Here is a 57109-nt window from a genome sequence, read left to right as displayed (position 1 = left end):
GGGCTACTTTCCTCACCATCTGTTATTAAACGATTTGAGGAAGTGTTAGGGAAGAGGGCTACACAGTTTACTGCTTCTATCTTAAGCCTTTATAACAGCGAGCAGATGCTACAGAAAACAGATTCTATGAGCGTTATTTCATCTGCAATGGTGGCAGCTACACTCGATTTACCTATAGATAAAAACTTAGGGTATGCCTGGATTGTTCCTTATGGAGGAAAGGCACAATTCCAGCTTGGATACAAAGGATATATACAGCTTGCCTTGCGAACAGGCCAATATAAGTCCATCAATTGCATACCGATTCATGAAGGCGAATTGCAGAAGTGGAATCCGCTGACTGAGGAGATCGAGATTGATTTTGAAAAACGAGAATCAGACGCGGTAATTGGTTATGCAGCTTATTTTGAGTTGATAAATGGCTTCCGAAAAACAGTGTACTGGACAAAGGCACAAGTGGAGAAACACAAAACGAAATTCAGTAAATCTGATTTTGGATGGAAAAATGACTGGGATGCGATGGCTCTTAAGACTGTATTAAAAGCAGTTTTGAGCAGGTGGGGGATTCTCTCTGTTGAAATGCAAAAAGCAGTTATTGAGGAAGATGAAACAAGGGAACGGATTGACATTACCAATGAAGCAGGCAGTTCAGAAATTATTGATTCCGAGCCTTCAAACAAAGACGAACCGGAAAAAACAAGCGAACAAGAAGCTGATCCTTTTGACGGTACGCCTGTAGATATAAAAGACGATGAACTTCCGTTTGATTGAGGTCGGCATCTGTGACATACCTGCACTCTGTGAAAGGAAGTAGGTGGTTGACTTGGACATAAAAGCAATGGGGTATGTGGTCATACCCCGACTACCATTCAAAGAGTTTAGGGATGAAAAAATCTATGATCACTTGTTCAAAAGAGCTGAATACAGGCCAAATCAAGAGCTAGAACTTGGGCAGACCATTATCACAGTTGTAGAACTTGCAAAAGATTTTAACTGGTCAGCTTCACAGATCAAATACTCACTAGATCGAATGGAGAAACAGGGATATATCAAATTGGACCGTCTTCCACAGAAAAGAGGGTTCATCGTCACTATACTTCATTATGCAGACTATATACAGTTAGGAAATTACATGAAGAAAAAAGTTCTGGAACCAACTGAGATAGCACATCAGGAGGTCGATGACAAAATGAAAAATGCCTTTGAGCTATATGAAAACAAAGTTGCTCGGTCAGTCGGCCCGATGGAGGCACAGCGGATCGGCTACATGGTTGACGATTATGGTGAAGAAAAAGTGATGGAGGCTATCAAGACAGCGTTTCAATTAAAGGGGAAAGCAGCTAGTTTGTCATACGTTCAAGCCATTTTATCAAATCCATTCACTCAAAAGAGAAAGGAGAAACAATATGGCTATAAACAAAGCAGTCAGTATAGACACCGCATTTCAAACGATCATGCAGGAACTTCGGGAAAAGTCAGCCCGCTTTTTGGGAACAAAACAGGCCGCATCCGAAGAAAAGGCTGAATTTAATTGTCCTTATTGTAAGGATCGTGGAATTGTCGTTTATCGGGTACATAAGGACACTCCTTGGCATTTGGATGATCAGTTAGACCTTATGGTTCCAGACGATATGGTAACGGAAGATGATTTTCTGTTAGGTAAGATTTGCACGCCGGACAAAGCTAGTGAATGGAAAGATACTTATTCAAAACAGTGTGAATGTGTGAGACGAAAGAAAATTGCCAGACTCATGGCAGCTAGTGGCATTACAGAAGAATTTGAAAAGCTTCTCTTTGGTAACTTCATTACAGACGGTAAGCCAGACATGATCAAAGATGCTTATGAATGTGCAGTGGAATACTATAAAGATTTTCAAAAAATCAAAGGAGAACGGCAAAACAGTATCGCATTACTTGGACAGCCAGGTAGCGGTAAAACTCATTTGCTCACGGCGATAATGAATAATCTGATCAAGAAAAAATCAGTACACTGCATGTATTTCCCTTATGTAGAGGGCATGGGTGATTTGAAAGCTAACTTTGATAACTTAGAAGCGAAACTCGATGCCATGAGAAAGATCGAAGTTCTATTCATTGATGACTTATTTAAACCAATAAACGGTCATCCAAGGGCAACCGATTGGCAGGTTGAACAAATACAGTCAGTTTTAAATTATCGATATTTGAATCACAAGCCTTTGCTGATTTCTTCGGAGTTAACAATCGATGAGATTTTGGATATAGACGAGGCTCTTGGTTCACGAATTCACCAGATGTGCCGTGATTACATAGTGATTATTAAAGGCGATCGAATGCAATTAAATCATAGGTTAGGTGATTGGGAATGAAAAAGAAAACGAATATAAAAGCAGCTGATGGACTTTATATATTCGGACCTCTAAGTCCTACAGAAGGTAAAGATCTTACGCCAACTATCCGTTTACTTGAGGAAAAAATAAAGCAAATGGAGCGGATGCTGAGTGCTTAAAGCAGTCGTGTCTCTGCTGGCAGTTTTACTCTCCGCACCGAGAATAGAAAAAGAAATTCAGCTATGGGAACAGCTTGACGGGAGGTAAAGAACAGTTGGATTGCATTAAGTTCACTGTTTATGGTGAGCCAGTCGCACAAGGACGGCCGCGTGGATCAATACGAAATGGGAAGGTGCATATGCGAGATCCAGCAAAATCAAAGTATTTCAAACAGTATGTGGCATTGGTTGCGTCTCAGCATCGCCCAGAAACAATTATTACTGGTCCTGTCTCAATGGATGTCAAAGTGTACAGACCAATGCCAAAATCAGTTTCAAACTCATCAAAGAAGAAAGAAAAAGCTGAAAAGGGTCTTCTACGGCCGACTACAAAGCCCGACGTTGATAATTATGTAAAGGGTGTAAAAGACGCTCTGAACCATCTTATTTATAAAGATGATAGTCAGGTGGTTGACCTGAAAGTCAGCAAGTTTTATAGCGAAGAGCCGAGGGTGGAAGTCATGATAAAAGAGGTTTCTGCCTAAAAATAAAAAACACCGAAGCGCTTAGCCTCAGTGTTCTTGATATGAACTGGTACTTCTATCATAACATAGGGGGCGCTTTGAGTGTACAATCCTAGAGAAATAAACATCAAAAAAGACTTCACTATTCAGCAGAAAATTGACCCAGGAAAAGTTCAGATCATTGTTTTAGATGGGAATCAAGGTACAGCACATGTCTTAGATGCTCCTGAGCACGGTAAAACGGTGATTCAAACTGTAAAGGGCAGCTTTGCACGGGTTGACCATGAGATAGGGTTTAAAGTGAAATGATAGTTGAAATTTTTCATAAAGATGTTGTTTCAAGAGTGCGAGTGTCGAATTTTGTCGTTCGAAAAAAATGGAAAAATATTCAGAGATGTAATATAAATATATAGGTTGAATTACATAGAGGAGGAATTTTAGTGAGTAAAAAGACTCATTTCGCTTCAAAGTTAACACTCGTTGCTCTATCAACATCTATGTTTGTTACAGGAGTTGGAACATCTTATGCCAATGCAGAAGAATTAAACAAAAAGTTAGTAGAGACATATGACGATTCTGGAGCAAAGTTATATTATACCTATGATGATAAAGGAAATATTATTAAAGAAACAACAAAAGACAAAAATAATAAAGTTATTAATGAACTTACTTATGAGTATAATGATCAAAATCAAGTAGTTAAAATAATTGATTTTGATAAAAATGTTACGGAATATGCATATAACGAAGCCGGACAAGTTGTAAAAATTAAAAATCCAGAAAAGGATGAAATAAAATTTAACCTTGATGATGATGGAGAGGTCAGTTCCCTAAGTCTAAATAAAACTGATAAGTACACTGTGGAAAAATCTAATTACGTAGATAAGGAAGCCGGGGAAAAAGAAGATGATGGAACAGTAGTTGGTAGTGAATTAACTGATTATGCTGTCCAAAATAAGGAGCAGGGGCTAAATAAAGTCACTACTTTAGATGATTTATCAAGATTAAGAGAATTACATACTGATGATGGAGACATCTCCTGGGAGTATAATCAATTAGCTCTGAGTTCAATTAAAGTAAAGAATAAGTCTAATGATATTAATGAAAATCATAAATATGACGAGGAAAACAACTTAATTAGCATAGCATCAGAAGACAGTAAAACTGATATTGAATATAATGATCAAGGTCAGCCAATAAGTTATTCTTATAAGAATGGTCTAAGAGAGTCGCTTACTTATAACGAACAGGGAGTTATGACGGAGAAAACTGTTTTTGATAAAGCAGGAAATGTTTTAAGCAGCGATAAATATGAATATGATGAAAAAGGTAATATAGTTTCTGATACAACAAAAGATGATCAAATAGAATATAAGTATGATGATAATAATCAACTTTTACAAGAAACCTCTAAGGACCAAATCATTAAATATTCTTACGATGTAAAAGGGAACCGTATTAGTAAGGAAGTTACTGACAGGAAAACTGGTAAAGTAACATTAAACGGCTATACTTTTAATAAATTGAACCAATTTGAATCACAAGGAAGTTCATACAATGACAACGGTCAGTTGATTGAAAATGATACCTTTAAATTTACTTGGGATGAAGCAGGACGTCTTGTTGAAGTAACTAACAAAAAATCTGGCGAGAATATCAAATACAAATATGATGAGTATAGCAGAAGGATACAAAAGCAAGTAGGTGACGAAGTTACCAATTATGTGTATGATGACAGTAATAACAAAGTTATTTATGAAACTGATGCAAATCATAACATTACAAAGTATTATACATACTTGAAAAATGGAGAAGTTAATAGTGTCAAAGACTTCAGTGAAAATCAAACCTTTTATTATCACCATAATTTAAGAGGTGATGTGATTGAAATCACTGATGAAAAAGGGCAAGTAGTTGCAAACTATAAGTACGATTCATGGGGAAATATAACTGAACAAACTGGTTACTATGCTAAAGATAATGATATCAATTATGCTGGTTATAAATATGATAAAGAAACTGGATTATACTATCTAGAAAACCGGTACTATAACCCTTCTACTGCGGTCTTTTTATCAAGGGATGCCTGGTACGGTACAGAGGACCAGTTAGTCACACAGAATGGTTATAATTATGCAAATAACAACCCGTTAAGATACTATGATCCGACTGGTAATACACCAATTGCATTAGCAGCAGTTGCTATTCCAGGCGTAGGAGAAGTTGTAATAGGGGCAGCAGCAATTTATTTAGGCTATCTGGGTGTAAAATCTCTTTGGTCTCACCATAGATCAGTTTTAAGATTTGATATCCCAGGAAGATTGTTAGAAAGTGACTCCCGTGTAGATTTAGGAGCGTTTAATCAAAAGGTTAAAGGTAAAAAAGCTTATAAGAATCCAAAAACAGGTTGGACAATCGAAAAAGATAATGCCGGACATGGTGGACGTAAATGGAAACTGAAAGACAAAAGTGGGAAACGTGTCGCTTCACTTGACGGTAAAGGAAAAATTTTATCTAAATAGGTGGAAAAAATGAAATTAGAAACATCAAAACTATTAAGTGTTCTGTCTCAATATCAATTTTTTAATTGGGAAAATGAAGAAGAGAATCACCATCAACTTGTTATTGGTCTCCCAGAAGACATTGTTGAAATAAAAGACTTTTATGATTCATTTGGTTTTGAATCGGTTGATAATGAGTATTCTGATATTAAGATCTCTAAACAACAGTGGATAGATATTGAAAATAAATTTTTTCAATGGATTTCTCCTTATTTATCAACTTTCAACCAAACAATTGTTACTCCGTATTTGAGCAATGATTGGGAAGGAGAAATTGATTTAGAAGATATTGAGGAAGATGAACTAGCTCCTGTATATAAAGAATACAAGGAATTTTTATCATCTAATGATTTGTATGATGATATGGCGACCTTGGTTGAAATAAGTAGAGGTTATAAAATCGATGATTTAGGTGATTTTTCAACATTAGGTAAGATGGCTGCGAGAAATAATAAGTATCTATTTTTTGCTGATGGAGATAAGGTGTTTATGTTTACAGATTCACTAACTCTTAAAGTTTATTTTAAGGACCAAGAGGTTTTAGAGAAAGAAAAGAAAAAGATTGAAAGATTATTAAATCCTAAATTCTTATAAACAAACCAAAAGTCCAAGACGGAAAGCCTGCGGACACTAAACTTACAGTATTACACTGTTTGTTTGGTGTCCGTTTTTTATTTGGAAAAGGAGGATACTTTCATGAATCGAAAAGAAATTGAAAATCTAATCAATAGCTATCACTGGATGGTGAAAGAGGTTCATCGATTGCAGAGGGTACTCTACGGTTCAGTAATTCCCATGAAAAATTGGGGCGTTGCACAATATGGATTAGAAGCAGCTATGCCAAAAGGAAGTCCCGGGAAGAGTCAGGCAGAATTGCGGCAAATGGATTTGAGAGAGGAACGTCTTTTCAAACGGCTCAAGGATTATGAGGAGCGAGTATATGCAGTTGAATTAGGGGCTGAAAAGATCAAAGGGGAGCAGCATAAAGTAATTTATGATTGCATGATGGAGGGGATGAGTTACCGTGCTATTGGCCTTCACCTTGGCATTTCACGGGAAACTGTACGCAAAATGAAAGACGAGTTGATCAGTCAATTATGCCAAGATTGCCACTTTGAGCCTTTGTTGAATCCGAAAAAATCTGTGGTGTAAAATGGGAGGCAGGTCGGCGCGGATCGTTTAATCATTCGCGTTAGAAATAAATTAAAAAACAAAAAACCTCTCTCCTAACGGAGAAAGGCATGAGCGATTGCAATCAAAATAGCGACTGCAAACTCTCGGGAAATTTTGATGTGGATTTCCATAACCACACCCCCCTCTAGGCGAGTAAGGATTTCGACTTGTTCGGATTAACCGTGAGAGCCGCGCTCACCTAGCTTACAAAAGCTTGGAATAATTTTAATATAAAAAAGGATTTATGTAATGCGTAATCGTTCGACAAATTCTGCGAAATATTCTTTGTCATAATCTCTTGCCGATATTAAGGTAGGGGGTGAAAACATGACAAGAACAATTAATGTTAATCAGCAACATTTGTTAGAACAGTTAGCAGGCGGATCGGTAAACCGTCAATGCACAATAGAAGCTCTAATTGATATTCTCATCGACAAAAAGGTATTTACTGAAGAAGAATTCGTTAAATATCAAATGCATCATTTAGAACAATCAGCAGATGAGCATTCTGCGGAGCTTTTAGGTATCAGTAAAGAAGATTACATAAAGAGCAGAAAATAATTAGGTGCCATAGAGTTGTTTGAAGTTGTAGGAGGAATTAGGTGAATATTTTAAAGCAATTGGTCTTTTACTTATGGGTTGTCATAAAAGCGATTTTTAAATTTTTGTTTGTACCATATCGAAATTTATCACTCAGATATGCTCAATATCTTTTATGGGAATTTTCAATAGGAATAATTTTAGCAATCATTTTCTCTCAATACAGAGAATCAATATTACAATATACAATGTTTATATTTGTTCATTTATTTTTCTTTTCAGCCTTATACTGGTGGCTTACTTTTATGTATTTTAGGAGAAACAAAAAAGGTAGTAAGTTAGAAAGAGATATTAAATATGAGGGGTTTTTACATGAGTATTCCGATATAAATGAAGTTATTGAAGCAGTTCATAATCTAAAAATAAAAATTATTGATTGGGCAAGAAATGATCAGAACAACGAAAATGATGAAAATGTTAAAATTGATGAAAAAAAAGTTTTGAAAAAGGTAAAGTTGCTAAGGATATACTATAAATCCAGCTCTGCCAAAAAAGTTCTAGAGTATTTAACTAATACATCGATTGGTATTATTTTAGGTTTAATCTCTGGTTTGATTTTGAAGCCAGAGGTTATGGATTTTATAAAAAATATTTTTAAGGACAGTTTCAATCATATTAGTGACAGTATCATTAATTACGTTAATGGTGGCACTCTACTTATTACAGGCCTCATGATTGTAAGTAAAATACTAGTACAAAACCACAGGGTTACTAGGATGTACCAACTTTACGATGAAGTATTGGACAGTGTCGTGGAAGATCTTGAGGAAGAATTAAAAACTGAAGATAATCTTGGCGCCTAGTAGGCGCTTTTTTCTTTGATTTCTCAAAACAACTCAATTCAAAGGAGGCAGCGATGGATGTAGATGATTGAAAAGCATTTACAGGCGTATAGGGATTACCTCAAAGGTATGAAATACAAGGACCTTGCCGAGAAATATGGAGTATCTGTGAACACCATTAAATCATGGAAACAGCGGCATGGTTGGCAAAGAAAAAAGGGTGCACCCTTAAAAAAAGGTGTGCACACAAAAAAAGTTGGTGCACCATTAGGTAACAAAAATGCATTAGGAAACAACGGAGGAGCACCACATAGAAATCAAAACGCTGCAACTCATGGATTTTACTCGAAATTCCTGCCAGAAGAAACACTATCCATCATGGAAGAGATTCAGGAGCGCTCACCTGTCGATATGATATGGGATCAGATACAGATTCAATATGCCGCAATTATAAGGGCGCAAAAAATCATGTTCGTTTCTGATAAGCAGGAAATGATTAAGGAACTGAAAAAGAAAAAGTCTGTGCTATCTGAGACTAACGAAGTCGAAGAGGAAGAATACGAATTCCAATTTTCTTGGGATCGTCATGCCACATTCTTGAACGCTCAATCTCGGGCAATGGCAGAGCTCAGGAACTTAATTAAACAGTTTGATGAATTAGCCCATTCGGAAGACGAACGACGCCTTAAATTGGAGCATATGCGCTTAAATATCAACAAGAAAAAATTAGAGATTGAAGAATTAACAGAAGAAGATAAACCTTTTGAAATCACCATTGTAAACAAGAGTGATGATAAATGATTAAACAAGTAAACCCTCATTTTAAAGAATTTCTCTTTGATTGGAATCAAAAGTTTCAGTTTCTCGTTGGTGGTTATGGATCATCCAAAAGCTATCATGTTGCTTTGAAGATTGTTCTGAAATTGCTCAAAGAAAAGCGTACTGCACTCGTTATCAGAGAGGTATACGACACACATAGGGACTCAACATTTTCTCTTTTTGATGAACTTGTAAGTGATCTGAAATTAGGTCAAATTGTTAGGTGCGTATCATCTCCAATGCAGATTCGTTTTTCAAATGGCAGCAGAATCATCTTTAAAGGGATGGATAAGCCAGCCAAACTGAAATCAATCAATAATATTTCGCTCATTTGGATTGAGGAATGTTCTGAAGTGAAGTATGAGGGATTCAAGGAGCTTCTAGGACGTCTTCGTCACCCGACTTTGCCGCTTCACATGATATTATCAACAAATCCAGTTGGAGAGGACAATTGGACTTTTAAGCATTTCTTCAAGGATGATAGGGAGAAGCGCTTTGTACTGGATGATAAGGAACTTTATGAAAAGCGGATAATCGTTAGCAACGACACCTATTATCATCACTCAACGGCAGATGATAATCTTTTCCTGCCAGAAAGCTATGTCCAGCAACTTGAAGAATTGAAGGAATACGATCCAGACCTTTACCGAATTGCGCGGAAAGGTCATTTTGGCGTGAATGGAATTCGGGTACTACCGCAGTTTGAAGAGCGACCACATGAAGAGGTTTTGAAGGAAATCGCTGATATTAACCGCCCTCTTAAACGGGTTGGTATGGATTTTGGCTTTGTGGAATCGTATAACGCCGTTGTTAGAGTTGCTGTGGATCACGAGAAGAAATATCTCTATATCTACTGGGAGTATTACAAAAATGGACTGACGGATGATAAGACAGCCGAAGAACTCAAGGAATTTGCAGAGACTAAGGAATTAATCAAGGCGGATTCAGCAGAGCCCAAAACAATACGTTATTTTCAGAAACACGGTTTCAATATGGTAGGTGCCCGAAAGTATCAAGGATCACGTCTCCAATACACAAAGAAGATCAAACGGTTCAAGAAGATCATTTGCTCTGATCGTTGCGAGAACACGATTTATGAACTAAAACCGCTCACTTATGCTACCGATAAGCTGGGGAACATCATAGAAGACGAGTTTACTATAGACCCGCATACACTATCAGCTATCTGGTACGCTCTCGATGATTATGAGGTAACTGATTTGAAAGAAGAATCTAAAGGAAGACCACAAAGATCAAGACCAGGAAGGAGGTAAAGCATGTCAAAACAATCTGTTAAAGCACGAGTGATCAAAGCCTCTCCACCTACTGAATCGACTAAACAAATTTATGAAGATGAATTTGCGGACAGTTATGACAGTAATATTTTACCGCCTCCGTATAACCTAAAGGAATTAAAGATGATTGCTGAGTATTCAACAATCTTACAGCAATGTGTTGATGCCTACAGGACAAATATTGTGGGCTTTGGATTTGATTTTGAGTATTCGTTTGATGTGAATTCGCCAGATGTGACAAATGAAGAAAAAATAGAAGCTGAAAGTGAATGGACAAAGCTTGAAGAGTTCGTTAAATATCTTCACTTTGATGAGTCAGCTGAGACTTTACTCGGATTTGTTATTGAAGATAGAGAAAAGACGGGCAATGGCTTTATTGAGGTCATTCGAAACGGTGAAAATAAGCCAGCCGGTATTGAATATATGGACGTTCAAAATGTTAGGGTTTGCAAACTGTCTGAACCAATCGAAGTTGATTTTACGTACTTCGAACAAGGACAAATGAAATCAATCAAAAGAGAGAAACGATTTCGTAAGTATGTTCAGATGATTGACGGGCGTATGGTTTACTTTAAGGAATACGGCGACCCACGAGTCTTAAATTTAGAGACAGGCCAATATGATGCACAAACTCCATTCGAAAAACGAGCAAATGAAGTGGTTCATTTCAAGATAGGAAGCGGTACTTATGGAAAGCCCAGATGGATTGGCCATATTGTTAATTTGTATGGTGCTCGTAAAGCTGAAGAGCTGAACTTTATGTACTTCAAGCAAGGTAGACATATTCCCGCTGCCATTACAATTGAAAACGGAATGTTGTCGGAGGACTCATACACACAATTGCAGGATTACATGAATGGGCTTGAAGGAGTGGAGAACGCACATAAGTTTCTTTTACTTGAAGCGGAAGGCATAGCGAAGGGGAAAAACATTCATGGTGATGAAGAGATTGCTCCCGTGAAAGTCGATATTAAATCACTTGCTGAGATCCTTCAAGAAGATGCCTTGTTTCTTGAATATGACCAAAAGAGCCGAGACAAAATTAGATCGGCTTTTCGTTTGCCTCCACTTTATACAGGTGAAGCTCAAGATTACAACAGAGCGACTGCAGATACAGCAAGGAAGATTACTGAGGAACAAGTCTTTCAGCCAGAAAGAAAATTAATCACAGGTAAACTAAATGCTTTATTTCTAAATGACCTTGAAATTCATAAGGTTCGTCTTATGTTGAAAGGGCCAGACTTTAGAGACCCGCTTGAGATTGCTAAGGTTTTAACACCGTTTATAACAGCTGGTGCAGTTTCTCCGAATGATCTACGTGATTTAGCTGGGAGAGTTCTTGGTAAGACGCTTGAGGAATGGCCTGAGGAAGAATACAATAGGCCGATAGGTAAAAATACAGCTGCGCCCGCTTCTGATCCTTTGGCTGCGCTGTTTAAATCTAAGACCGGTACTCCTGATATGATCGGGTTATTAAAAGATATGCGGGATGTTCTAGAGGATCTGAAGAGATGAACAAAACGGATAAGCTGTTGGAGAGTCTGAACGCATTCATTCTAAAAGCCGAGGAAAATCAGTATAAACAATTGGGGGAGATGGTACCTGATTTTCCTGGCAAATCTAATATACCCAAGTATGTGGAGGAATATGAAAAAGGCATCGCTAGATTACTCAGGCGCCAGCTTAAGAAGCTTTTAGATGGTCTTAAAGGTTTTGTAAGCAAAGACTCAAATGAGACGTTAGAAGCCCTTTTAGTGTTTTTTACGCAAAACTTATTTGCTGAGGATGATTTCGAGGAAGAATTTCAGGAACTGACTGAGGGGTTCCTGCAACAAACCATTGAAGAGCTGGCCGAAGTTATAATGGACTCTATAGATCCAGAAGTTCCTTTTAAAGTCTTGTCTAACCGTACGATTAATTGGATTAAGGATTGGTCAAAGAAGCTGGCTGAGATCATGAAGTTAAACACTCATGAAGCTGTGGAAAACGTGTTGACTGATGCTATCGAGAACGGATCATCTATACAGGACATTGAATTGACTCTCAAAGAAATGCCTCAATTTGATAGAGAGCGGGCCCGTACCACAGCCATTACTGAAGTGCTTGCCGCTTCCTCTGTCGCTCAGCATGAATCTTATGCGCAATCGCCGGCAGTAAAGAAAAAGAAGTGGCGACACAGTGGAGGGAAGAAAAACAACCCGCGTGAGAATCACATCAATCTTGATGGCACTGTAATTGGAATAGATGAAGAATTTCAGATACCAGGTAGCAGCGAGACTTGCATGTTCCCGAGGGATCCTAAACTTTCAGCGGGGGAGCGGGTTAACTGCCATTGTGTTTTATCGCCTGTGGTAGATAACGAGATTTTAGGATTATCAGCCGAGGAAAAAAAAGAGATTCGGAGAGAAGCCTTAGCAAACATGGAATAAAATAGTATAATTACCTCGTTACTAAAAAACGGAAGGTGAAGCGGTTGAATTATTATAGTCAGATCGCAAAGGTTTTTGAAGAAATGGAGAAGAGAAATAGTGAACTTCTTAAGGCCACCAGCATGTCCTCTCAGATTCATTCTCTTCACCGAAAAATAAATTTACCAAGAAAAAGATTTGAGTCGCTAATGGCACAACGTAAAGCGTTTGAAAAGATGGTTCATACTAATCACGCTCACAGAATTCAAAAGGTAATGAAGATGGCATCTTCTGCTAAAGAAATGACAATTCCAACATTTCCTAAAATCAATTTGCAATTGCCAAAGATTACAATTGATTATGCGAGAATTGAAAAAATTACATATCATAACTCTCGTCATGGATGGACTCTAACTGAAGAAATTCCAATACAATTTTATCTGGATGATGCATTCCTAGGTTGCGATCAAAAGGAATTAGATAATACCTTTGTGTCATATTATGAAAGAGATAACTATAAGCAACTTGACGGACTAAAAGAAGTTTTATTGGAAGGTCTAGGTGATAGGTGGAAAGAACTTATCGAGCACTCGTTTGAATTATATGTGGAAGGTGGATTTAGGATATCTATCCCTACACTCATCACAATTATTGAAGGTGAAATGAGCGAGTTAACGGAGAGTTTAAAAGTCGGGATGAAATTGATGAGTGAATTTAAAGACAAGATTGATGAGAGCGATAAATATTTAGCGATTGCATCGTATTCTATTTTTTATTTCTTTGAGGACAAGCTCTTCAAAACACATTTATTTGATGAAGAAAGACAGCCTATGATTAATAGAAATTGGATCCTTCATGGAAGAGATAATCCCCAACATTGGGGAAAAGCCGACGCCTTGAGACTTCTAAACACTTTAGCCACGATACAGTTTATAAAAACAATAAAATTTGAAGAAGTAGAAAAAGTGTAAATGTGTGTTTCATATAACTATACACACGGTATAGAAGCTCTAGGTTGAGCTGGGAGTTATAAAGGGATGTATCTGTCTTCTTTTTAAAATTTAGTACACTTCTAACGCCATTAAATCCTTAGTGGCGTTTTTAATATTTGGAAGGAGGTGAACAACATGCCAAGAGAATTGGTAAACGCAAAAATCACACATGTTTCTTATGTCGACAAGGCTGCTAATCAAAAGCAGTTCTTTTTTATGAAATCAGAAAAACAGCCGGACTTTCAAAAAGAGGTCAAGGTTCTTGCGAAAGAAGCAGACGAGCAGAAACTTGTTTACGGTATTGTTTATGAACCGAACACAGTGGACGCCCACGGTGATTTCATGACTGCTGCAGAAATTGAAAAGGCCGCTCATGGATTCCTGAAAGATGCCCGTAAAATTGATAAGCAACATGATTTTCAGGGTGGTGTTGGCGAGGTGGTTGAGTCCTATGTCGCGCCTGCCGACTTTTTAATGAATGGGGAAACTATCAGAAAGGGCTCATGGGTCCTCGTTACAAAGGCTTCTGAAGAAATATGGGAGCAAATCAAAAAAGGTGAAATTACCGGTTATTCAATGGCTGGTACAGCTGAGACAATCGAATTACAAGATGAAAAGCCCGTTTCTCAAGTGAAAACAGATGAGAAAGGGCTTTTTAATTTGCTCAAAAACTTTTTTGTTGGAAAACAACAGCAATCATATGAAGAGCCAGTTACAAAGGCGGGCAGAAAGTTTTCCGCTTCAAACCTACAAGAAATTAAGAATGCTCATGCTGCCCTTGGTAATTTACTAAGTCAGGTAGAAACAGAAGAGGGGGAAGAAGAAATGACTTCGGAGGAAGTAACGAAATCAATTCAAGCCGCTTTAGAACCGATTGAGAAGCGGCTGGCAGATCTAGAAAAAGAAGAAGATCCTAAAAAGAAAGATAAAGAAAAAACAGAAGAAGCGGCTGAAAAAGAAGCTGAGAAGTTGAAAAAAGCTATTACTGATGCTGTTCAACCGCTCGCTGATCGTATTGAAGCAATCGAAAAAAGTCGCGGAACATCTAAGCAAACTGAAGAATCAGGTTCTGAACAAGTTCAAAAATCAATCTGGTCAGGGTTGTTTTAATGTATAAGGAGGATACGAATGAGAAATCAAGAGGTTATTAATAAAGCAGAAATGACGCTTTCTACTTTAGAGAGCGGCGGGATTATGAACCCTACTCAAGCTTCAACTTTTATTCGAATGGTTCAAGATACGCCAACTATTTTAAGAGATGCGCGTGTTATTCAAATGGACCATGACACACAGAAAATCGAGAAGATCGGTTTTGGTCAGCGTATTTTAAGGGCAGCCCAAGAGGGAGTTGCGTTAACTAAAGATCAAAAATCAGTTCCATCAACTAGCACAGTTAACTTAAGCACAAAAGAAGTTATTGCTGAAGTTAACATTACCTATGACACACTTGAAAACAATATCGAAAAAGATGGTCTTCAAAATACAATTATGCAAATGATAGCTGAGCGTGCTGCGGTTGATATTGAAGAGTTGCTTGTAAATGGAGATACATCTTCATCCGACTCATATCTTGCACAATTAGATGGCATCAGAAAAAAAGCTACATCTCACATTGTTGATGCTGCAGGTGAGGAATTGACCCGGCAAACCTTTAAGCAAGGGTACAAAGCTGTACCTCCTAAATACTTGCGAATCCCACAGGAGTTCCGATTCTATACATCGCCTGGTATTGAGGTTGAATGGAAAGACCGTGTAGCGGATCGTCAAACGACCCTAGGGGATGCAGCTGTTCAAGGAGGCCTTTCTTCTGCTTTTGGTGTTCCTGTCAAAGGGATTGCGAACTTACAACCCTATACGATTGGAGAGGGAGATACAGCCACTGATGTTTCTGATATCATCCTTACTCATCCGAAGAATATTATTCTCGGATTCTCTCGTAACATTCGGATTGAAGTAGATAAAGACATCCGTCGCCGTATGTTTATCATTGTTTTGACAGCAAAATTGGATAGTGTTTTTGAAGAAGAAGACGCAGTAGCCAAGATTGTGAAAGTGAAGGAGTAGGTGGTCTGGCGTGTATACTGCAAAGCTTATTAAAGGCAAAACATACAATGTGATGGGAATAACCTTTCGAGCAGATGTCAGTCAAACAGTATCGAAAAAGATCTATGAGTATTTAAATGAAAATCCATATTTTGTGCTGGATAAAGATCTTAAGAATCAAAAGGATGATCCGATAAATTATACTGTATCGGAATTGAAAGGTATGAACAAAGCAGAGCATGAATCCATTATTTCTAATCTTGGTGGCAATCCGTCTGACTTCAAAAACGCAGATGAAAGAATTGCCTACATCCTTAAGCAAATAGATAACAAAGGGGAGTGACCTATGCTATTAATCACTCCCGATGAATTAAAGAGTTATTCAGTTTTTGAGTCTGTAAAGACCAGACCTGACGAGTTGTTAAAACAGGATATCCTTGAGGCTACTGCCGATATCATTCTTAAAGTTGGACATGATTTTTCAGATGCAGAGTATATTCCTCTGCCTGAAACGGTTCGACTAGCCCTATTAAAGTTGTCGCAGTTTTATGCTCTTATAAATGGCGACGAGTCAATTATTAAAGGATATACAACTGAAAAAATTGGTGACTATTCTTATACTCTAGGGGATGGCAGTTCTCTTCAAAAACCTGATGTGTATGCATTAATAAAAGATTATGTGAAACCGTCTGACCCTGATTTAGAAGGGATTGAAGCGAAAGTGCGGATGAGATCAATATGAGTTATCAATCTTTATTGACTCACAGATGCGACATTTACCATCTGCAGGAGAAAAAAGAAAAAAGAAAGCAAAAATTCGGGGTGCCGGTTGAAGATGTTCAACCGGTTTTTTCGTACCCTGATGAGCCGGACATAGAAAATCAGCCGTGTTATTTTACAGAAAAGAGTCAGTCCATTATCCAACAAGAACCGAATGTAGCTATTTATCAATCATTCCTTGTGCATTTCCCTGCTACTACTGATATTCGAGTAAATGACAGGGCGGTTTGGGATGGTACTGCTTATAAATTACAGAAGCCCCGCAAAGTCAGGAATCATCATTGGGAAGTTACGGCAGTGCGGGAGGTTGAATATTTGTGAAGATCAAAGGTCTTGATCAGTTCATTCAGTCATTAAACCGTGCTTCTCGTGGAGAATTGAAAGGGAAATACGAGGAGTGGCTTGAAGCTATGGGTTTTGAGTTCCTAGACATTATTCAAGATGAAATTATCAGGACGAAGACGGTAGACACACGCCGCTTGCTTAATTCCTTTCAGAAAGGTGACCAGGATAATATCTTTTCAATGACAAAAGGCAGCTTAAAGTTGGATGTTGGAACAAATCTGGAATACGCCCCATACGTCAATGACGGGCACTTTACTATCGATCCGTCTAAAAATCAGGATAGACGGTGGGTTCCAGGGCGGTGGAAAGGCAACCGTTTCGAATATGACCCTGCCGAAAGAAATTCCGGTATGCTGCTGAAGTTCCAATGGGTAGACGGTTCTGGCTTTTGGGATAACGCCATGGCTATATTTCAGTTGATGTTTGAGAGAAGCCTTGAGCGGAAACTGCAGCAATGGATTGATGAAAAATTTTAAGTCGGTGATGCCATGAATCAAGAGGTAGGTTCAATTATGGGCTATCTATACAAACTTTATCCTGTTCAAGTGTATGAAGAAGAAATACCGCAGGACTTTGCTGTTCCGTCTCTTTACTTTCCACCGGCTTCCACGGTCGATGGGACGGACACAGTATCTACGTTTCAGAAAGCCTATGTTTTAAACGTGAAACTATTTCACGAAAACGCACAGAAGGCTCATAACGAAGCAGAAAGGATTGCGGATACACTTAGAAGCAATAGAGGCATAATTCCGCTCATGCAGGAATCTGGCGAGGATACGGGGGATTTTATTCGGCTATCTCGAATAGAAACGCGGGTATCAGACGATTACGCCACCATTGTCTTAAACTGGACGAGCCGCTATTGGTATGAGCGGGAAGAACAGCGTTCAATGGATGGTTTTAAATTTAAAAGTGGGGTGAAATGATGGCCATTAAAAAAGAGAAAGCAGAAAATGCTTTTTATATTAAGGATTTGCGAGAGCACAGTCGAGAGCTCTTTGGGGTAAGACCCGAGGTGTTTGACGGTGCTCTTTTTCATGTTCATAAAACAAGTATTACAAAATCGGAAGCGAAGAAGTTGATTACCCAGTTTCTTCAAAAGGAGGTCAAATAGATGAACGGGGGGACTTTCACGCCCGGCAAGGAAAAAGAGCGTGCCGGTATTTACTTTAACTTCAAAACGACCGCGGAAAACCGTGTTTCTGCAGGAGAACGTGGAACAGTTGCGCTGCCGATAGCTTCCAGCTGGGGCGAAGTTAAGAAATTCATTTCTATCTCTTCCATCGAGGACTTGAATAAAAAAGTCGGATTAAATATCGATAATCCGTCTCTTTTACTTTTACGTGAGGCGATGAAAAAGGCAAGTACAGTCTTGCTTTATCGTCTGACGGAAGGTCTTCGTGCTTCAGCAGACATTAGCGAAGGTGTAAAGGCTACTGCTCTTTATGGCGGTACTAAAGGAAATGACATCATTATCAGCATTACAGAAAACGTTATTGACTCTTCAAAAGTGGATGTCACTACCTACCTTGATCAATCTGAAGTGGATAAACAAACAGTGTCTAAAGCTGAAGAACTTAAACCGAATAAATATGTCACGTTTACTGGGAAAGGAGATTTAACAGTTACTATTCCGTTAACCGGTACGGCCCCTGAAGATGTTAGCGGTGCTCTCCCTGCAACTTCCGGAATCCGCTTGTCAGGCGGAACAGACAAAACACCGACAAATGCCGATTATACAGCTTTCTTGGAAGCGGCTGAAACGGAATACTTTGACACAATCGCTTTACCTGTAGAGGATAACGAGCAATTAAAAGCAACGTTTGTTGCGTTTATCAAACGGCTGAGAGACAACCAAGGGCAAAAGGTTCAAGGTGTTCTATCAAATTATAAGGGAGACCATGAGGGTATTATCAATGTAACTGGTGGTGTCCTACTTGAAGATGGAACGGAAATCACTCCTGAAAAAGCTACTGCTTGGGTTGCAGGCGCAAGTGCTGGGGCTACATTTAATCAATCACTTACATTTGTAGAATACGAGGGAGCTGTAGATGTCCTTAACCGAATTGACAACGACGAAATCGTTGAACGATTGTCAAATGGGGAATTCTTGTTTACTTATGATTCTCGTGATAAATCAGTATCGGTTGAAAAGGACATTAATTCACTCACAAGCCTAACAGCAGAGAAAAATAAGATGTTCCAGAAAAACAAAATTGTCCGTGTACTTGATGCAATCAATAACGATCTGACAACTCAACTGAAAGCATTGATCAAGTCTCGAAAAGCGAGTGGCAGTGATGTTCCCGCTACAAATGACGGACTGCAGTTTGTAAAAACGCTAATTACTCAATACTTGAGTGTTCTTCAAGATAACGGGGGCATTACTGATTTTGATTCAGAGAATGACATTACAATTGCTCTGAATAATGATCGTGACGGCTTTCTGATTGATCTTGCAGTTCAACCGGTGGATGCAGCTGAAAAATTCTACTTTAATGTTGAGGTGAAATAGGAATGGCATTAAAAGCGCAAAACACCATTTCAGGTAAAGAGGGCAGGTTGTTTCTTAATGGAGAAGAAATGGCCCATATCAAAACTTTTGAGGCCAATGTGGAGAAAAATAAATCCGAGGTCAATATCATGGGCCGTCGGATGACGGGGCACAAAACGACTGGAGCAAATGGAACGGGAACCGCCACTTTTTATAAAGTGACTTCTCAATTTGTTCTTATTATGATGGACTATGTGAAAAAGGGGAGCGATCCTTACTTTACCTTACAAGCTGTTCTGGATGACGCCTCTTCAGGTCGTGGCACTGAACGAGTCACCTTGTACGACGTGAATTTTGATTCTGCGAAAATCGCTGGGCTTGATGTTGATTCTGAAGCATTAGAGGAAGAAGTACCGTTTACTTTTGAGGACTTTGATGTTCCTGAAAAGTTAAAGGATACGTTTTAAGAATAAACTGTAATACATTTCATGTAATGCATTTCAATCCTTCTTGAAAAATTCTAGGGAAACTAGTGGAATCCAAGAAAATCTAATACATTACCACTTGATAACGCTGTGATTAAGTGGTAATAATAATACAAAGACCTTTAGTATTGGTACTAACGTTAGTACCAATACTAAAGTTAGTATCAGTACTAACATCAATTAGATGTTGGTATCAATGTATTTCTTTCTTTAGAATGCATAAAATAAAAAAATACCGGAGTGCTGCAACACTCCGGCCTGTACAAATGCTGGCTCCTCATTGGAGCGCTGGCTATAGGTGTATTTAGATATGGACCTACCCTAGAAGTTTCCTAGGCCTCAAAGGGTGGTCTATTTCTTTTTGTCTATATACGTCAACAAGGCGAGAATAAACATTCCCGTTCCAAGCATTAAACTAAGCGCTTGAAATGTCGACATAGGCGTCACCCCCTTTCAGGGGATTTAGCCAGCAGACCACCTTTGAGTTAGCCGTGCAAATGTACAGGAATAATTATACACTAGACAACCATTTTTGTGGTTGTCTTTTTTTGTTGGCTTAAATCAATTGAATCTAATTTCAAAGGAGCTAATGGACATGAGTGAAAAACAAAACGAAAAAGTATACGATCTTTCATTCTTTATGCCAGGACAAACAATCGAAGCTGAAGAAGTAAAAGTGCCGATTTCTAAACGGTTTGTAGACAAAGAGGGCAACGTTGTTCCATTCATTTTCAAAGCAATTACGACTGAACGAATTGACGAACTTGAGAAAGAGAACACCACTTACAAAAATGTAAAAGGCCGCGGACGTGTAAAGGAGTTGGACAGCCAACGTTTTTATGCTCGCATTGCAGTTGAAACAACTGTTTACCCGAACTTTAAAGCTAAGGAACTACGTGAAGCTTATAAAACAGAAGATCCGGTGGAAGTTGCAAAACGTGTTCTTTCAGTCGGCGGTGAGTATGCGAACTGGCTAAACAAAGCAATTGAAATCAATGGATTTGATGATGATCTCGAAGATCTTGAAGAAACAGCAAAAAACTAGTAAAGGACGGGGACAAAGAGGCTGTATATCTTTATTACGCGATGCATGAGCTCAAATACGCCCCGTCAGAATTAAGAGAACTATATGAGGCACCGCGACAATTCAAGGCGCTCTTATATGGGTTTATCAGTTATAAGCTTGAGCTGTTAGAAAAAGAAGCGAAGAAGGGAGGAAATTAACTATGGCTAAACTAACAGCCACGTTTGAATTACATGATAAGATTTCCCGCAAGCTTCGAATGATACAAGGCAATGCTGAAAGACTTAAGAGGACCGCTAATGGCCCTCTAATTTTTGAGGCTGAAGACCGGACTGAGAGAGTTATGCGGCGGATTGACCGATCGGCCAACCGTTTGACCGGACAGGCTCGATCGCTTGAAGTGGATTTAGATGATCGAGTTTCGAATGGCTTACATTCTATACGCCAGCAAGCAGAGGATCTTACCGAGGGCAGCCATGAGATGACAGTTTCCGTAAATGATCAAGCTACACCACGTTTTCGTTTAATCCGTGGAGGTCTCTCTGATTTGAATCGCTCGCACGCTGAGCCAACTGTTTCGGTTCGTGATCATGCTTCAAACCAATTAGATGAGATCCGTCGTCATGTGTCCGATGTAGATAGCGAACATGCAGAGCCAACTGTTTCTATTAAGGATAGAGCTTCAGCAGCTCTGGACGCAATTGAATCGAAAATAGACAACTTGAAAGATGCTACCATTACTCTGGCAGTTGCAGGTGGTTTTTCTGCAGGTACAATTATGGGTTCTGGTAAAAGTACAATGTCTCAGGATGCTTATGTGTCAGCAACTTCAAACGTTAATAAAAAAGATGTTGCAAGAATGACGGATCAGATCTATTTCAACAATAAAGCGGGCAGTTCTCGGGAAGAAGTCAGTTTATCTCTAAGAAACTTATCGCAACAGACAGGGGCGTCTAAAAAAGCTCTGGCCGAATTGACTGAGTCGTCAAGTAAGATTGCCCAGCTTATGAATGCTGATCAGGCAGAGGTAGATCGTGCTTTCAGTTCAATGTATAACAACTTGAAATTGTCCGGGAAACAAAGCGGAGACTTAATTGCATATGTATATCGGAATGCCGGTGACCAAGCTGACGATTTATTGGACACGATGAATGAATACAGTTCCACCTTTAAAGACTTGAAGCTCACAGGCGGCCAAATTGCAAACGCCATGATAAAAGGAACAAAGGGTGGCGCCAGAAACTTCGATAACCTAGCCGATAGTATGCGTGAGTTTAACATCCGCCGAACCGAAATGTCTGATAGCCAAGTGGACGCATTTAAAACGCTGTTCGGAGCCAAGGAAACTAAGAAAATGTTCAAGGGCTTCAAAGATGGTTCAATAAGCGGTGAAGAAAGTTTATTTAGGGTGGCAAAAGCCCTTTCTAAAGTAAAAGACAAGACAAAGCGGGCTGCTATTGCGACTGAGCTTATTGGAACACAATATGAAGACCTCAAGCAACCGATTTTAGATATGGCTGAGGGTATTGGTACAAGTGCCAAAACAAGCGGTGAATTGGAACGCAGCTTTACGAAACTTCGGGATAATAACCCGATGACACCGGTTAATGATGCCATGAGAGATTTTGAAAGCATATCTAAGGATATGGGAACATCTCTGCTAACTGGATTAGGGCCGGCCTTTGATAAAATTAGCTCATTCATTAACAGTAAAGAAGGTCAGGAAAAACTTAAAGAGATCAAAAAAGATATTGCTGATCTTGGTGAGGAGATAGGTGATAAGTTAAACGTAGCCATTGAGTGGAGCGTCAACCATTGGGATGATTTGAAAACAGCGATTAAAGTTGTGATCCCCTCTTTAATTGGATTGATCGGTTATTTGAAAATACTACGTCCGCTGTTAAAAGGCATAGGTACTGTCGGAAGTGATGCAGCAGGCGTAATCCGAAAGCTAATTCCAAAACGTACTCCTGAATCTGCCGCTAACACGCGAAGTGAAAGGAGGAACAGAAACAGTAATCGTAATGCCAGCACAAGGAGCAGAGAATCCAAAACTGCCACAAGTCCAACGAGTTTACCTCGAAGCGGCAGCTTAACATGTTGCTGTTGTAGCGATGGAGGTAAAAATGATCGCATTCGTGGAAGACGAGGGAAAAGAGTTTTAGGTCGACGTGGTAATTCAACCCGAATGAACCCTTCTGACAGATCAATTACTGTGTCATCTGGACAAATGGAGAGAAGGCGTTCCAGTAGAACTGTGGGTACTAATCCAACCAGAGGATCAAGATCAGCAATAACCACAACTAGAACGGAGCTATACTCAGCTGGTAGAGGTGCAGGCAGTACATCGAAGTTCGGGAAAGTTTTAAGTCCTCTGAAAAGTGTTGGTAAGTTTACAAAGGGAGTTCCTCTATTAGGAACAGCGTTAGCGGTAACCGATTTAATTGGAATGAATAAAGACAATGTTGGTGAAAAAATTGGATCAGCTGGCGGTGGCCTTGCTGGAGCGGCTACAGGAGCAGCTATTGGCAGTGTTATTCCAGGAGTGGGAACAGCTATTGGTGGATTAGTTGGCGGTATAGCAGGCACCATGGGCGGCTCAAGTTTAGGTAAGGCGTTTGATGGTTCAGAAGTAAAAAAGAAACTAGACAGTACATTATTTGATCAAAAATGGTGGTCTGAAAAATGGTCCGGCATTAAGAGTAATGCGAAGACTTCTCTCAATGGGTTAAGTGATACATGGTCTAATGTAAAAGAAAAGGTGAAGTCTACTTTATTTAATAATGAATGGTGGTCTGAGAAGTGGTCTGGCGTTAAAACCTGGGCACAGGACAAATGGAATAGTGCATCATCTGTTTGGGAGTCCGTAAAGGGAAAAATAAAATCCACTTTATTCAGTGAGAAGTGGTGGTCAGGAAAATGGGAAGGCGTAAAAAGTTGGGCTCAAAGTAAATGGGACAGCGCGTCTTCTGTTTGGCAATCAGTTAAAGGAAAGCTGAAGTCCACTTTATTTAGCGAGAAATGGTGGTCAGGAAAATGGGAAAGTGTAAAAAGCTGGTCCAAAAATAAATGGGACAATGCTAAATCAATATGGAAAAGTGTTAAGAGTTCCATCTCAGAAATCCTTTTTAGTAAGAAGTGGTGGTCTGAAAAGTGGCAAAGTGTAAAGGAATTGGGAAGCAGTATTTTGGGCGGAGTAAAAGAAGTCGGTGGGAAAGTAGCTTCAAGTGCGAAAAAAACTGCTGGTAAAGCGTGGGGATATGTGAAGAGTGGCGTAAATTATTTATTTGGTACCGGAAAAGAAAAGCCAAAGAAACATGCTACTGGTGGTTACATTACGAAGCCAACAATATCTTGGATTGGTGAAGCAGGTAAAGAGTTTGTTATTCCTGTTGAGAATAATAAAGGTCGCGGCAAAATGCTCCTTTCTCAAGCTGCTTCGAAATTAGGGATGAGTGTTGTTGATGATATAGCATCTGCTTCATCTGCAGGAGGTGAACCAGCAACTTCCCCGCTAGTCCGTAGTGCGGCGGTGACTGCTTCTGTATCTCCTATTATTGACACATCCAGTCTTGATGAACAAGCAACATCATTTGGTCAACAGTTCACGAAGAGTTTTGATCAAGGAATTAGAGATAATGTTGTTTCTATGGAAGCATGGAAACAGAAAAACGTTGGACAGCCAATGAACAATTTAATCTCTTATTCTCCGAATTACGGAAAGCAAATGGTCAATGGTTATGCTAAAGGTCAAAACAGTACTTCAACCGGTACAGATGGCTTCTTGCAGACGAAGGTTAAAACACCATTCCAGAACACCGTAAATAAATCCTCTTCATGGGGAAGTGGAACGGTCAAAGGTTTTGCTTCAGGACAAAATAGTTCACAAACTGGTACTGATCAATACGTCAGCACTCATATTAACAAGCCGTTTATCCGCTCTAAAGAATCATCAAACGGCTGGGGAAGCGGTATGGTCGGTAATTTTGTTTCTGGCATGACTTCTAAGGCAAGTGAAGTCCATGAAGCTGCCAAGGAACTGGCGAAAAAAGTTGAGAAGGCATTTCGTGAAGAGCTTGATATTCATTCACCTTCCCGTGTCATGATGAGTCTCGGTCGTTTTGCCTCTATTGGTATTGTAAAAGGTCTGGATTCAGTTGATGTGAAAAAGTTTGCTGAAAAACAAGCAGGTTCACTAGCTGCTGCTTATTCCGGAATGGGGGCAGTAAGCGGAAATGTGAAGCAATGGCTTATGGCCGCTATCATGGCCACAAAGACACCAATGAGCTGGCTTCCAGGGCTAATGACAATTGCTCAGCATGAGTCAGGGGGTAATCCGAAGGCAATCAACTTATGGGATAGTAATGCGAAAGCAGGGCATCCATCTCAGGGACTCATGCAGACAATCCCAAGTACCTTCAACGCACACAAATTGCCGGGCATGAATAACATTCTTAACCCGATTCACAACGCTGCTGCTGCGATTGGCTATATCAAAAGCAGATATGGATCTATTAATAATGTACCAGGCATTAGAAGCATGAGGCACGGAGGTCCATATGTTGGCTACGCTAACGGAGGACTTATTACCAAAGAGCAGATTGCACGTGTCGGTGAAGGAAACAAACGGGAATGGATCATTCCAGAGGAGCGAGGTATCCGTGGACGTTATCTGTTAGCACAAGCAGCTAAGGCACTCGGAATGGAAGTAACAGACCCATCTAAAAACGGGCAAACTGAATTATCTTCCGGTCAGGTAACAGCTGCCACAACGGGTCGTAATCAAACAACGTTTACAGCTGCAGGCGGCAAAGAGGTCATTATTCAGTTTAATGGCGATCAGCATTTTCACAATGACCAAGACATGAACAGTCTTGTAGCTAAGATTAAGCAGGCCCTTGTCGATGAGCTTGAACAGGATATCAACATTGGAACGAAGGGAGTCGTTGCTTTTGACTAAATCCATATATGAATTCTGGATCTCACAAGGGAAGGACAAGCTGCGGCTTCCGGTCCTTCCTGAACAAATTGATATATCCAACACAATTCAAAATGAATCAGTAAAAGTGGCTAGTTTTGGGGAGATCACTTTTATTGATAAACCGGGAGCGAAAGAAATTTCGTTCTCTTCTTTTTTTCCAAAGAAACATAGCCCGCTTGCTGAGTATAAAGGATTTCCTTCTCCTGAAAATGCTATTGCAAAGATCGAGAAATGGGTGAAATCTAAAAAGCCGGTTCAATTCTTAATTACTGGAACGAAAATTAATTTAACTTGCAGTATCGAGGTTTTTTCTTATAGCGAGGGCCAAAAAGATATAGGTGATCGTGATTATGAAATAAAGCTGAAGGAATACAAAACTGCTTCGCCGCGGAAGATCAAGCAGAAGAAAAAGACGAAGAAGAAACGGCCATCTAAATCAGCTCCTAAAACGTACACCGTTAAGAAAGGCGATACACTGTGGGACCTTGCCGGCAAATTTTATGGAGACAGCACAAAATGGCGCAAGATCTGGAACGTCAATAAAAAGGCTATGATCAAACGAAGCAAACGGAATATCAGACAGCCAGGACACTGGATCTTTCCTGGGCAAAAATTAAAGATACCGCAGTAAGCAGGTGATGACATGATAGAACTTTTCGTCATTAAAGAAACGGAATGGCTTGAGCTGGTAACTGAAAGTGTTTCTCTTGAGGGACAACGGTATCAGGCACCCCGATCGATCACAGCAAAGATCATAACGAAACAAGGAACCCATTCATATTACAGCGTATCAGAAGGAGATACGGTTCTGTTTAAGTGGAAAGGGAAAGAGCTGTTTCGAGGTATTGTGTTTTCTCGCAATCCGGAAGAACATGGGCTGACCTTTACGGCTTATGACATGCTGCAATATCTGGTTAAGAACAAAGATGTTTATGTGTTCTCCAATAAGCGTGCAGACGAGATTATTAAGCGCCTGGCAAGAGATTTTCAAATTCCAACGACATCCATTGCAAATACAGGTTACACCATTAAATCATTAGTGTTTAAAGATGATACGAGCCTTTATGACATGATTCTGAAAGCCTTGAAACAAACGAAGAGCCAAACCGGAAGGAATTATCAATTATATTCGGCGAAGGGGAAGCTCGGCCTTCGCGCTTGGCCTGATCCGTCAGAAGTATGGGTGCTAGACTCGGGTGTGAACATTACTGGTTATCAATACAGCACTTCCATTAATGACACAGCCACAAGAGTAAAGCTGCGGCGTCAGAAAGACAATAAAACTTATACGGCTACCGCAAGTGACAACACGGGTATCAGCAAATACGGCGTGCTTCAGTATGTTGAAACAGTATCAGATAACATTAACCAAGCACAGCTTCAGCAGCGTGCGAAAGTTAAACAGGCACAGAAGAAAGGCGTCAAAAAAGAACTCAAAAGTATTCAAGCGGTTGGTATTCCGGATCTTCAGAGCGGATTGCCCGTCTATATCTCAATTCCTGAAGTCGGGGTTAAGAAGACATATTGGATCGATACAGACAAACATGAATTTAAAGGATCCACGCACACGATGACCATTGATGTTGTGGAGAAAAACTCTATTCCTGATGGTGTTTCCTCATGAGACTAAGTGAAGCAATCAAGCATTTGGCTGTCGGTGCCGTTGGTTCAGAGTCGCCGGTGGATATTCTGCCGGCTGAAGTGGTTTCTGTTTCTCCTGTTGAAATTAAGCTCAATGAAAATGAAAAGCTAATTATTCCGTCTGATTTGATTATTATTCCTAAGCGGCTGCGAGCTGGAGGAGATGAAGAACTAAAGATGGGTGAGAATGTGATGGTTGTCTCCTTAAAAGGCGGACAATCATTTTTTATTCTCGACAAAATATAGGAGGTGCCTGGGTTGGCCCTTTCGCCAGAAATTGAATTTGATGATATTGAAGATGACAGCGAAGTCATAGAGACCTCGCAAACCTACAAAATAGATTTTGAAAATGGCCGTATCACAAATGAAATGATCACAGGCCTTGAAGCGATCAAGCAGTTTGTATATTTATCCCTTCATACTGAGCGATACGCCTATTCTGTTTTCAGCCATGACATTGGAAATGAGCTTCAAGACGTCCTAGCAGATAATGAAACAACAGACGCATATAAGAAAATGGAGATCCCGCGGCTGATAGAGGAAGCACTGATCTATGACGATCGTGTTTCCTCTGTGTCAGATTTTGAAATAGAAAAACAAGGTGATTCGTTCCATGTTTCCTTTACAGTCGAAACGGACGAGGGAACATTGGAGATCGAGGAGGTGCTTGGTGAGGATGTTTGAAGATCAAACCTTTGAAGAAATCATGGACCGAATGCTGAACAGAATTTCAGCGGACATTGATACAAGGGAAGGCAGCGTGATTTATAATGCCTTAGCTCCTGCAGCCGCAGAATTGGCCAAGTCTTATATTTGGCTTGATACGGTGCTGGAACTTGTCTTCTCGGACACAGCACAAGGGGAATTTTTAGACCGACGAGCTACTGAAGCAGGCATTGAGCGGACTGCTGCCACAAATGCAGTCAGGGCAGGGGAGTTTACTGAAGGCGTGACCATTCCTGTAGGGTCTCGCTTTTATGTTGATAATCTTTATTTTCAATACACAGCTGATGGGACACTGGAATGTGAAACAGCCGGAGAAGCGGGGAACGCAAATATATCCGGCCAGAATCTATTGTCACTAGATACTATACCAGGACTCCAAAAAGCGATTGTGAAAGAGATTTTAATCCCTGGACGAGAAGAGGAGGATGATGACAGTTTAAGAGCTAGATATTTTACCCGCGTGCGTCGGGAAGCTGTCAGTGCCAATAAAGCACACTATAAACAATGGGCTGAGGAAGTAGACGGAGTAGGGAAGGCAAAGATCTTTCCGCTTTGGAACGGGGACGGCACAGTCAAAATTGTCGTGACCAATGCTAACTTGGAACCTGCTTCCGATATTTTAATATCAAAGGTGAAAAACTATATTGATCCTGAACCCGGACAAGGTGAGGGACAAGCGCCAATAGGTGCCTTTGTCACAGTGGAGAGTGCGGTATGGAAAGAGGTTGAGATTTCAGCCGAGGTACTTCCCGAGGTCAATAGCTCTATCGATCAGGTAAAGCAAGAAATTGAATCAGGTGTTTTAAATCTTTTTAAAAAGATTGCCTTTGAAGATAACGTCATCCGTTTATCGCAGATTAATAATATCGTCTACAATTCACCTTCAGTAAGTGATTACGCAGACATTAAAATCAACGGCGTGGCCGAAAATTTGGTTCTGAGTGCCGTCGAAATTCCTAAATTGGGGCAGGTGAACATCATTGAGCAAACTCGATGAAATGACTGCTTGCCTGCCGCCGTTCCTTACCAAGTTAAAGGAAATGGCTGAACTTCTTAAAGCGGAAGCTCCGGAATTTGAGAAGCAAAATAACAGCATCTTTGATCTGACAGATCAGCTGTTTGTTACTACGGCAACCTGGGGGCTTGAACGATGGGAAAAGATTTTGAACGTACCGCGGGAATCAGGTGACACCGATGAGATCCGCCGATTGCGCCTAATCTCTAAAATGTCCAATATACCGCCGGCAACATATAAGGCTATTGAACAGGCATTAAATCGGTTCCTGAAAAATCCGTCTGCTCAGGTCAGGCTGCTTCAAGGACAGTACCGTTTTAATGTTGATATTGATATAGATGATATGCAGCATATGAGTGAGCTCATAGAAACATTGGAGAATATGAAGCCAGCCCATTTGGCATATACCTTGCGAGCTGCTGTGAATGAGCCACTCAAGATAAAAGATACTGTCATTTTGAATAACAGAAGGTATCGAAAAGCAAGTGAGCTAAAGGTAGGTTATTCCGTCACGCTCAATAATAACGAGGTGGTCCTTGTATGATTACACAGCTTTATAGAGAGCGAACAGCTGCAGATTTGAAAAGTAGAATATCGAAGGTGCTGCTGAATGGAAATGAAACAAAAATTGTGGAACTCACCATTCAGGGTGCCGTTGTCAAGGTGCTTACTCAACGAGAGGAAGATATAAAGCATATTAAGAGTGTGCAGATCCTTGATGAACAAAACAACGTAATTACTGAAAGAACAACAGATTTAGACGTCAGTAGTAACAGAACGCTAGATTTTAGGATTACTTTTGAGGTGGTGTAACAATGGCTTATGATGCAAAAACAGATTGGCTCCCGGACGATCCGATTAATGAAGATGATGTGAACCGTTGGGAGAAAGGTATTCAAGACGCGCATAAAGATGTAGCTGTACATAAAAATGACATGAACAACCCTCACAATACAACAAAGGCGCAAATCGGACTAGGGAACGTTGATAATGTACAGCAAGCTTCGAAAAAAGAATTTGAAGAGCATCGTAATGATTTACAACGGCACATAACACCAGTAGAGCGGGAGAATTGGAATGCAAAAGAAACAACTGCCGGAGCTCAGGAAAAAGCTGATAAGGCTTTATTGGATGCAAAACATTACGTGGATACCAACTACAAAAATAATAATCTAACATTAATTACTGGAGACTATGCTATTCAAGATGCAAGAACAGGAGGGGAAGAATATCCGTTAGGACTGACATTAATGGACATTGGTCAGGAAAATACTACAGGCTACCCCTTGGGTTATGGCATTGTCAAAAATGAAAAATATAATAATTACCGATTTACGCAATATTTTTATGGAACAGGAAATGAGTCTAGGACTTACTACGACAGTACAGGAGTTTGGATTAGACACTGGTGGAGTGGTTCAGGCTGGACATCTTGGCAAAAGATATCGGGGTTCGCTCATGCCAATATTGGAACAACAGGCAAGCAACTTCTTATCAAAGGAGAAAAGCAAAAAATTCGTTTTAATCGAAAGATAAAGGACAGTCATAATGCCTTTGACATTAATAATTGCCGGTTTATCTGTCCAAACAGCGGAATGTTTCTAGTCAATGCCGGTGTATATATTGAAAACGTTCAGAGATATGCCAACTATGAATTAGAGATTTACTTAAACGGAACGATTTATAAGAACATAGCACATTATAGAAATAGTCCTGCTAGCCCGTCTGATACCACAGATTTCAATGTAGGAGTATATGGAGCAGCCACTGTTCCGGCTAATGCAGGCGATTATATAGAGATTTATCTCTATGTTGGATATGACGGGGATGTTCAACGTTACATTACTGACAACTGGGGATGGTATAACTATTTTGATATCACTGAAATGGGTGGAAGAAATTATCCGAGATTTTAGGAGGTGCATTTATGATTTTGTATGATGCGATTATGTACAAGTACCCTAACGCAGTACCGAGAAAAGATTTTGAATTACGGAATGACGGGAACGGTTCATACATTGAGAAGTGGAATATCAGGGCGCCGTTACCGACTCAAGAAGAATTAGAGGCCTGGTGGGAGGAGTCACAGAAAAAGACATCTTATGAACCTCCCAATCAGATTGAGCTACTCGCGCAAGAGTTATCTCAGGAGAAGCTAGCTCGTAAACAGCTTGAAGAATTAAACCAAACTTTGGGAAGCGAGCTCTCAAAAATAAAGTTGCAGTTACTTACACTACAAGGAGGGAGAGATTCATGAATTATTGGGTGCTGGCTTTGCATTATAACTGGGCTTCTTCTGAAATGGTGAAAAAGGCTATCCATTATCAAGATTGCTCGACTGAGGATTTACAAAAAGGGATAGAGAAAAAGCTCATTACAGCTGAACAGTATAAAGAGATCACTGGAGGAGCCGTTTAAGGCTTTTTTATTTTGCCTAAAAGGGGGTGGTTACGTTGTAATACCCGGACCTCACCACTAAAGATCAATAATAGCAAGGAGGATTTTTAATGGCATCATATAGTTTTCAATTTCCAACAGATGCAACCGGTAAGCCGGGGGCAGCCAAGCCATACAGAGAAGGAAACAGAGATTTTGTTGTGCCGGTAGCTTCAATTTCCGGTAATGCGGAGCTGCTGACGAACGCAGTTTTAAAAGCCACTGAAGTATACACGCAATATGGGCAAGATCGATTAGGTCAGGTTTTAATTTCAAAAGTAAAAGGTCACGCTTATTCTGATCGTGAAGGTACCTTATTCATTGAAGAAAGTAACGATATGAATTCATGGACTACAGTCTCTTCGTTGGTTGTTAAAGCAAATACACTTGGCGAGACTGAATGGATTCATTTAACTAAACGCTATTTCCGTTTCAGATACGCAAATGGTAACCTACAGCAATCTGAATTTTTACTGTACCAGTCACTGGGCGCAGGTGAAGAGGATATAAACATAAACCAAGCTGTTCCTATTACAGCAGTTGCTCCGTTCTCAGTCCAGTTAGATAAAAGCGGCTTAACTGATGATGGTCGTTTAAAAGTTCAGACTGAAGGCCTGAACCTTAGCTCATTAGACACTCAAGCAAAAACAATGGATATTGTCTTTCACGATAAAACAGAAACCATAGGTGAGGGTAACCCATTCACCGTTGGATCATTCAAAACGTTACTCATTGAGGTTTATGGGACGGCTGAGACAAGTGAATTGAAGTTCTGGGGTAAATCCTTATCGGGGACAAAAAGAGCCCTTAGAGGGCAGAAAGTAGATGACGGAACATTTGCCACTAGCACCAAAGGGAAATCAGAAGCTTGGTCTTTTAACATTACTGGCTTTAAAGAAATTGTTATGGAGCTTACAGCTTTAACAAATGGAAACTTTTCAGTTAGAGGGACGGCCGTCTCATAAGATCCGGCTGTCCTTTTTTATTTGCCTCGGAGGAGGTGATTAGAAATGGAGGAGACAAGTTTGTTTATCAATTTTGAAACATTAGATTTAGCAAGAGTATATTTATTTGGAGGGGTGAAGTACCTTGATTTACTTCTAGTACTTAGCATAATTGACGTTTTAACAGGAGTAATCAAGGCATGGAAATTCAAAAAGCTGCGAAGCCGGAGCGCATGGTTTGGATATGTCCGCAAACTACTTAATTTCTTTGCGGTCATTTTAGCAAATGTTATTGATACAGTCCTCAATTTAAACGGCGTCCTAACCTTTGGTACCGTTCTTTTTTATATCGCTAATGAAGGCTTGTCAATAACTGAAAACTTAGCTCAGATCGGTGTTAAAATCCCATCAACAATAACAGATCGATTACAAACAATGGAGAACGAAAAAGAACAGAGTAAGAATAACGCTGACAGAGCTGCTGGCTAAGCCAGTGGCTTTTTTTATTACACAGACAGAAGGAGAGAGGATATATGGCCATCAAAGTTGTAAAGAATTTAGTTTCTAGATCAAAATATGGATTGAAATGTCCTAACCCAATGAAAGCTGAGTATATCACTATCCATAACACTGCGAATGATGCTTCAGCAGCCAATGAGATTTCTTACATGAAGAATAACTCTAGCTCAACGAGTTTTCACTTTGCAGTAGACGATAAACAAGTCATTCAAGGGATTCCAACGAATCGTAACGCTTGGCACACAGGAGATGGAACAAACGGTACAGGGAATCGTAAGTCGATTGGTGTCGAAATTTGTTATAGCAAGTCAGGAGGGGCACGATATAAGGCAGCGGAAAAGCTTGCTATTAAGTTTGTGGCGCAGCTGCTTAAAGAACGCGGTTGGGGCATTGATCGTGTCCGTAAGCATCAAGACTGGAACGGGAAGTATTGCCCACACCGTATTTTGTCAGAAAGAAGATGGGACGAGGTTAAGGCTGCCATTGAAAAAGAATTGAAGGCGCTAGGTGGGAAAACAAGCACAAGTAAAACAAGCACAGCCAAAAAGAAAACAACAAGCTCAAACAGTAAAAAATCGTCCTACCAGCTCCCGCCCGGTATTTTCAAAGTGAAGAGCCCAATGATGAGAGGGGAAAAGGTAACTCAGATTCAGAAAGCTCTAGCGGCTCTTTATTTCTACCCGGATAAAGGAGCGAAAAATAACGGCATAGACGGCTTTTATGGTCCGAAAACAGCAGATGCAGTTAGACGATTCCAGTTAATGCATGGCCTTTCTGCTGATGGAATTTATGGACCTAAGACTAGAGAGAAAATTGAAGCGTTAATGAAATAAAAAAGGCTCTCTTTTCAAGAGGCCTTTTTTATAATATTAATCCTCAATATTTTCGATTACCTGTCTAACCATCTCATGTATTTGGTCAAACTGCCATTCTATATCACCTATTACTAAATGTAACTGTAGTAATTCAGAAGTTAGTTTTTCTTTATCTTCAATTTGACTTAAATTAGCTAAAATTTTATTCATTCTTTCATCTATTTGCGGAAGTTCTTTAATATTTTCCTCTTCCTCTAAAAGTTCTTCTGTTGAAATTAATGTACTATTATATTTTTCATTTAATTCTTTTAAAGCACTAAAGATTTTATCAATATTTTTCATCTATCTTAACCACCTATTTTAATTTTCTTCCAATGGCATTCTTAGTCTTAACTTCGTTCAATGTTCCATCCAAATTCAACACTACTCTTAAATTTCCTCTTTTATCGAAAACTTCTAAATGATCCTTGTGCAAATTATCTAAATAAAATCTATCGCCTTTTTTCAGATACGGATTATCCAATTTTTTATTAACTTCATAGATTGATTGGCCTTGGAATTGATTTTTTGTTTTTGTAACATTGTTTTTTATAGTCTTTCCAAATCCATCATTAAAAAATTCTTTCATATTCGATACGGATTTAGCTTCACTGGTTATCTTACTACTATTAGCATTCCCCTTAGAACCATGATCAACATCAAAAGACTTTTTAATTTGTTGAATTGTATCTTGTCCAGATTTTTGTAAGTTTAGCACATTTATAGGAACATCACTAGCTAACAGAAGTTCTTTAGCAAAAGGATTTGGTATTGACTCTAAACCTCTTTTTAGAAGTTCCCCAAAATCTTTGGTGTCTTTTATTACTTTTTTTGATGCAGACTTACCAACATTTCCGGCGCTGTTTAATCCTTTTTTACCCGACTTGCTGGTTCCTTTCTCTGCGATTCTCCCGACCTTTGAAACGACGGATCCACTCTTTGTAACAGCGCCACCGCCACCTGATATGAATAAGCTGGCTACATTTAAAGTGAAATATGTGGTGTAGTGTGATTGTGAATACATATCTCCGTGTACAAAGTTTTTGTCCCAGCTTTCTTTTACCTCATCCCAAGTAGAATCCCAGGCTTTTTTATAGTCGAATTCAAAAACGGACTTTATCGTCCCTTTTGGATCTAAACCGAGATCGATCCCGAATTTTGCAATTCCTAAAAGTCCTTCACCAGTTTCCTTCGAAAAATCATAATATGCCATTTGTTTGCCTTTATAGTATTCATATACTGGACCTAGATATTTTTTACCCGCTGCATCTATAGGGGCTAAATATTCTTTAACCGTCTTCTCTGTATCATCTATACCGGCTAATAAACCTTCATATACACCGTCAATCTGTTCTTTCAAAATATCCTTGGTCGCTCGAAGAGGATTATCCCAAAACTCGAGGGATTTAACATACTCCTGTTGTTCAGTGGTGAGGTTGTCGTATCCAATCTCTTTAGCAACTTTTAGATACTCGTCAGGATCATCAACCAACGTATTGAGCTTTTTCTGTAATTCTTTGATTTCCCGTTCTTTTTCTTCTTTCTTCTTAATCGTCAAATAAGCTTCCGTTCGCTTCTCAATATCGCCTTTTTTCTTATGTATGTCACTCTCACGGTACGCCTTGGCGTTGTAGTGGATGGGCGTAGCGTTTTTGCCTTTGCCCGTTGCTTCTTGGAGCTTTTGGAAATCTGACTTGATGAATTGTTCATTAGGTTCTGACAGGGCATATTCTGTCAGTAAATCTTCGTCAAGATTACCTAGTTTTTCAATTGTTTTTTTGCGTTTATCGTTGGCATCTGCAAGCTCATCTTTGAAGGTTTCTGTTGAAAACAAGTCGAGCGGGAGGATGTCGTCGATATCGTTTAGGATATCTTTCATGGCTTTTTTCTGTTCAGACATGATGGATTTTGATTTTTGATGGGCGTTAGCCAGTTCATGTTCTAAAAAAGATTCTTCCACGTACGCGTCAGAGAGACCTTTATCCTCGATAGCTCCAGCAATGCTGTTAAAGAATGCAATTTTCATGTCAATGTAATCGATCCATTGATCAGTCACACCAACATGATCGTGATAGAATGCTTTAATGTTATTAGCGCCTTTACCTGAGAATTCGCTGTCGTCCAGTTCAGCGACGCTTTGTAAAGCCTTTCTCAAGTTGACCATTTGCGTCCTTAGTTCTTTATATTCTTTGGCGCGGTCTGTAGCTTCAAACATAAGTGTTTTGGCTTCAAATACTTTCATGATCATATCCTTTCAATTTAATCATATAACAAAATATTACCATGGAAGAAAGAAGAAACGAACTTAAAATTAACTTGATTGATCGTATCAAGGATACCAAAGAAAAAGTTTAAGGTTTTTTTGCTGTTCAAACACTTTTGAAAATATCAAAATACATAATAAGGAATAAGGAGGGGGTCCTGTAAATCCGTTTTACCATTTGCATATGCTATAATCGATCAAAACACAAAAGGGAGGTTATGAATGGTACTCTTCCGCCATACTCGCTGCAGTTACCATACCGCCCTCTTAATTAATTGAACACAGTGTATTCCAATACCATAATGCTCTAACTTAAAAGGCCGAGTTCAATTTCTCGGCCCCACTTAACTAGTTTGTCATTAGTATCAATATTAGTTTTTTCTTAAATCTTCTTATGATTCTACTTCTAATACATAATTACACTCTTTTTATAGTGATAGAGTAGGTCTTACAATTAATTCACTTACATCGATCTCTACTGGCTGGGAGATTGCATAAAGAATTGCATGTGCAATTGCAGAAGCAGGAAGCGCTTGTCTTCGGTATTCGATCATAGCTTCACTCGCCTGTTTATCGGTAATATGATCGGCTAGTTCTGACTCCGTTACGCCCGGTGCAATTACAGTTGCTCGAATATTATTCGTTGTTTCCTGTCGTAAGCCTTCTGTGATGGCACGGACGGCATACTTGGTTGCGCAATAAACTGCTGCAGTGGGGGTAACCTCATATGCGCCTATGGAAGCTATATTGACGATATGTCCGCTATTCTGCTCTTTCATTATAGGCAATACTGCTCCAATACCATGCAGGACTCCACGGATATTTACATCGATCATACGATTCCATTCAGCGATTTTCAGAGATTCTAATTTAGATAATGGCATTACACCCGCATTATTTACGATGACATCGATTTTTCCATATGCTTCTATAATTTCTTGGACGGTATGCTGCATTTGTTCAAAGTCTGTGACATCCAGTTGCTTGTAATCTGCACTATATCCTTTTTGGAGAAGTGTGAATACGAGTGTTTCTAACTTTTCTGTTCTGCGCGCTGCTGCTATTACCGTCGCTCCATTCTCAGCTAATAAATCAACAGTTGCTGCTCCAATACCGCTGCTTCCGCCGGTGACAAGAACAACTTTATTCTTTATACTCATCCTAGTATCATCCTCTTTTTAGTAATTTTCGTTAAGGAATTCTAAGCTTCTTTCACGATGCAGGACCATCCCTGCGTGATATAGAATATCGTTTATAAAATCACCATCAGCTATGAATCCTGTATCATCTTGATATTCAATGTGGTCACCTGTTATTTGGTAATTACCTGTATATGCGTATTCGACATTGCCGCGAGCTTCAACGTAGCGTCCATCGGGCAGCAGCTCATGCCTGATATACCGATCTTTGGTAACCCAAAGTCCAGCATAAGAATGAGTGTTTTTTTTCATACATCATCAACTCCTTTCCTGTTCACTTATTAGTATCAGGTAAAGTGAATATGGAGTGGTAGCCGGGATCTCTTTAATTCTTGCCTTATCCTCCAAGTCGATAAGCATTATAAAAGGAGGGATTTCATGTCTCTAGAAGAGCAATTCCAATCAAAGGAAGAGGAGCTTACAAAACTTGTGTCATCTTTTGCAGCCAAGGAGGGTACGAACGTAACGTCAATCTCTGGGTTGGAATTCATTCGATCTGCCAAGCCGCTGATGCCTGTACATATTATGCATGAACCTGCTTTGTGTATTGTTCTGCAAGGAAGAAAAGTGATTTCAACGATTGGAGAAGACTTCTTTTACGGAAAAGGGGAATACTTAGTCGTTGCAGTGGATATGCCTGTTATCGGGGAAATTTTAAAAGCAAGTGAGATGGAACCTTATTTATGTCTTCGTTTGAATTTTAACTTAATGCAAATTGCAGAGGTCTCAAAAGAGTATAAGCAACATAGCACTAATCATAATGCTGCAGGGCGAGGAATATTTGTAGAGCAGACAGACGAGGCCATTTTGGATGCACTTATCCGACTCGTAAAGCTGTTGCATACTCCTGAAGATACAGAAATACTTGCACCTTTAATCATTAAGGAAATTCTATACCGCATTATGCAGGGAAAGCATGGTCACACAGTAAAAAGCCTTGTTGCCAAGGGGAGTAAATTATCTGAAGTGGTTGCTGCTCTGGATTATTTAAGAAAAAATTTTTCTCAAGAAATAAAGATAGATGGACTAGCTAAAAAAGTAAACCTTAGCCCATCAGCTTTATATCATCATTTTAAACAAGTTACAACCATGACCCCGATCCAATACCAGAGAGCTTTACGTCTTCATGAAGCAAGGCGGTTGATTATCGGAAAAGATATGAGGGTTGCTGACGCTGCTTTTCAAGTTGGCTATGAAAGTCCCTCTTATTTTAATAGAGAGTATAGAAAGATGTTTGGCAAGGCTCCAGGGAAAGATCGTAAAGAGAATCTGAGTTTATATAATGCGTAGTTCAAATCAAGAAGTCGCATACAGATGCGACTTCAGTATAAACAATGCGTAGGTGAATAAGATTCGTTTATCTTTCTTAGAAATAAGAAAAAGCCGTTATGAAACGGCTAAAGGGAATCAGAACTAATGTTGTTTATCGAATCAAACAAGGAATTCATGAGTAGGTGCGAGAGTTACATTCCGGGATGCTTCCTTCATTTCGCCATTAGACATAGATCCAAAAAAGGCAAGTCCAATTAAAACGGCGGATAAACTGATAAACAATTTAGATTTCATACATGCATTCCCCTTTCGAAATTTGCTTTTGAGCATATACCATCTTCTTGAAACAGATGATACTATCCTCTATTTTTCCATTATAATCGAAAAGGTTGCCTCCTAACAATGCCAGCTCTTCCAGATAAGGGTATCCTTTGCCGTTCTCTAAACGAGAAAAAATGTTGAGGAGTTTAGGTGTATCGCCATTTCTTATATAAAGAACGTCTAATGCTTCAAATAAGTTCATAAAAAGTTCGTCTTTAAAATCTACAGCACTTCTTATTCCTTTGCGGAAGCAATCCATTGCTTGTTCTTTTTTGCCTTGTTTAAAATAAATTAATGCTAGGTCATGATAAGCTTGCGGAAGTACGTCAGAGTTAATTTTTCTGTATTGAACCAAGGCTTGTTCGATGTAACGAGCAGCCTTATTTAAGTTGTCCATTTTGTGATAGCAATTGCCGAGATTGAAAAACGCAGTGGCATAGATGTGAGTATTTTTACTTTTAAGCAGCTCGGCACCTTTTAAAGCTTCTTGAAGGTGGGGGAGAGCTTTTTCATGATTTTCAAGGTCATCGTAGTTGCCGGCAATCACAAAATGACATTGAATACGCCGAACAGAATAAAGCTCGTGTTTCTTATAGATATTGTATGAAAGTTCAGCGTAGTGCATTGAGATATGAGTCATTTTCATATGATAATAGACTTCGGATAACTTAAAATAAAACTCAGCTTTTTCAATCTTGTCAGAGATCGTTGGAATTTTGCGTTCAGCTTTTTTGTAATATGTAATGGCCTTTGTGTATTCACCGTTTCTAAACTCATACATCCCGCGGAAGAAGTTATAATAATAAGCGCGCATATTATCTAGTTTTTTCTTATGCCCTTCTATTTTCTTTAAATATTCTGAAAGTTCCATTCGGTTTTCATCAGTTGGCAGCGTGTATTCTAACATAATTTTATGGCGAAAGGCCATCAATTGATAATAAATAAGCAAATCTTGATCTTCTTCCATAACCTCTATATCACGTTCTATTTCAGCTTTTAACATTTCAGCATCAGTAACGTTGAATTTTTGAATATGCCTATGCCATTCATTAATCTTCATTCCCACTTCAGCTGATGTGATTGATATCAAGATATTCACCCTTCCCTTAACTCTACTAGTAATGTAAATATTAACAAGTTTTCGTTCGCAGAAAAAGGCAATAAGGCACCGCAATTTAAATTTTCGGTGAGACCGCAATAACTTTTTGGTTCTCATGAAGAATCTGTGCGATGGGGAATTAGGTGGTTTTGGAGATTAGTTCATTAAAAAACTCACTTCGTAGATAAGATAGACCTTCAAAAGCTGGTTTTAAAATTGCAGGAGATCAAGTTTGGGACTAATGGGAAGGGGAAGAACCTTCATTTTTTTAATTGGACGGATTAAAAACAGTGCCCATATTATCCCCGTATTGAGTAAAAAATGATTCAAATAAATATACAGGCTTTTGTAACTGATCCACTTTATTGAGGGACTCGATTTAGATGAAGATACCAAAGCATATTGGTATCTTTTTTGTTGTTGGAGTTATTAAACCTCTTTTGGAGTTCATGCCAGGACACCAATGACATTGGCACAACAATTTTAATAACCGAGATTATTTACTGGGGAAAGAAGAAGGGTTAATCTAATTATATAAAAAAATATATTTTTCTTTCATTTTCATATAAAAAAATATATAATAAAATCGATTAAAGGAAAAGTGAAAGTTAGGTGTTTAGGGTTTGACTGAAGCAAAACAGATATTAAAAAGTTATATACCATTTGCAAAAACGATAGGGGAAATGTTTGGGCCAAATTGTGAAGTCGTTATTCATGATTTGACAACACCGCAGTCTTCCGTCATTTTTACAATGAACAATCATGTGACGGGAAGAGAGGTTGGCCAATCCTTTGATCACTTAGTGAGAAAGGTTCTTTTATCCAACGAATTTAAAGGTGATTACTTAGCAGGATATGAAATCCAAACAGATGATCGGAGAACAATAAAATCATCGACTACCCTCATTAGAGATGGCCACCAGCAGGTGATTGGGGCATTTTGCATCAACTATGATATGAATGTCATGATTCAAATGAAAGAAGTACTAGATGCATTTATACCTGGCACTGAAAAGAACAATCAAATACAAGCTCCAAATACGGTGGAACAGGAAGCTTCTATTCAGAATGTAGAAGAGATCACGAATCAGTTAATTGAACAAATTGTAGCGAACCGCAAACATTCTCTGATGAAACGCCCGGAAAAAATCGAGCTGATTAGATTTATGGATGAAAAGGGGATATTCCTCATGAAAGGTGCGGTTGATAAAGTGGCAGAACAATTAGGTATTTCAAAGGTAACTGTCTATAGTTATTTGGATGAAGTGAAAAAAAGACAATAGGAGTGAGTAGAGTGGAGAGTATTTTTGAGGCAGGGAATTTAAAATCGAACGGTCATTATGCCTTAGCTGTGATTCATCAAAACACGGTCTATGTATCAGGGCAATTTGCCATTGATCCAATCACGCAGGAAAAGAAATTTGGCACCATTGAAGAAGAGACTTTGCAGGTATTGTCAAATATAGAGTATATCTTAAAAAAAGCCGGCAGTCATAAAGGAAAAATTTTAAAGATAACCTTATATCTTCACGATATCAATTTGTTAGACCGTGTTGACAATGTCTGTCAGGGTTTTTTTCACGATTATCGCCCAGCACGGTCAGTTGTTTCGACGAACGAGCTGCATTACGGTTTTCAGGTTGAAATTGAAGCAATCGCCAGTCTGTAATATATTTTTTTGTCTAAAACATATAAAAAAATATATAAAATATAAAAAAATATATAATAGGAGGGTCTAAAAATAATGGAACAGTATCAATGTCATTCTTGCCGTACGAAATACAATGTGTCTGAACAGGTGTGGAAATGCCAGTGTGGCGGAGTGTTAGACCTTGTAAAAGAAAAAGTAGAATGGTCCGATTCAAAAGTGCTCAAAGATATTCCTTCTATGTGGAGATATATTGATGCTATGCCATTTGATCGCGACTCCACCATATGGAGCGGCATCACTATGGGGGAGGGATACACACCTTTAATCGTGTTAGACAGCGGGGAGCCGAACACTCTTGTGAAAGTGGACTATATGATGCCTACTTTGTCTTTTAAAGATCGCGGTGCTGCTGTATTAATAGCTAAGGCAAAGGAGCTGGGAGTGAAGCATGTGATAGCTGACAGCAGTGGAAATGCAGGGACATCTATTGCAGCTTACGCCAAGCGGGCTAACATCGCATGTGACATATTTCTTGGGAAGGGTACATCACCTAAGAAAATCGCGCAGGTGAAAGCGCATGGGGCCAACGTTCGCGAAATTGAAGGCACAAGAGAAGATGTGGCCGAAGCAGCGCAAAAGGCTGTGAATATAGAGAAAAAATTCTATGCAAGTCACGTTTTTAATCCATATTTCTATGAAGGAACAAAAACGTATGCCTTTGAGATTTGGGAACAAATGAATGGAGCGCCGGATACGCTTATTATTCCAGTTGGCAATGGTACGTTATTACTTGGGGTTTACTATGGATTTAAAGAATTACTAGAGAACAAATGTATAGACAAAATGCCAAGACTGGTTGCGATACAGGCAGAGAATTGTGCGCCGTTAGCAAAGGCATTTATCAACAATCAACAAGTTGCTCAACCCGTCGAAAACAGGGGAACACTTGCAGAGGGCATCTCGATTGCCAAACCGGCAAGATCAGCTCAAATATTAGAAGCCATCCGTGCCACAAAAGGTCAAATCATTACAACCAATGAGGAAGAGATTCTAATAGCTCGTACAGCATTAGCAAGTAAAGGCTTTTATGTTGAGCCAACAACAGCAGCTAACTATGCAGGATATTTAAAATACGATCATTCTTCTGATGAAAAAATCGTGATTCCATTATGCGGGGCTGGGATTAAATCTAATTAGGAACGAAGAGAGAAACATTTAATATGAAAATGGGGGAGTTATCATGGAAAACAAGAAAATCATTTTACTGAGTACCGGCGGTACAATTGCAAGTAAGCCTGATCCTGAAACAGGTTTATTAGAAGCAGGTGCTATGACAGGTGAAGAGCTTTCTGAAATGTGTCGACTGCCTTCTCATATAGAGATTGAAATCAAGTCAGTCTTTCAAATGTCAAGCAGTCATATGACTTTTCATCACCTTGACATTCTGAAGCAAAATATAGAGAGTTTCTTCCGGAATGAGGATGTTGCCGGAATTGTGATATCGCATGGAACAGATACCCTTGAAGAGACTTCGTATTTCCTTGATCTGGTTATTTCTGATGAAAGGCCGGTAGTGTTAACGGGGTCACAAAGAGGACCGACACTTGAAGGTACAGATGCATTTGTGAACCTAAGACAAGCTTTCTTATTAGCGGCACATCCTGATGCGCGAGGCTTAGGTGTAACAGTGTTGTTTAATGAGAGGGTCTTTGCTGCTCGATATGTGAAAAAACAGCATGCGTCAAATGTCGATGGTTTTTTCTCTCCGGGATTCGGTTATTTGGGAACGGCTGATCAAGATGAGATCGCAATTCATCAAAGATTAATCAAGCGTGAGACGTATCAACTAATTCAACCATTGCCAAATGTAGAACTTATTAAGTGTTCACTTGGTTCAGACGGAAAGTTTATAGATTATGCAGTTAAGTGCGGAAGTGCAGGAATCATTATTGAGGCGCCGGGAAGAGGGCATACGGCTCCAGCAATATTAGAAAGTGCAAAGAAAGCCGTAGAGAAAGGGATTCCTGTCGTTCTGACAACAAGTGCTGACGAAGGTGAAGTCAAGGGAGTATATGGATTCAAAGGAAGTGCTTCAACATATGCAGATGCCGGAGTTATACTAGGCGGCAGCTATGACAGTAAGAAAGCAAGGATCAAACTCGCTGTTTTGCTGGCTGCTGGACAGAAGATTGATGAGGCTAGCTTTAAATATTAAGAATAATAGGGGGAGATTATATTGAAGCCTGTACACACTAAGTATTCAACACGGGATGGGGGCCATTACGTGCCAGCTATGGAACACAATGATGTTCTCTATATTTCAGGGCAGTTGTCGATGAATCCGGAAACGGGAAAAATTCCAGCTGGGGGCATAAAAGAAGAAGCAAAACAGGCATTGGCAAATATGGAGTTTGTCCTCAAGGAACGGGGATTAGCCAAGGAAGATGTGATATTATGCAGACTTTATACCCCAGATGTAAAGTATTGGCCGGATATCAATGAGGTTTATGCTCATTTCTTCGGCAATCATAAACCGGCAAGAGTAGTTGTTCCATCAAATCATTTATATGCCGGATGTCTGGTTGAAGTTGAAGCCATTGCAGCGATAAAGGAGGAGGTACAATGAATTATATAGAATTAGATACACCAGCTCTTTTAATCGATAAAGACGTGATGCAAGGCAATATGAAGTATATGCAAAATTACGCTAATGAACAGAAAGTAAACTTACGACCTCATACAAAAACACATAAAATGCCTAAATTAGCTAAACTACAAGAGGAAATGGGAGCTATAGGAATCGCTGTGGCGAAAGTAGGAGAAGCTGAAATAATGGCCATAAATGGTTTGAAGGATATTTTTATTGCAAATGAGATTGTTGGGAAATCAAAGATTGAACGTATTAAAAAACTATCTGAAACAATTGATATCTCCTTTGGTATTGACAGTGTGTATCAAGTGCATGAGATTGAAGAAGTATTTGAAGGAGCCGCAAAGAAAGCCCAGGTGTTAGTGGAAATTGAAGTAGGAGAACAACGCTCTGGGATTATTGAAGAACATGATTTTCGTACTTTATTAGAATTAATCAAAACGTGTAAAAATGTCGAGCTTAAAGGAATCTTCTCACATGACGGGCATTCTTATAAAGCGAAAAGTATAGAACATTGTAAAGAGCTTTATAGAGAGAGTGTAGAAGGAACATTACATTTTGCTCGAATAGCGGAAGAAATGAACCTTAAGCCGAAAGTAATAAGTATTGGCTCTACCCCTCCCTTCATGTTTAAGTTTGATATTCCAGAAGGAGTTACAGAAATTAGACCTGGTACTTACATTTTTATGGATGCCTCACAGGCAAATGTAATTGGTACGTATGATCGCTGTGCAGCTTCTGTACTCACAACGGTGATTAGTAAACCAACAAAAGAACGAGTCATTACAGATGTAGGGGCAAAGGGAATTACCGCCCAAACACGAAGTGAAGGGCTTACAGCAACCAAAGGGCTTGGTCGTATCAAAGAATACGAGGGCGTTTACATTCATGGAGTATTCGACGAACATGCTATTATTTACAATGCAGACTTTAGAAACCAAGTGAATATAGGAGATAAGGTTCAAATTATTCCTAATCACATTTGTCCGGTTGTTAATTTACATGAAAAAGCCTATCTAGTCTCTAATGGAGAAGTTGTAGACGAAGTAGACATTGAGGCTAGAGGCAGACTTCAATAATTATAGCATGAAGAGCCTATTTAAAAATATCCATAACGTATTTGGAAAACTTCATATATAAGGGGATAGGCATGAGCATACGTAATCACAAACTATTTTACAAAGATCCCTATCTAAAAACGTTTGAAACGAAAATCTTGAAACAACAACAGGACAAAAAAGGTGATGTTTACATTACCTTAGAGAAAACAGCCTTTTATCCAACCGGCGGTGGCCAGCCACATGATATAGGGACATTGAATGGAGTCAAAGTTTTAAACGTTGAAGAGGTAGATGGAGAAATTCGTCATTATATAGAAAGGGCTTTACCACATTCAGATGATAAGGTCGTTGGGGTTATTGACTGGGAACGACGCTTTGATCACATGCAACAGCACACGGGTCAGCATATTTTGTCAGCGGCATTTGCACAGTTGTATGATATTCATACAGTTGGATTTCATCTTGGAAAAGATATAGTTACCATTGACCTTGACATATCAGAATTAACAGAGGAAATAGTAGGAAAAGCAGAGAAGCTTGCAAACTACATGATAATGGAAAATAGACCAATAGTTACAAAGTGGATAGAATATGATGACTTAGTAAATTATCCAATTCGTAAAACCCCATCTGTAAAAGAAAATATTCGTCTTGTCATTATCGATGAATTTGATTATAACGGATGCGGTGGAACACATCCTAGTGCTACAGGGGAAGTCGGAGCAATTAAAGTATTGAGTTGGGAAAGACAAAGAAAAAAAATTCGTTTGTATTTTGTATGTGGTAATCGGGTAATAGCCCAATTCGATCAAAAACAAAAGGTATTGATTGAATTGACTGGATTGCTTAATCGTCCTGAAGGGGAATTAAGTGAAGCTGTAAAACGTTCACTTGAAAATGTAAAGAAGCTAGAGAAAGAGCTTCTAGAATCTAATGAAAAAATACTTCAGTATGAAGCCAATGATTTATTAGCCAACAGCACAATTCAAAATGATACTGTAGTTATTATAGAAACCTTTTCAGATCGATCTATCCAAGAACTTCAAAAGCTAGCAAAAATGATTGCCGAGCAAGAAAAACGATCCCTTATTTTTCTCTTATCAGAGAACGATAATCGCTACCAACTGGTTTGTGGGCGAGGATCAACAAATAAAATGGACATGAGAACCCTTATGCAAGAAAGCCTTTCTCTTATTAATGGAAAAGGGGGGGGAAATAAAACGTTAGCTCAAGGTGGAGGGACTGCGTCATTAACAAAAAAGGAATTTCTGAGGAACGTTATTAACATTATAGCTAAACAAATAAAGTCAGAGGAAATACGATATTCGATTAAAAAGTAACTTCTTTAACTTAATGTAAGGACTCAAAATAAAGAATATGAAAAGTGTCAAAATTTATGAATGACTTTTGTGTAAATATTCCTTTAGAGAAATAAATTTCTGGGAAAGTCCAGATAGAGAAACATTAATTAGCTGCAGTAACTATTTGATAACTATACCAATTATTCAGAATAACCAATGATATGGATTTACTATGTTGAGGGACTAGTGGGCGTGGTATACGTCAGAGAATAAACCGATGATTTAAACCATCGGTTTTTTTATTTGTTTTCATACTCATTGAAAATCACCTCATTAGGACAAACACTTGTCACATAGCATTACCCAAGGGGTGATGCATTTTATGAAGGTAATAATCATCGAGGGACCGCAAGCTGACAAATGCATTAACGATTGCTATCATTATTTAATAAAACTTTATAGGAAGGAGATCCAGGGTGATAGCAATATATGTAAGGGTATCGACCGAGGAGCAAGCGATCAAGGGATCGAGCATCGACAGCCAGATCGAGGCCTGTATAAAGAAAGCAGGGACTAAGGATGTGCTGAAGTATGCCGATGAAGGATTTTCAGGAGAGCTTTTAGAACGTCCGGCTTTGAATCGCTTGAGGGAGGATGCAAGCAAGGGACTTATAAGTCAAGTCATTTGTTACGATCCTGACCGTCTTTCTCGGAAATTAATGAATCAGCTTATCATTGATGACGAATTGCGTAAGCGAAACATACCTTTGATTTTTGTAAATGGTGAATACGCCAATTCTCCAGAAGGCCAATTGTTTTTCGCTATGCGCGGAGCGATCTCGGAATTTGAAAAAGCCAAAATCAAAGAACGGACATCTAGTGGCCGACTTCAAAAAATGAAAAAAGGCATGATCATTAAAGATTCCAAACTATATGGCTATAAATTTGTTAAAGAGAAAAGAACTCTTGAGATATTTGAAGAGGAAGCAAAAATTATTCGGATGATTTTCGACTATTTCACCGATCACAAAAGCCCTTTTTTCGGCAGAGTAAATGGTATTGCCCTACATTTAACACAGATGGGGGTTAAAACAAAAAAAGGCGCCAAAGTATGGCACAGGCAGGTTGTTCGACAGATATTGATGAACTCTTCTTATAAGGGTGAACATAAACAGTATAAATATGATACGGAGGGTTCCTATGTTTCAAAGCAGGCAGGGAACAAATCTATAATTAAAATAAGGCCTGAAGAAGAGCAAATCACTGTGGCAATTCCAGCAATTGTTCCAGCTGAACAATGGAATTATGCTCAAGAACTCTTAGGTCAAAGTAAAAGAAAACACTTGAGTATTAGCCCTCACAATTACTTGTTATCGGGTTTGGTTAGATGCGGGAAATGCGGAAATACCATGACAGGAAAGAAAAGAAAATCACACGGTAAAGACTATTATGTGTATACTTGCCGGAAAAATTATTCTGGAGCAAAGGACCGTGGCTGCGGAAAAGAAATGTCTGAGAATAAATTAAACCGGCATGTATGGGGTGAGATTTTTAAATTCATCACCAATCCTCAAAAATATGCTTCTTTTAAAGAGATTGAACAATCTAATCACCTGTCTGATGAATTAGAACTTATTCAAAAAGAGATAGAGAAAACAAAAAAAGGCCGCAAGCGTCTTTTAACGCTAATCAGCCTAAGCGATGACGATGATTTAGATATTGATGAAATCAAAGTGCAAATTATTGAGCTGCAAAAAAAGCAAAACCAGCTTACTGAAAAGTGTAACGAAATTCAATCAAAAATGAAAGTATTAGATGATACAAGCTCAAGCGAAAATGCTTTAAAAAGAGCTATCGACTATTTTCAATCAATCGGTGCAGATAACTTGACTCTTGAAGATAAAAAAACAATTGTTAACTTTATCGTGAAAGAAGTTACCGTTTTGGATGCTAACACAGTATATATTGAGACTTATTAAAGAGGAGATTACATTTTTAAGCTCCTCTACACCAAATAAATGGACAAGTTTAATAGGAGGAGTACATTTGAACCCAATTAAAAAAGCCTATGGTTATGTTACAAGAGATAAAGGTGGAAAAACTCAGGTCTTAGTTTTTCAACATCCAATCAAAGAAGCTGGGATTCAAGTACCTAAAGGTACCGTGAAACATGATGAACATACATATAACGCAGTTATAAGGGAAATTGAAGAAGAAACAGGTTTGAAAAACTTTGAGGTAGAAAAGCTTATAGCAGAAGACTTCTGGGAGAGTGACGACGGAGCTGTTCACAATAGATTTTTTTATAGAATCAATGTATTAGATGCTCCAGAATGTTGGGATTACAATCCAACCGGTGGCGGGGAAGAGGAAGGATTAACATTTCATTACTTTTGGATTTCTTCAAAAAATGATGTGGAACTTATACGTGGGCATGGTGATTATTTAGATTTAATATTCGTATAAGGTTTTGCACCCCCCTTTTGGAATAACAATCTCATTTTCAATACACCGCGCGGCATACGTCGCCAGCTTTGTCCCTTTTCCGGCGGAATAGCTCTCAATTCCTTTGATCAGCCCAATTGTTCCGATGGAGATTAAGTCCTCTGCATCCTCACCTGTATTTTCGAACTTTTTCACAATATGGGCGACCAAGCGAAGATTATGCTCAATCAGCATGTTTCTGGCATGTTCATCCCCTTTAGCCATGAGCTCTAAGTATTTTTTTTCGTCGCTGCTTGAGAGCGGTTGTGGAAAGGCATTGTTTTTCACGTAAGATACTAAAAAGACAAGCTCTTTAACTACAAAACCGAGCGCTGCGAAAACACCTGTCACCATCGTCACCTCCACAAAAGTATGTAGGCAAAAGCCTATATGTAAATGTATGTGGGAGTGAGGCTGTCTGTGTCTGTACCGGGAAATTTCTCGCAGGAGAGCCTGGCTTTTGTAAGCAGCATACGAATTTCAAATTTTAAATATAATCTTTATCAAATGCCCATATATTGAAATGAACAAAAAATGTATGGGGGGATGAGAATGAAAAAATGGATGGCAGGCCTGGTTCTTGCTGCAGCAGTTCTTCTTTGTTTAATGGTTCCGCAACAGATCCAAGGCGCTTCTACGTATGACAAAGTGTTGTATTTTCCGCTGTCTCGTTATCCGGAGACGGGGGATCATATTAAAGATGCAATTGCAGAGGGACATTCTGATGTTTGCACCATCGACAGGGATGGAGCGGACAAAAGGCGGCAGGAATCATTAAAAGGATTTCCGACCAAGCCGGGCTATGACCGGGATGAGTGGCCGATGGCGGTTTGTGAGGAAGGCGGCGCAGGAGCTGATGTTCGATATGTCACGCCTTCTGATAATCGCGGGGCCGGCTCGTGGGTAGGGAATCAAATGAGCGGTTATCCTGACGGCACCAGAGTGCTCTTTATTGTGCAGTAATGAATAAGAGGCTCTTTTTTGAGCCTCTCCTCTGTTGTTACGTTCCTTCGCTATGCTGAATGTTCGGAGGATAGGTTTGTGCTTTTCGCCAATACTGGCGTGTTCCTTCGTCTCGAACAACGATGCCCAGCTGTGCCAGTTCGAGACGGAATTCTTCAACATCGTCTGTTTCCTCGTCTTTCAGTGCATTGTGACGAGCTTTCAATAAAGCATGGGCGCCTGGGGAGAGGTCTGGTGCATCAGGGATCCACCGGCGAAATTGATCTTTAAGTGGATCACCATCTGCTGCCCATTTATAATTATGCTTTCTAAAGACCTTCTCGACCTTTACTGGTTTTTCATCAATTTCTTCGCGTACCAATTCATATCCGGCTGTTCCAAGGAGGACAAGCCGTTTGTGATCGATAAACACAAGAGCGATGTCGTCGGAACGAATCGTTTGCACTTTCTTTCCTTTGATTAATTCCACTGTGTCATCTGTAATCTTTACAGACAGTAGCATTGCAATAACAGAATGAGCGAACCAAATCCCCGCGCACATCACGAGCAGTGCAGTGATAAATGCAGCTGATGAGCCCTGAAAAGAGGTGATGAGACGGAGCGGCCCTTCAAAAGGAATCCACGGAAGGGATAAAGCCCATTTTGCAATCTGCGGAATAAAATACACGATTGTAAGGCCGATGATTCCAAGTGCAGCATATAAAAAGTATGCTGCGGTTTTCGTAACTCCAATGAGAGTGTGAGATTGATCCTTCAACATGTCACCTTCTTTTACTGAAAAACTCTAATTCTCTTCCCATATTTTAACTTAATGGGTTGGGAAATCAAGGATAAGTTAATGGTTTTATAAATGGAGAGCTCAGAAACGGAGATGGGGGGCGCAGACGGTATCGGGAAATCAAAAACACAGGCTGCATAAGAAACAAACCTTTTGCAGTGAAAACCTATAAGCTCATATGGTTTTTGCGTATCACAATACAGTTCACTGGGAACATAAAGAGTAAAGGCTCTTTAGACAACCAGGAGGAACAGACATGAAAATCGGATTAATCGGCTTAGGCAAAATGGGTATAAACATAGGAAAGCAATTCTTGGACCGCAATCATCAAGCGGTCGGGTATGATGTAAATCAAGCTGCTGTTGATGAACTGAAAGCATATGGGGCTGAGGGGACAACGAATCTAAAAGAGTTGATTTCTACATTAGATACGCCGCGTATACTATGGGTTATGGTGCCGCATGGCGTTGTCGATGCTGTTTTGCGTGATGTGACATCTTTATTAACCAAAGGCGATATTGTCATTGAAGCCGGAAACTCTCATTATAAAGAATCGATTCGCCGCTACAATCAAATGAAAGAAGCGGGTATTTATTATCTCGATGCCGGCACGTCGGGCGGAATGGAAGGTGCGCGCCATGGAGCCTGTTTTATGGTGGGAGGTGACCCCGAAGCATGGGAGATTGTTGAGCCGCTTTTTCGGGATACTGCTGTCGAGAATGGGTATCTATACGCAGGTGAAGCGGGAAGCGGACATTTCTTGAAGATGATCCATAATGGCATTGAGTACGGAATAATGGCGGCGATCGGTGAAGGATTCGAAGTACTTGAAAACAGCCAATTTGATTTTGACTACGAAAAGGTTGCGAGAGTGTGGAATCATGGCTCTGTCATTCGCTCTTGGCTCATGGGGCTGACTGAGCGAGCATTTTCTAAAGATGCGAAGCTGGATCAGATCAAAGGCATTATGCATTCCTCAGGTGAAGGAAAATGGACGGTGGAAACCGCGCTTGATCTGCAGACGGCAACTCCGGTGATCACTATGTCGCTGCTGATGAGGTACCGTTCTTTAACAAATGATACGTTTACAGGAAAGGTTGTCGCTGCACTTCGAAATGAATTCGGAGGCCATGCGACAGAGAAAAAGTAAGGGGCGGACAGGCCTCCTTACTTTTTTTGCACTTTCAGCAGATGAGGGAACTTTTTATAAATGATCAGCATCAAGATCAGAATGTAGGCTCCGTAAATACTGAAAGACAGCAATTTATTGCTGGTAAAATGAGCGCCTGCAATAGTGACAACGATAATATTCGGGATTTTCCCTATGAAAGACGCGAAGAAAAAAACATGCCAGCGAACCTGGCTCAGCCCGCATATCACGTTCATGACAAGAGAAGGAATGACCGGGATGAGCCTTCCTAGTAAAACAGCGGCAAAAGCATTTTTGTGGAAGGAAGCCTCGTAGCTTTGGATGGCAGGATAGGACAGAACTTTTTTTCGGGCCCAGTCTCTAAAGCTGTACCTGGCGAGAAAAAACAGCATCATTGTACCAAGCATTGAGCCGGTTAATGTAATCGAAATCCCATTGGCTATTCCAAACACAGCGCCATTTAAAGCGGCAACCAAAGCAAACGGCACAATTGGGAAAAAGACATCGGCGGCAATCAGCAGCATACTGAATAAAACAGAAAACAGCCCTCCTGCTTTGATCGCATCAAGCCATGCTTCTTTCTGAAAAAAACCGACTGCAATGATAGTAATCATCACGATGATACCTAGTATCTTTTTTAACATGTCTATGGTCACTCCCAACGAAGGTGATGTCAGGAGCCAAAACCTCCGTCATCTAGGATTAGTATAACTGGTGTCATTTCAGCGGTTCAACTGAAAACCGTGTTCGATTGGGAACACAATTTTTTTTGTTTTGTAAAATAGGCTGTCCAACTTTCTGTTTTCTGCATTCCTTAATAGTAGGGAGGGATAGAAATGGTTACGATAAAAAAGGATTTTATACCGGAATCAAACGACAATCGTCCTGGCTATGCGATGACTCCTGCTTACATTACGGTGCATAATACAGCGAATACCGCAAAAGGCGCGGATGCGAAAATGCATGCCAATTATGTCAAAAATCCAAGCACATCTGTCAGCTGGCATTTTACAGTTGATGATTCAGTCATCTATCAGCATCTTCCGCTAGATGAAAACGGCTGGCATGCGGGTGATGGTACAAATGGGACAGGGAACCGCAAATCAATTGGAATTGAAATCTGCGAAAATGCAGACGGCGATTTTGAAAAAGCAACAGCAAATGCCCAGTGGCTGATCCGAACACTAATGAAGGAAAACAATATTCCGCTGAAACATGTCGTTCCTCATAAAAAATGGTCCGGGAAAGAATGTCCGCGAAAACTCTTGAATCAGTGGAGTTCTTTTATAAACGGAATTTCTTCCTCCAATACACCTCCAAAAGAGTCATCTCCAACATATCCGCTGCCGTCAGGGGTTATCAAGCTCACTTCGCCTTATCGAAAGGGCACGAACGTCCTGCAACTGCAAAAGGCTTTAGCGACGCTTCATTTTTATCCTGATAAGGGCGCCAAAAATAATGGAGTAGACGGGGTTTATGGACCGAAAACAGCGAATGCCGTCAAGCGTTTTCAGCTCATGAACGGATTGACTGCAGACGGTATCTATGGACCTAAAACGAAGGCCAAGCTTAAATCGAAGTTAAAGTGAATGTGGGATTTAAGGAATAGCCTGTTCCCAGTGTGGATTCAGGTTATTTTCTATCCTATTCATTGCGTGTTTTTCCGATTGAGAAGAAGGGAATTTGAAAAGAATCACCTGATATGCCGCATTGAAAGAATGATTTTCATTGAGGGGGACACGTTAACAATAGGAAAAACAGAGATAACGAAGAAACTCTTCGTTGAATGAAGGGAAACAGAGGTATAACATTAAGGCGAGGCTTTTGGGGGTGTAAAAATGAAGCATTTTTTCATCCTTTTCCTTCTGCTGCTTGTTACAGCAGGGTGCGAAGAAAGGGGATATGAAGACGTTGTAGCATTTGGTGACAGCAATACGCGAGGCTCTAATTGGGATTATCGCGATTATCCAAAAGCACAACAGTGGGTCAATCTATTAAAAACGGCTGAACGCGGAAAGCTTGATATACTCAATGCGGGGATCGGTGGACAGACGACAGAGGATGCCCGTTTACGGTTTCAGACAGATGTTTTGGACCAGAAACCGAAGCATTTGTTTATTATGTTCGGCACGAATGATGCCGCGATACTGACTGGAGGTAAGCCAAGAGTGTCGAAGCAGCGTTTTAGAGAAAATCTGGTTTACTTTATTAAAGAAAGCAGAAAACAAGGAATCAAGCCAATCCTAATGACATGTATCCCAATTATTGAAGGAGACGGGAAGCATCAACTGTTTTACTATTCGAGATATAAAGCAGCTGCTTTTGAACCGAAAGGCGGGGCGAGAAAATGGCACAATTCATACAACGATATTACAAGAGATGTGTCGAAGCGCCTGAATGTCCCTCTTGTAGACAACTGGAAGCATTTTATAGAAGCAGACGGCGGAAAAGCAACTGATGAAGCGCTTATCCAATCCGGTCTGATAGATCCTTCAGGCAATCATATGACACCTGAAGGGGCAAGGATTGTATATGAAGGAATACAAGATGGGCAGGTTTTGAAGTACTGAGCCGGACAACGGCCTAGGCCGTTTTATTTTTCCTACATAGGCTGTTATAAAGCTTACTTAAGGAGGCGCTTCACATGTATGGCGCAAGCAGAGCATATGGATACACTTTTATCGTTGTTTTAGTTGTTGTTCTCCTGGTTGTGGGCGGCATATATTGGTTAGCATAGTTACCGTCCCTTGAAAACACCTCTTTTTAGGGGTGTTTTTTGCTGAAAACAGTAGTAAAGCCCGTAACCGAAGTGATATAATATCAGTCATCTGAGTAAAAAAAGGAAATACGCCCGGAAAAAATAGACAAATTCTATTAAGAAGATACGGAAATAATATGTCCGAGCGATCTTCTTTTTATTTCGTTTTCAATTAATTCGATAAAGTCACGGTTTAAATTCATTTCGGTGGCTTTGAAATAAGATTCTATTAATAATTCATCAGACAGTTTTCTCATGCTAGGAACCCAATTAATGGGAGAGACACCTCCTTAAAAGTTGGAATCATTCATGATTTTAACGCATACATTGATAAGTTGCGTTCATCTGTGGCTAAAGTTATCTTTAATCTACCATGAATTGCATATAAGAACAATCGTTCTGTTATCCACACCAAAAAGTGGATAACTTGTGAGTATCGTGTTTATAATTTGTCTAAAGAGTGATGTAATAAGAGTGGATAGTGTGTGTAATTTTATCCACAACTGGTGAAGAAACCCAATTTTTGTCGAAATTTTTTTGCTCAGTTTTTCTTCAGGCGCAAGTTCGATTGTTTTCGACAATCATGTTGAGAGAAAGAAAAGGGAAGGGTGCGGGTTTTGTTAAAAAAGTTTTTTCTACCTGACGAGTTTGTAAAAAATATTTTTCATATTACACCTGAGAAATTAAAGGAACGAAATGTAAAAGGAATTATTACCGACCTGGATAATACGCTGGTTGAGTGGGACAGACCGAACGCGACGCCGCGTTTGATCGAGTGGTTTGAAGAAATGAAGGAGCACGGCATTAAAGTGACGATTGTCTCTAATAATAATGAGAGAAGAGTGAAACTTTTCTCAGAACCGCTTGGAATCCCATTCATCTATAAAGCAAGAAAACCGATGGGCAAAGCCTTTAACAGAGCGGTGGCCAATATGGAGCTGAAAAAAGAGGACTGCGTTGTCATCGGAGACCAGCTGCTGACCGACGTACTCGGAGGAAACCGAAACGGCTATCATACAATTTTGGTCGTGCCTGTGGCTTCTTCTGACGGATTCATTACGCGATTTAACCGCCAGGTCGAACGCAGAATACTGAGTGCTCTCAAACGAAAAGGGCACATTCAGTGGGAGGAGTAAGAAATGGAAAAGGTTGTTTGTATCGGCTGCGGAGTTACAATCCAAACCGAGGACAAAACAGGTCTGGGCTACGCGCCGCCTGCATCGCTTACGAAAGAAAATGTGATTTGCCAGCGCTGCTTCAGACTGAAAAACTATAATGAAATACAAGATGTTTCCTTAACGGATGATGATTTCTTAAACATTCTTCACGGTATTGGGGAAACGGATTCTCTCGTTGTTAAAATTGTTGATATTTTTGATTTTAACGGCAGCTGGATCAATGGGCTGCAACGCTTAGTGGGAGGAAACCCTATCTTATTGGTTGGCAATAAAGCGGATATCTTGCCTAAGTCTTTGAAAAGAGAGCGTCTGATCCAGTGGATGAAGCGTGAAGCGAAAGAGCTTGGCTTAAAACCGGTTGACGTGTTTTTGGTTAGTGCGGGACGCGGCCAAGGGATTAGAGAAGTAATTGATGCAATTGAGCATTATCGCAACGGCAAAGACGTCTATGTTGTCGGATGCACCAATGTAGGGAAGTCAACCTTTATTAACCGGGTTATTAAAGAAGTGTCAGGTGAAGAAGATATTATAACGACATCCCAATTTCCTGGCACAACCCTTGATGCGATTGAAATTCCGCTGGACGACGGCTCAGCGCTTTATGACACACCGGGAATTATCAACCACCATCAAATGGCGCATTATGTCAATAAAAAGGACCTGAAGATACTATCTCCTAAAAAGGAGCTGAAACCTCGCACATTCCAGCTTAACGATAAGCAAACACTGTATTTCGGCGGACTTGCAAGGTTTGATTATGTGTCAGGAGAAAGGTCTCCTTTTATTTGCTATATGCCGAATGAGCTGATGATTCATAGAACAAAACTGGAAAATGCAGATGCGCTTTATGAAAAGCATGCAGGGGAATTGCTCACACCTCCAGGAAAAGATGAAATGGATGAGTTTCCGGAATTGGTCGCCCATACGTTTACGATAAAAGACACAAAGACAGATATCGTTTTCTCAGGGCTAGGCTGGGTTACAGTGCATGACGCCGATAAAAAAGTAACTGCTTATGCGCCAAAAGGCGTTCACGTATTTGTTCGGCGCTCATTAATTTAATGAAAAGGGGA

General features: G+C 39.7%; 68 protein-coding genes and 2 pseudogenes (1 of these 70 only partly in view). 59 read left to right on the top strand and 11 right to left on the bottom strand.

What is annotated here, in order from left to right; genetic code table 11:
- From Q3W56_RS11780 to Q3W56_RS11655, 26 genes are all read left to right on the top strand, one after another.
- Positions 1 to 771, top strand: the 3' portion of a protein-coding gene (locus tag Q3W56_RS11780) for a recombinase RecT (RefSeq protein ID WP_302895587.1). The gene continues 84 nt to the left of window position 1, outside the view; the window shows 771 of its 855 coding nt (coding positions 85–855); the start codon falls outside the window, past its left edge; the stop codon is at positions 769 to 771.
- Positions 772 to 847: 76 nt separating this feature from the next.
- The gene (locus tag Q3W56_RS11775; RefSeq protein WP_152614408.1) at positions 848 to 1525 is read left to right on the top strand and encodes a DnaD domain-containing protein; all 678 of its coding nucleotides are present in this window, start codon (positions 848 to 850) and stop codon (positions 1523 to 1525) included.
- Positions 1407 to 2348, top strand: a complete 942-nt coding sequence (locus tag Q3W56_RS11770) for an ATP-binding protein (RefSeq protein WP_302895586.1) — start codon at positions 1407 to 1409, stop codon at positions 2346 to 2348. Before Q3W56_RS11775 ends, Q3W56_RS11770 begins: the two co-directional genes overlap by 119 nt.
- The gene (locus Q3W56_RS11765) at positions 2339 to 2488 is read left to right on the top strand and encodes a hypothetical protein (RefSeq protein ID WP_072175918.1); all 150 of its coding nucleotides are present in this window, start codon (positions 2339 to 2341) and stop codon (positions 2486 to 2488) included. Before Q3W56_RS11770 ends, Q3W56_RS11765 begins: the two co-directional genes overlap by 10 nt.
- 95 nt (positions 2489 to 2583) lie before the next feature.
- Complete coding sequence (locus Q3W56_RS11760; RefSeq protein ID WP_088679335.1) at positions 2584 to 3012, top strand: RusA family crossover junction endodeoxyribonuclease; 429 nt, start codon at positions 2584 to 2586, stop codon at positions 3010 to 3012.
- 81 nt (positions 3013 to 3093) lie between these two features.
- Positions 3094 to 3300, top strand: coding sequence for an XtrA/YqaO family protein (locus Q3W56_RS11755; RefSeq protein WP_003229912.1), 207 nt, complete (start codon positions 3094 to 3096; stop codon positions 3298 to 3300).
- 131 nt (positions 3301 to 3431) lie between these two features.
- Complete coding sequence (locus tag Q3W56_RS11750; RefSeq protein WP_095252417.1) at positions 3432 to 5513, top strand: RHS repeat domain-containing protein; 2082 nt, start codon at positions 3432 to 3434, stop codon at positions 5511 to 5513.
- 9 nt (positions 5514 to 5522) lie between these two features.
- A complete protein-coding gene (locus Q3W56_RS11745; protein ID WP_095252416.1) occupies positions 5523 to 6146 on the top strand; it encodes a hypothetical protein in 624 nt (207 codons plus the stop codon).
- Positions 6147 to 6248: 102 nt separating this feature from the next.
- Positions 6249 to 6704: an RNA polymerase sigma factor gene (locus Q3W56_RS11740; RefSeq protein ID WP_302895585.1), complete on the top strand. Its 456-nt coding sequence runs from the start codon at positions 6249 to 6251 to the stop codon at positions 6702 to 6704.
- Positions 6705 to 7052: 348 nt separating this feature from the next.
- Positions 7053 to 7286, top strand: coding sequence for a hypothetical protein (locus tag Q3W56_RS11735; RefSeq protein WP_046663735.1), 234 nt, complete (start codon positions 7053 to 7055; stop codon positions 7284 to 7286).
- A gap of 41 nt (positions 7287 to 7327) precedes the next feature.
- The gene (locus Q3W56_RS11730) at positions 7328 to 8128 is read left to right on the top strand and encodes a hypothetical protein (protein ID WP_095252414.1); all 801 of its coding nucleotides are present in this window, start codon (positions 7328 to 7330) and stop codon (positions 8126 to 8128) included.
- A 63-nt stretch (positions 8129 to 8191) separates the two neighbouring features.
- Entirely contained in the window at positions 8192 to 8908 is a 717-nt protein-coding gene (gene terS, locus Q3W56_RS11725; RefSeq protein ID WP_144459311.1) for a phage terminase small subunit, read from the top strand.
- Positions 8905 to 10200, top strand: coding sequence for a PBSX family phage terminase large subunit (locus Q3W56_RS11720; RefSeq protein ID WP_302895584.1), 1296 nt, complete (start codon positions 8905 to 8907; stop codon positions 10198 to 10200). The genes terS and Q3W56_RS11720 overlap by 4 nt, the downstream gene beginning before the upstream one ends.
- Before the next feature lie 3 nt (positions 10201 to 10203).
- Complete coding sequence (locus Q3W56_RS11715; RefSeq protein ID WP_302895583.1) at positions 10204 to 11736, top strand: phage portal protein; 1533 nt, start codon at positions 10204 to 10206, stop codon at positions 11734 to 11736.
- Entirely contained in the window at positions 11733 to 12650 is a 918-nt protein-coding gene (locus tag Q3W56_RS11710; protein WP_302895582.1) for a phage head morphogenesis protein, read from the top strand. Before Q3W56_RS11715 ends, Q3W56_RS11710 begins: the two co-directional genes overlap by 4 nt.
- Before the next feature lie 44 nt (positions 12651 to 12694).
- Complete coding sequence (locus tag Q3W56_RS11705; RefSeq protein ID WP_302895581.1) at positions 12695 to 13600, top strand: hypothetical protein; 906 nt, start codon at positions 12695 to 12697, stop codon at positions 13598 to 13600.
- A 156-nt stretch (positions 13601 to 13756) separates the two neighbouring features.
- Complete coding sequence (locus Q3W56_RS11700; RefSeq protein WP_302895579.1) at positions 13757 to 14731, top strand: XkdF-like putative serine protease domain-containing protein; 975 nt, start codon at positions 13757 to 13759, stop codon at positions 14729 to 14731.
- 18 nt (positions 14732 to 14749) lie between these two features.
- Positions 14750 to 15685, top strand: a complete 936-nt coding sequence (locus Q3W56_RS11695) for a phage major capsid protein (protein ID WP_302895578.1) — start codon at positions 14750 to 14752, stop codon at positions 15683 to 15685.
- Between the two features lie 10 nt (positions 15686 to 15695).
- A complete protein-coding gene (locus Q3W56_RS11690; protein ID WP_302895577.1) occupies positions 15696 to 16007 on the top strand; it encodes a YqbF domain-containing protein in 312 nt (103 codons plus the stop codon).
- 3 nt (positions 16008 to 16010) lie between these two features.
- A complete protein-coding gene (yqbG, locus tag Q3W56_RS11685; RefSeq protein ID WP_302895576.1) occupies positions 16011 to 16406 on the top strand; it encodes a protein YqbG in 396 nt (131 codons plus the stop codon).
- The gene (locus tag Q3W56_RS11680; RefSeq protein ID WP_302895575.1) at positions 16403 to 16765 is read left to right on the top strand and encodes a YqbH/XkdH family protein; all 363 of its coding nucleotides are present in this window, start codon (positions 16403 to 16405) and stop codon (positions 16763 to 16765) included. Before yqbG ends, Q3W56_RS11680 begins: the two co-directional genes overlap by 4 nt.
- Positions 16762 to 17265, top strand: a complete 504-nt coding sequence (locus Q3W56_RS11675) for an HK97 gp10 family phage protein (protein WP_302895574.1) — start codon at positions 16762 to 16764, stop codon at positions 17263 to 17265. Before Q3W56_RS11680 ends, Q3W56_RS11675 begins: the two co-directional genes overlap by 4 nt.
- A gap of 12 nt (positions 17266 to 17277) precedes the next feature.
- Positions 17278 to 17715, top strand: coding sequence for a phage tail terminator family protein (locus Q3W56_RS11670; protein ID WP_268320496.1), 438 nt, complete (start codon positions 17278 to 17280; stop codon positions 17713 to 17715).
- Entirely contained in the window at positions 17712 to 17903 is a 192-nt protein-coding gene (locus Q3W56_RS11665; protein ID WP_302895573.1) for a YqzN/YkzM domain-containing protein, read from the top strand. Before Q3W56_RS11670 ends, Q3W56_RS11665 begins: the two co-directional genes overlap by 4 nt.
- Positions 17904 to 19304, top strand: coding sequence for a phage tail sheath family protein (locus tag Q3W56_RS11660; protein ID WP_302895572.1), 1401 nt, complete (start codon positions 17904 to 17906; stop codon positions 19302 to 19304). It begins immediately after the preceding gene.
- Positions 19305 to 19306: 2 nt separating this feature from the next.
- On the top strand, positions 19307 to 19750 hold the full coding sequence (locus tag Q3W56_RS11655) for a phage tail tube protein (RefSeq protein ID WP_095432540.1): 444 nt from the start codon (positions 19307 to 19309) through the stop codon (positions 19748 to 19750).
- 369 nt (positions 19751 to 20119) lie between these two features.
- Here Q3W56_RS11655 and Q3W56_RS21025 read toward each other — a convergent pair whose 3' ends face one another.
- A complete protein-coding gene (locus Q3W56_RS21025; RefSeq protein ID WP_106610765.1) occupies positions 20120 to 20206 on the bottom strand; it encodes a putative holin-like toxin in 87 nt (28 codons plus the stop codon).
- Between the two features lie 157 nt (positions 20207 to 20363).
- On the opposite strand from Q3W56_RS21025, the gene Q3W56_RS11650 reads away from it, so the two are divergent.
- The 16 genes from Q3W56_RS11650 to Q3W56_RS11575 all read left to right on the top strand — a co-directional run bounded on the left by Q3W56_RS11650 (position 20364) and on the right by Q3W56_RS11575 (position 33887).
- The gene (locus tag Q3W56_RS11650; RefSeq protein ID WP_095432541.1) at positions 20364 to 20813 is read left to right on the top strand and encodes a phage tail assembly chaperone; all 450 of its coding nucleotides are present in this window, start codon (positions 20364 to 20366) and stop codon (positions 20811 to 20813) included.
- Between the two features lie 41 nt (positions 20814 to 20854).
- The gene (locus Q3W56_RS11645) at positions 20855 to 20992 is read left to right on the top strand and encodes a hypothetical protein (RefSeq protein ID WP_095432542.1); all 138 of its coding nucleotides are present in this window, start codon (positions 20855 to 20857) and stop codon (positions 20990 to 20992) included.
- A 2-nt stretch (positions 20993 to 20994) separates the two neighbouring features.
- Positions 20995 to 25752, top strand: a complete 4758-nt coding sequence (locus tag Q3W56_RS11640; protein ID WP_302895571.1) for a phage tail tape measure protein — start codon at positions 20995 to 20997, stop codon at positions 25750 to 25752.
- On the top strand, positions 25745 to 26404 hold the full coding sequence (locus tag Q3W56_RS11635) for a LysM peptidoglycan-binding domain-containing protein (protein ID WP_021480096.1): 660 nt from the start codon (positions 25745 to 25747) through the stop codon (positions 26402 to 26404). Before Q3W56_RS11640 ends, Q3W56_RS11635 begins: the two co-directional genes overlap by 8 nt.
- Positions 26405 to 26416: 12 nt before the next feature.
- On the top strand, positions 26417 to 27397 hold the full coding sequence (locus Q3W56_RS11630) for an XkdQ/YqbQ family protein (RefSeq protein WP_302895570.1): 981 nt from the start codon (positions 26417 to 26419) through the stop codon (positions 27395 to 27397).
- On the top strand, positions 27394 to 27660 hold the full coding sequence (locus tag Q3W56_RS11625; protein ID WP_095843431.1) for a DUF2577 family protein: 267 nt from the start codon (positions 27394 to 27396) through the stop codon (positions 27658 to 27660). The genes Q3W56_RS11630 and Q3W56_RS11625 overlap by 4 nt, the downstream gene beginning before the upstream one ends.
- Before the next feature lie 12 nt (positions 27661 to 27672).
- Positions 27673 to 28098: a DUF2634 domain-containing protein gene (locus Q3W56_RS11620; protein WP_044430388.1), complete on the top strand. Its 426-nt coding sequence runs from the start codon at positions 27673 to 27675 to the stop codon at positions 28096 to 28098.
- Positions 28091 to 29137, top strand: a complete 1047-nt coding sequence (locus Q3W56_RS11615; RefSeq protein WP_208561522.1) for a baseplate J/gp47 family protein — start codon at positions 28091 to 28093, stop codon at positions 29135 to 29137. Before Q3W56_RS11620 ends, Q3W56_RS11615 begins: the two co-directional genes overlap by 8 nt.
- Complete coding sequence (locus tag Q3W56_RS11610; protein WP_208561513.1) at positions 29121 to 29699, top strand: putative phage tail protein; 579 nt, start codon at positions 29121 to 29123, stop codon at positions 29697 to 29699. The genes Q3W56_RS11615 and Q3W56_RS11610 overlap by 17 nt, the downstream gene beginning before the upstream one ends.
- Positions 29696 to 29968 carry a hypothetical protein gene (locus Q3W56_RS11605; RefSeq protein ID WP_208561514.1) on the top strand — a complete coding sequence of 91 codons (273 nt, stop codon included), beginning with the start codon at positions 29696 to 29698 and terminating at the stop codon, positions 29966 to 29968. Before Q3W56_RS11610 ends, Q3W56_RS11605 begins: the two co-directional genes overlap by 4 nt.
- Positions 29969 to 29970: 2 nt before the next feature.
- Positions 29971 to 31071 carry a hypothetical protein gene (locus Q3W56_RS11600; protein WP_302895568.1) on the top strand — a complete coding sequence of 367 codons (1101 nt, stop codon included), beginning with the start codon at positions 29971 to 29973 and terminating at the stop codon, positions 31069 to 31071.
- 11 nt (positions 31072 to 31082) lie between these two features.
- A complete protein-coding gene (locus tag Q3W56_RS11595) occupies positions 31083 to 31412 on the top strand; it encodes an XkdW family protein (RefSeq protein ID WP_208561516.1) in 330 nt (109 codons plus the stop codon).
- Positions 31409 to 31573: an XkdX family protein gene (locus tag Q3W56_RS11590; protein ID WP_100739446.1), complete on the top strand. Its 165-nt coding sequence runs from the start codon at positions 31409 to 31411 to the stop codon at positions 31571 to 31573. The genes Q3W56_RS11595 and Q3W56_RS11590 overlap by 4 nt, the downstream gene beginning before the upstream one ends.
- Before the next feature lie 89 nt (positions 31574 to 31662).
- Positions 31663 to 32556, top strand: a complete 894-nt coding sequence (xepA, locus tag Q3W56_RS11585) for a phage-like element PBSX protein XepA (RefSeq protein ID WP_208561517.1) — start codon at positions 31663 to 31665, stop codon at positions 32554 to 32556.
- Positions 32557 to 32601: 45 nt separating this feature from the next.
- Complete coding sequence (locus Q3W56_RS11580) at positions 32602 to 33024, top strand: phage holin family protein (RefSeq protein ID WP_208561518.1); 423 nt, start codon at positions 32602 to 32604, stop codon at positions 33022 to 33024.
- 44 nt (positions 33025 to 33068) lie between these two features.
- Positions 33069 to 33887, top strand: coding sequence for a peptidoglycan recognition protein family protein (locus tag Q3W56_RS11575; protein ID WP_302895567.1), 819 nt, complete (start codon positions 33069 to 33071; stop codon positions 33885 to 33887).
- 36 nt (positions 33888 to 33923) lie between these two features.
- Here the strand turns inward: Q3W56_RS11575 and Q3W56_RS11570 are convergent, their stop codons facing one another.
- The 4 genes from Q3W56_RS11570 to Q3W56_RS11555 all read right to left on the bottom strand — a co-directional run bounded on the left by Q3W56_RS11570 (position 33924) and on the right by Q3W56_RS11555 (position 37622).
- Positions 33924 to 34211, bottom strand: a complete 288-nt coding sequence (locus tag Q3W56_RS11570) for a hypothetical protein (protein WP_014664698.1) — start codon at positions 34209 to 34211, stop codon at positions 33924 to 33926.
- A gap of 13 nt (positions 34212 to 34224) precedes the next feature.
- Positions 34225 to 36150 (bottom strand): T7SS effector LXG polymorphic toxin, encoded by a 1926-nt coding sequence (locus Q3W56_RS21020; protein ID WP_368045773.1) that lies wholly within the window; start codon positions 36148 to 36150, stop codon positions 34225 to 34227.
- 449 nt (positions 36151 to 36599) lie between these two features.
- On the bottom strand, positions 36600 to 37331 hold the full coding sequence (locus Q3W56_RS11560) for an SDR family oxidoreductase (RefSeq protein ID WP_302895566.1): 732 nt from the start codon (positions 37329 to 37331) through the stop codon (positions 36600 to 36602).
- A gap of 18 nt (positions 37332 to 37349) precedes the next feature.
- On the bottom strand, positions 37350 to 37622 hold the full coding sequence (locus Q3W56_RS11555) for an Atu4866 domain-containing protein (protein WP_302895565.1): 273 nt from the start codon (positions 37620 to 37622) through the stop codon (positions 37350 to 37352).
- Between the two features lie 126 nt (positions 37623 to 37748).
- On the opposite strand from Q3W56_RS11555, the gene Q3W56_RS11550 reads away from it, so the two are divergent.
- Positions 37749 to 38660, top strand: a complete 912-nt coding sequence (locus Q3W56_RS11550; RefSeq protein WP_302895564.1) for an AraC family transcriptional regulator — start codon at positions 37749 to 37751, stop codon at positions 38658 to 38660.
- 141 nt (positions 38661 to 38801) lie between these two features.
- On the opposite strand, the gene phrE is transcribed toward Q3W56_RS11550, so the two are convergent.
- Positions 38802 to 38936 (bottom strand): phosphatase RapE inhibitor PhrE, encoded by a 135-nt coding sequence (phrE, locus tag Q3W56_RS11545; RefSeq protein WP_014114495.1) that lies wholly within the window; start codon positions 38934 to 38936, stop codon positions 38802 to 38804.
- Positions 38926 to 40053 (bottom strand): response regulator aspartate phosphatase RapE, encoded by a 1128-nt coding sequence (gene rapE, locus Q3W56_RS11540; RefSeq protein ID WP_019715061.1) that lies wholly within the window; start codon positions 40051 to 40053, stop codon positions 38926 to 38928. The genes phrE and rapE overlap by 11 nt, the downstream gene beginning before the upstream one ends.
- A 632-nt stretch (positions 40054 to 40685) precedes the next feature.
- Here rapE and Q3W56_RS11535 point away from each other — a divergent pair.
- From Q3W56_RS11535 to Q3W56_RS11490, 10 genes and pseudogenes are all read left to right on the top strand, one after another.
- Positions 40686 to 41345, top strand: a complete 660-nt coding sequence (locus Q3W56_RS11535) for a helix-turn-helix transcriptional regulator (protein WP_172850659.1) — start codon at positions 40686 to 40688, stop codon at positions 41343 to 41345.
- 11 nt (positions 41346 to 41356) lie between these two features.
- A complete protein-coding gene (locus Q3W56_RS11530; RefSeq protein ID WP_072182062.1) occupies positions 41357 to 41731 on the top strand; it encodes a RidA family protein in 375 nt (124 codons plus the stop codon).
- 75 nt (positions 41732 to 41806) lie between these two features.
- Positions 41807 to 42910 carry a threonine synthase gene (locus Q3W56_RS11525; protein ID WP_302895563.1) on the top strand — a complete coding sequence of 368 codons (1104 nt, stop codon included), beginning with the start codon at positions 41807 to 41809 and terminating at the stop codon, positions 42908 to 42910.
- A 43-nt stretch (positions 42911 to 42953) separates the two neighbouring features.
- Positions 42954 to 43928, top strand: coding sequence for an asparaginase (locus Q3W56_RS11520; RefSeq protein WP_302895562.1), 975 nt, complete (start codon positions 42954 to 42956; stop codon positions 43926 to 43928).
- Between the two features lie 21 nt (positions 43929 to 43949).
- Complete coding sequence (locus Q3W56_RS11515; protein ID WP_041521011.1) at positions 43950 to 44339, top strand: RidA family protein; 390 nt, start codon at positions 43950 to 43952, stop codon at positions 44337 to 44339.
- Positions 44336 to 45442 (top strand): D-TA family PLP-dependent enzyme, encoded by a 1107-nt coding sequence (locus Q3W56_RS11510; RefSeq protein WP_302895561.1) that lies wholly within the window; start codon positions 44336 to 44338, stop codon positions 45440 to 45442. The genes Q3W56_RS11515 and Q3W56_RS11510 overlap by 4 nt, the downstream gene beginning before the upstream one ends.
- A 71-nt stretch (positions 45443 to 45513) precedes the next feature.
- Positions 45514 to 46764, top strand: a complete 1251-nt coding sequence (locus Q3W56_RS11505) for an alanyl-tRNA editing protein (protein ID WP_302895560.1) — start codon at positions 45514 to 45516, stop codon at positions 46762 to 46764.
- Positions 46765 to 47107: 343 nt separating this feature from the next.
- Positions 47108 to 47286 (top strand): annotated as a pseudogene (locus tag Q3W56_RS11500) (hypothetical protein).
- Entirely contained in the window at positions 47244 to 48704 is a 1461-nt protein-coding gene (spoIVCA, locus tag Q3W56_RS11495) for a site-specific DNA recombinase SpoIVCA (protein ID WP_286059872.1), read from the top strand. Before Q3W56_RS11500 ends, spoIVCA begins: the two are co-directional and overlap by 43 nt.
- 67 nt (positions 48705 to 48771) lie before the next feature.
- The gene (locus Q3W56_RS11490) at positions 48772 to 49191 is read left to right on the top strand and encodes an NUDIX hydrolase (RefSeq protein WP_041850034.1); all 420 of its coding nucleotides are present in this window, start codon (positions 48772 to 48774) and stop codon (positions 49189 to 49191) included.
- A 21-nt stretch (positions 49192 to 49212) separates the two neighbouring features.
- Here the strand turns inward: Q3W56_RS11490 and Q3W56_RS11485 are convergent.
- Positions 49213 to 49563: pseudogene (locus Q3W56_RS11485) on the bottom strand (sigma-70 family RNA polymerase sigma factor); the annotation flags it as partial.
- 198 nt (positions 49564 to 49761) lie between these two features.
- On the opposite strand from Q3W56_RS11485, the gene Q3W56_RS11480 reads away from it, so the two are divergent.
- Positions 49762 to 50172: a NucA/NucB deoxyribonuclease domain-containing protein gene (locus Q3W56_RS11480; RefSeq protein WP_302895559.1), complete on the top strand. Its 411-nt coding sequence runs from the start codon at positions 49762 to 49764 to the stop codon at positions 50170 to 50172.
- A 37-nt stretch (positions 50173 to 50209) separates the two neighbouring features.
- On the opposite strand, the gene Q3W56_RS11475 is transcribed toward Q3W56_RS11480, so the two are convergent.
- Positions 50210 to 50932 carry a YqeB family protein gene (locus Q3W56_RS11475; protein ID WP_302895558.1) on the bottom strand — a complete coding sequence of 241 codons (723 nt, stop codon included), beginning with the start codon at positions 50930 to 50932 and terminating at the stop codon, positions 50210 to 50212.
- Positions 50933 to 51206: 274 nt separating this feature from the next.
- On the opposite strand from Q3W56_RS11475, the gene gnd reads away from it, so the two are divergent.
- Positions 51207 to 52100, top strand: a complete 894-nt coding sequence (gnd, locus tag Q3W56_RS11470) for a phosphogluconate dehydrogenase (NAD(+)-dependent, decarboxylating) (RefSeq protein ID WP_302895557.1) — start codon at positions 51207 to 51209, stop codon at positions 52098 to 52100.
- A gap of 17 nt (positions 52101 to 52117) precedes the next feature.
- On the opposite strand, the gene Q3W56_RS11465 is transcribed toward gnd, so the two are convergent.
- Positions 52118 to 52744 carry a TVP38/TMEM64 family protein gene (locus Q3W56_RS11465; protein WP_302895556.1) on the bottom strand — a complete coding sequence of 209 codons (627 nt, stop codon included), beginning with the start codon at positions 52742 to 52744 and terminating at the stop codon, positions 52118 to 52120.
- A 192-nt stretch (positions 52745 to 52936) separates the two neighbouring features.
- On the opposite strand from Q3W56_RS11465, the gene Q3W56_RS11460 reads away from it, so the two are divergent.
- Together Q3W56_RS11460 and Q3W56_RS11455 are read left to right on the top strand one after the other, a co-directional pair.
- Entirely contained in the window at positions 52937 to 53689 is a 753-nt protein-coding gene (locus tag Q3W56_RS11460) for a peptidoglycan recognition protein family protein (protein ID WP_302895555.1), read from the top strand.
- A 249-nt stretch (positions 53690 to 53938) separates the two neighbouring features.
- Entirely contained in the window at positions 53939 to 54670 is a 732-nt protein-coding gene (locus tag Q3W56_RS11455) for an SGNH/GDSL hydrolase family protein (RefSeq protein WP_302895554.1), read from the top strand.
- A 304-nt stretch (positions 54671 to 54974) separates the two neighbouring features.
- Here the strand turns inward: Q3W56_RS11455 and sda are convergent, their stop codons facing one another.
- A complete protein-coding gene (gene sda, locus Q3W56_RS11450; protein WP_003226124.1) occupies positions 54975 to 55115 on the bottom strand; it encodes a sporulation histidine kinase inhibitor Sda in 141 nt (46 codons plus the stop codon).
- 360 nt (positions 55116 to 55475) lie between these two features.
- Between sda and Q3W56_RS11445 the strand changes: the two genes are divergently transcribed.
- The gene (locus Q3W56_RS11445; RefSeq protein ID WP_019715046.1) at positions 55476 to 55994 is read left to right on the top strand and encodes a YqeG family HAD IIIA-type phosphatase; all 519 of its coding nucleotides are present in this window, start codon (positions 55476 to 55478) and stop codon (positions 55992 to 55994) included.
- A 3-nt stretch (positions 55995 to 55997) separates the two neighbouring features.
- The gene (gene yqeH, locus Q3W56_RS11440; protein WP_268400131.1) at positions 55998 to 57098 is read left to right on the top strand and encodes a ribosome biogenesis GTPase YqeH; all 1101 of its coding nucleotides are present in this window, start codon (positions 55998 to 56000) and stop codon (positions 57096 to 57098) included.
- Positions 57099 to 57109 lie beyond the last annotated feature (11 nt).

This window comes from Bacillus sp. C28GYM-DRY-1, assembly GCF_030519405.1.
Taxonomy (GTDB): domain Bacteria; phylum Bacillota; class Bacilli; order Bacillales; family Bacillaceae; genus Bacillus; species Bacillus spizizenii_A.
Note: the sequence above shows the minus strand (reverse complement) of the source record. Positions and strands in the feature narration are given on the sequence as shown.

Coding starts and splice junctions, on each gene's coding strand:
- xepA (WP_208561517.1), top strand. CDS start 31,663: ATGGCATCATATAGTTTTCAATTTCCAACAGATGCAACCGGTAAGCCG.
- Q3W56_RS11575 (WP_302895567.1), top strand. CDS start 33,069: ATGGCCATCAAAGTTGTAAAGAATTTAGTTTCTAGATCAAAATATGGA.
- yqeH (WP_268400131.1), top strand. CDS start 55,998: ATGGAAAAGGTTGTTTGTATCGGCTGCGGAGTTACAATCCAAACCGAG.
- Q3W56_RS11560 (WP_302895566.1), bottom strand. CDS start 37,331: ATGAGTATAAAGAATAAAGTTGTTCTTGTCACCGGCGGAAGCAGCGGT.
- Q3W56_RS11595 (WP_208561516.1), top strand. CDS start 31,083: ATGATTTTGTATGATGCGATTATGTACAAGTACCCTAACGCAGTACCG.
- Q3W56_RS11455 (WP_302895554.1), top strand. CDS start 53,939: ATGAAGCATTTTTTCATCCTTTTCCTTCTGCTGCTTGTTACAGCAGGG.
- Q3W56_RS21025 (WP_106610765.1), bottom strand. CDS start 20,206: ATGTCGACATTTCAAGCGCTTAGTTTAATGCTTGGAACGGGAATGTTT.
- Q3W56_RS11735 (WP_046663735.1), top strand. CDS start 7,053: ATGACAAGAACAATTAATGTTAATCAGCAACATTTGTTAGAACAGTTA.
- yqbG (WP_302895576.1), top strand. CDS start 16,011: ATGCTATTAATCACTCCCGATGAATTAAAGAGTTATTCAGTTTTTGAG.
- Q3W56_RS11645 (WP_095432542.1), top strand. CDS start 20,855: ATGCATGAGCTCAAATACGCCCCGTCAGAATTAAGAGAACTATATGAG.
- Q3W56_RS11460 (WP_302895555.1), top strand. CDS start 52,937: ATGGTTACGATAAAAAAGGATTTTATACCGGAATCAAACGACAATCGT.
- Q3W56_RS11630 (WP_302895570.1), top strand. CDS start 26,417: ATGATAGAACTTTTCGTCATTAAAGAAACGGAATGGCTTGAGCTGGTA.
- Q3W56_RS11590 (WP_100739446.1), top strand. CDS start 31,409: ATGAATTATTGGGTGCTGGCTTTGCATTATAACTGGGCTTCTTCTGAA.
- terS (WP_144459311.1), top strand. CDS start 8,192: ATGATTGAAAAGCATTTACAGGCGTATAGGGATTACCTCAAAGGTATG.
- Q3W56_RS11480 (WP_302895559.1), top strand. CDS start 49,762: ATGAAAAAATGGATGGCAGGCCTGGTTCTTGCTGCAGCAGTTCTTCTT.
- Q3W56_RS11660 (WP_302895572.1), top strand. CDS start 17,904: ATGAACGGGGGGACTTTCACGCCCGGCAAGGAAAAAGAGCGTGCCGGT.
- Q3W56_RS11615 (WP_208561522.1), top strand. CDS start 28,091: ATGTTTGAAGATCAAACCTTTGAAGAAATCATGGACCGAATGCTGAAC.
- gnd (WP_302895557.1), top strand. CDS start 51,207: ATGAAAATCGGATTAATCGGCTTAGGCAAAATGGGTATAAACATAGGA.
- Q3W56_RS11555 (WP_302895565.1), bottom strand. CDS start 37,622: ATGAAAAAAAACACTCATTCTTATGCTGGACTTTGGGTTACCAAAGAT.
- Q3W56_RS11550 (WP_302895564.1), top strand. CDS start 37,749: ATGTCTCTAGAAGAGCAATTCCAATCAAAGGAAGAGGAGCTTACAAAA.
- Q3W56_RS11600 (WP_302895568.1), top strand. CDS start 29,971: ATGGCTTATGATGCAAAAACAGATTGGCTCCCGGACGATCCGATTAAT.
- Q3W56_RS11715 (WP_302895583.1), top strand. CDS start 10,204: ATGTCAAAACAATCTGTTAAAGCACGAGTGATCAAAGCCTCTCCACCT.
- Q3W56_RS11655 (WP_095432540.1), top strand. CDS start 19,307: ATGGCATTAAAAGCGCAAAACACCATTTCAGGTAAAGAGGGCAGGTTG.
- Q3W56_RS11570 (WP_014664698.1), bottom strand. CDS start 34,211: ATGAAAAATATTGATAAAATCTTTAGTGCTTTAAAAGAATTAAATGAA.
- Q3W56_RS11605 (WP_208561514.1), top strand. CDS start 29,696: ATGATTACACAGCTTTATAGAGAGCGAACAGCTGCAGATTTGAAAAGT.
- Q3W56_RS11670 (WP_268320496.1), top strand. CDS start 17,278: ATGAATCAAGAGGTAGGTTCAATTATGGGCTATCTATACAAACTTTAT.
- Q3W56_RS11680 (WP_302895575.1), top strand. CDS start 16,403: ATGAGTTATCAATCTTTATTGACTCACAGATGCGACATTTACCATCTG.
- Q3W56_RS11720 (WP_302895584.1), top strand. CDS start 8,905: ATGATTAAACAAGTAAACCCTCATTTTAAAGAATTTCTCTTTGATTGG.
- Q3W56_RS11665 (WP_302895573.1), top strand. CDS start 17,712: ATGATGGCCATTAAAAAAGAGAAAGCAGAAAATGCTTTTTATATTAAG.
- Q3W56_RS11525 (WP_302895563.1), top strand. CDS start 41,807: ATGGAACAGTATCAATGTCATTCTTGCCGTACGAAATACAATGTGTCT.
- Q3W56_RS11740 (WP_302895585.1), top strand. CDS start 6,249: ATGAATCGAAAAGAAATTGAAAATCTAATCAATAGCTATCACTGGATG.
- Q3W56_RS11580 (WP_208561518.1), top strand. CDS start 32,602: ATGGAGGAGACAAGTTTGTTTATCAATTTTGAAACATTAGATTTAGCA.
- Q3W56_RS11770 (WP_302895586.1), top strand. CDS start 1,407: ATGGCTATAAACAAAGCAGTCAGTATAGACACCGCATTTCAAACGATC.
- Q3W56_RS11475 (WP_302895558.1), bottom strand. CDS start 50,932: ATGTTGAAGGATCAATCTCACACTCTCATTGGAGTTACGAAAACCGCA.
- Q3W56_RS11465 (WP_302895556.1), bottom strand. CDS start 52,744: ATGTTAAAAAAGATACTAGGTATCATCGTGATGATTACTATCATTGCA.
- Q3W56_RS11640 (WP_302895571.1), top strand. CDS start 20,995: ATGGCTAAACTAACAGCCACGTTTGAATTACATGATAAGATTTCCCGC.
- Q3W56_RS11710 (WP_302895582.1), top strand. CDS start 11,733: ATGAACAAAACGGATAAGCTGTTGGAGAGTCTGAACGCATTCATTCTA.
- Q3W56_RS11745 (WP_095252416.1), top strand. CDS start 5,523: ATGAAATTAGAAACATCAAAACTATTAAGTGTTCTGTCTCAATATCAA.
- sda (WP_003226124.1), bottom strand. CDS start 55,115: ATGAGAAAACTGTCTGATGAATTATTAATAGAATCTTATTTCAAAGCC.
- Q3W56_RS11520 (WP_302895562.1), top strand. CDS start 42,954: ATGGAAAACAAGAAAATCATTTTACTGAGTACCGGCGGTACAATTGCA.
- Q3W56_RS11510 (WP_302895561.1), top strand. CDS start 44,336: ATGAATTATATAGAATTAGATACACCAGCTCTTTTAATCGATAAAGAC.
- phrE (WP_014114495.1), bottom strand. CDS start 38,936: ATGAAATCTAAATTGTTTATCAGTTTATCCGCCGTTTTAATTGGACTT.
- Q3W56_RS11650 (WP_095432541.1), top strand. CDS start 20,364: ATGAGTGAAAAACAAAACGAAAAAGTATACGATCTTTCATTCTTTATG.
- Q3W56_RS21020 (WP_368045773.1), bottom strand. CDS start 36,150: ATGAAAGTATTTGAAGCCAAAACACTTATGTTTGAAGCTACAGACCGC.
- Q3W56_RS11695 (WP_302895578.1), top strand. CDS start 14,750: ATGAGAAATCAAGAGGTTATTAATAAAGCAGAAATGACGCTTTCTACT.
- Q3W56_RS11700 (WP_302895579.1), top strand. CDS start 13,757: ATGCCAAGAGAATTGGTAAACGCAAAAATCACACATGTTTCTTATGTC.
- Q3W56_RS11625 (WP_095843431.1), top strand. CDS start 27,394: ATGAGACTAAGTGAAGCAATCAAGCATTTGGCTGTCGGTGCCGTTGGT.
- Q3W56_RS11505 (WP_302895560.1), top strand. CDS start 45,514: ATGAGCATACGTAATCACAAACTATTTTACAAAGATCCCTATCTAAAA.